General features: G+C 62.1%; 61 protein-coding genes and 2 tRNA genes (2 of these 63 cut by a window edge). 41 read left to right on the top strand and 22 right to left on the bottom strand.

Annotated elements, in window-relative coordinates:
* From AACH73_RS03260 to AACH73_RS03230, 7 genes are all read left to right on the top strand, one after another.
* Positions 1–13: transfer RNA gene (locus AACH73_RS03260), tRNA-Leu, on the top strand; it begins 71 nt to the left of the window's first position.
* Between the two features lie 302 nt (positions 14–315).
* Positions 316–534 (top strand): hypothetical protein, encoded by a 219-nt coding sequence (locus AACH73_RS03255; protein WP_272740640.1) that lies wholly within the window; start codon positions 316–318, stop codon positions 532–534.
* 80 nt (positions 535–614) lie between these two features.
* Entirely contained in the window at positions 615–959 is a 345-nt protein-coding gene (locus tag AACH73_RS03250) for an EF-hand domain-containing protein (RefSeq protein ID WP_338735404.1), read from the top strand.
* A 4-nt stretch (positions 960–963) separates the two neighbouring features.
* Positions 964–1,284 carry a hypothetical protein gene (locus tag AACH73_RS03245; protein ID WP_338735403.1) on the top strand — a complete coding sequence of 107 codons (321 nt, stop codon included), beginning with the start codon at positions 964–966 and terminating at the stop codon, positions 1,282–1,284.
* Complete coding sequence (locus tag AACH73_RS03240) at positions 1,284–1,838, top strand: sigma-70 family RNA polymerase sigma factor (RefSeq protein WP_338735402.1); 555 nt, start codon at positions 1,284–1,286, stop codon at positions 1,836–1,838. Before AACH73_RS03245 ends, AACH73_RS03240 begins: the two co-directional genes overlap by 1 nt.
* Entirely contained in the window at positions 1,831–2,109 is a 279-nt protein-coding gene (locus AACH73_RS03235; RefSeq protein WP_338735401.1) for a hypothetical protein, read from the top strand. The genes AACH73_RS03240 and AACH73_RS03235 overlap by 8 nt, the downstream gene beginning before the upstream one ends.
* A 62-nt stretch (positions 2,110–2,171) precedes the next feature.
* Positions 2,172–2,495 (top strand): EF-hand domain-containing protein, encoded by a 324-nt coding sequence (locus AACH73_RS03230; protein ID WP_272740645.1) that lies wholly within the window; start codon positions 2,172–2,174, stop codon positions 2,493–2,495.
* Here the strand turns inward: AACH73_RS03230 and AACH73_RS03225 are convergent.
* On the bottom strand, positions 2,492–2,956 hold the full coding sequence (locus AACH73_RS03225; RefSeq protein ID WP_013479302.1) for an Lrp/AsnC family transcriptional regulator: 465 nt from the start codon (positions 2,954–2,956) through the stop codon (positions 2,492–2,494). The genes AACH73_RS03230 and AACH73_RS03225 overlap by 4 nt on opposite strands.
* A gap of 175 nt (positions 2,957–3,131) precedes the next feature.
* On the opposite strand from AACH73_RS03225, the gene ald reads away from it, so the two are divergent.
* Positions 3,132–4,229 carry an alanine dehydrogenase gene (ald, locus tag AACH73_RS03220; protein ID WP_272740646.1) on the top strand — a complete coding sequence of 366 codons (1,098 nt, stop codon included), beginning with the start codon at positions 3,132–3,134 and terminating at the stop codon, positions 4,227–4,229.
* 316 nt (positions 4,230–4,545) lie between these two features.
* Here ald and AACH73_RS03215 read toward each other — a convergent pair whose 3' ends face one another.
* Positions 4,546–5,472 carry an alpha/beta hydrolase gene (locus AACH73_RS03215; RefSeq protein WP_338735400.1) on the bottom strand — a complete coding sequence of 309 codons (927 nt, stop codon included), beginning with the start codon at positions 5,470–5,472 and terminating at the stop codon, positions 4,546–4,548.
* A gap of 3 nt (positions 5,473–5,475) precedes the next feature.
* The gene (locus AACH73_RS03210) at positions 5,476–6,282 is read right to left on the bottom strand and encodes a hypothetical protein (protein ID WP_272740648.1); all 807 of its coding nucleotides are present in this window, start codon (positions 6,280–6,282) and stop codon (positions 5,476–5,478) included.
* Between the two features lie 114 nt (positions 6,283–6,396).
* Here AACH73_RS03210 and AACH73_RS03205 point away from each other — a divergent pair, with 114 nt between their 5' ends.
* Together AACH73_RS03205 and AACH73_RS03200 are read left to right on the top strand one after the other, a co-directional pair.
* Positions 6,397–6,879 carry a GNAT family N-acetyltransferase gene (locus AACH73_RS03205; RefSeq protein WP_272740649.1) on the top strand — a complete coding sequence of 161 codons (483 nt, stop codon included), beginning with the start codon at positions 6,397–6,399 and terminating at the stop codon, positions 6,877–6,879.
* A 167-nt stretch (positions 6,880–7,046) separates the two neighbouring features.
* Positions 7,047–7,556 (top strand): GNAT family N-acetyltransferase, encoded by a 510-nt coding sequence (locus AACH73_RS03200; protein WP_272740650.1) that lies wholly within the window; start codon positions 7,047–7,049, stop codon positions 7,554–7,556.
* A gap of 176 nt (positions 7,557–7,732) precedes the next feature.
* On the opposite strand, the gene AACH73_RS03195 is transcribed toward AACH73_RS03200, so the two are convergent.
* The gene (locus tag AACH73_RS03195) at positions 7,733–8,272 is read right to left on the bottom strand and encodes a CPBP family glutamic-type intramembrane protease (RefSeq protein ID WP_338735399.1); all 540 of its coding nucleotides are present in this window, start codon (positions 8,270–8,272) and stop codon (positions 7,733–7,735) included.
* Positions 8,269–9,522 (bottom strand): tetratricopeptide repeat protein, encoded by a 1,254-nt coding sequence (locus tag AACH73_RS03190; protein WP_338735398.1) that lies wholly within the window; start codon positions 9,520–9,522, stop codon positions 8,269–8,271. Before AACH73_RS03190 ends, AACH73_RS03195 begins: the two co-directional genes overlap by 4 nt.
* A gap of 177 nt (positions 9,523–9,699) precedes the next feature.
* Here AACH73_RS03190 and AACH73_RS03185 point away from each other — a divergent pair, with 177 nt between their 5' ends.
* From AACH73_RS03185 to dgcA, 16 genes are all read left to right on the top strand, one after another.
* The gene (locus tag AACH73_RS03185) at positions 9,700–10,326 is read left to right on the top strand and encodes a LemA family protein (protein ID WP_272740653.1); all 627 of its coding nucleotides are present in this window, start codon (positions 9,700–9,702) and stop codon (positions 10,324–10,326) included.
* A gap of 23 nt (positions 10,327–10,349) precedes the next feature.
* Complete coding sequence (locus AACH73_RS03180) at positions 10,350–11,159, top strand: TPM domain-containing protein (RefSeq protein WP_272740654.1); 810 nt, start codon at positions 10,350–10,352, stop codon at positions 11,157–11,159.
* Between the two features lie 14 nt (positions 11,160–11,173).
* Positions 11,174–11,866: a hypothetical protein gene (locus AACH73_RS03175; protein ID WP_338735397.1), complete on the top strand. Its 693-nt coding sequence runs from the start codon at positions 11,174–11,176 to the stop codon at positions 11,864–11,866.
* 612 nt (positions 11,867–12,478) lie between these two features.
* The gene (locus AACH73_RS03170; RefSeq protein WP_338735396.1) at positions 12,479–13,717 is read left to right on the top strand and encodes an Hsp70 family protein; all 1,239 of its coding nucleotides are present in this window, start codon (positions 12,479–12,481) and stop codon (positions 13,715–13,717) included.
* Between the two features lie 506 nt (positions 13,718–14,223).
* The gene (locus tag AACH73_RS03165; RefSeq protein WP_272740657.1) at positions 14,224–14,544 is read left to right on the top strand and encodes a YerC/YecD family TrpR-related protein; all 321 of its coding nucleotides are present in this window, start codon (positions 14,224–14,226) and stop codon (positions 14,542–14,544) included.
* Positions 14,545–14,550: 6 nt separating this feature from the next.
* Positions 14,551–15,438: an ATP phosphoribosyltransferase gene (gene hisG / locus AACH73_RS03160; protein ID WP_272740658.1), complete on the top strand. Its 888-nt coding sequence runs from the start codon at positions 14,551–14,553 to the stop codon at positions 15,436–15,438.
* 54 nt (positions 15,439–15,492) lie between these two features.
* Positions 15,493–16,791, top strand: a complete 1,299-nt coding sequence (hisD, locus tag AACH73_RS03155; RefSeq protein WP_338735395.1) for a histidinol dehydrogenase — start codon at positions 15,493–15,495, stop codon at positions 16,789–16,791.
* A gap of 3 nt (positions 16,792–16,794) precedes the next feature.
* A complete protein-coding gene (gene hisB / locus AACH73_RS03150) occupies positions 16,795–18,297 on the top strand; it encodes an imidazoleglycerol-phosphate dehydratase HisB (protein ID WP_272740660.1) in 1,503 nt (500 codons plus the stop codon).
* 42 nt (positions 18,298–18,339) lie between these two features.
* Positions 18,340–18,948 carry an imidazole glycerol phosphate synthase subunit HisH gene (gene hisH / locus AACH73_RS03145; protein WP_338735394.1) on the top strand — a complete coding sequence of 203 codons (609 nt, stop codon included), beginning with the start codon at positions 18,340–18,342 and terminating at the stop codon, positions 18,946–18,948.
* Between the two features lie 157 nt (positions 18,949–19,105).
* Entirely contained in the window at positions 19,106–19,837 is a 732-nt protein-coding gene (gene hisA, locus AACH73_RS03140; RefSeq protein ID WP_272740662.1) for a 1-(5-phosphoribosyl)-5-[(5-phosphoribosylamino)methylideneamino]imidazole-4-carboxamide isomerase, read from the top strand.
* 56 nt (positions 19,838–19,893) lie between these two features.
* Positions 19,894–20,715, top strand: coding sequence for an imidazole glycerol phosphate synthase subunit HisF (hisF, locus tag AACH73_RS03135; protein WP_272740663.1), 822 nt, complete (start codon positions 19,894–19,896; stop codon positions 20,713–20,715).
* Between the two features lie 142 nt (positions 20,716–20,857).
* Positions 20,858–21,505 carry a bifunctional phosphoribosyl-AMP cyclohydrolase/phosphoribosyl-ATP diphosphatase HisIE gene (gene hisIE / locus AACH73_RS03130; RefSeq protein ID WP_338735393.1) on the top strand — a complete coding sequence of 216 codons (648 nt, stop codon included), beginning with the start codon at positions 20,858–20,860 and terminating at the stop codon, positions 21,503–21,505.
* A 79-nt stretch (positions 21,506–21,584) separates the two neighbouring features.
* Positions 21,585–22,121: a hypothetical protein gene (locus tag AACH73_RS03125; protein ID WP_338735392.1), complete on the top strand. Its 537-nt coding sequence runs from the start codon at positions 21,585–21,587 to the stop codon at positions 22,119–22,121.
* A 339-nt stretch (positions 22,122–22,460) separates the two neighbouring features.
* A complete protein-coding gene (locus tag AACH73_RS03120) occupies positions 22,461–23,141 on the top strand; it encodes a hypothetical protein (protein ID WP_272740666.1) in 681 nt (226 codons plus the stop codon).
* Between the two features lie 277 nt (positions 23,142–23,418).
* Complete coding sequence (locus AACH73_RS03115; protein WP_338735391.1) at positions 23,419–26,145, top strand: tipN; 2,727 nt, start codon at positions 23,419–23,421, stop codon at positions 26,143–26,145.
* Positions 26,145–27,104: an N-acetyl-D-Glu racemase DgcA gene (gene dgcA, locus AACH73_RS03110; RefSeq protein WP_338735390.1), complete on the top strand. Its 960-nt coding sequence runs from the start codon at positions 26,145–26,147 to the stop codon at positions 27,102–27,104. Before AACH73_RS03115 ends, dgcA begins: the two co-directional genes overlap by 1 nt.
* A gap of 9 nt (positions 27,105–27,113) precedes the next feature.
* On the opposite strand, the gene AACH73_RS03105 is transcribed toward dgcA, so the two are convergent.
* The 4 genes from AACH73_RS03105 to AACH73_RS03090 all read right to left on the bottom strand — a co-directional run bounded on the left by AACH73_RS03105 (position 27,114) and on the right by AACH73_RS03090 (position 29,871).
* Positions 27,114–27,437, bottom strand: a complete 324-nt coding sequence (locus AACH73_RS03105; RefSeq protein WP_272740669.1) for a hypothetical protein — start codon at positions 27,435–27,437, stop codon at positions 27,114–27,116.
* Positions 27,437–27,862, bottom strand: coding sequence for a CBS domain-containing protein (locus AACH73_RS03100; protein WP_338735389.1), 426 nt, complete (start codon positions 27,860–27,862; stop codon positions 27,437–27,439). Before AACH73_RS03100 ends, AACH73_RS03105 begins: the two co-directional genes overlap by 1 nt.
* A gap of 100 nt (positions 27,863–27,962) precedes the next feature.
* Positions 27,963–28,949, bottom strand: coding sequence for a bile acid:sodium symporter family protein (locus tag AACH73_RS03095; RefSeq protein WP_338735388.1), 987 nt, complete (start codon positions 28,947–28,949; stop codon positions 27,963–27,965).
* A 31-nt stretch (positions 28,950–28,980) separates the two neighbouring features.
* A complete protein-coding gene (locus AACH73_RS03090) occupies positions 28,981–29,871 on the bottom strand; it encodes a 2-dehydropantoate 2-reductase (RefSeq protein WP_338735387.1) in 891 nt (296 codons plus the stop codon).
* 81 nt (positions 29,872–29,952) lie between these two features.
* Between AACH73_RS03090 and AACH73_RS03085 the strand changes: the two genes are divergently transcribed.
* From AACH73_RS03085 to AACH73_RS03070, 4 genes are read left to right on the top strand one after another with little or no spacing between them, the layout of a single operon-like run.
* Entirely contained in the window at positions 29,953–30,405 is a 453-nt protein-coding gene (locus AACH73_RS03085; RefSeq protein WP_338735386.1) for a DUF4442 domain-containing protein, read from the top strand.
* 15 nt (positions 30,406–30,420) lie between these two features.
* A complete protein-coding gene (locus AACH73_RS03080) occupies positions 30,421–31,458 on the top strand; it encodes a low specificity L-threonine aldolase (protein WP_338735385.1) in 1,038 nt (345 codons plus the stop codon).
* A gap of 9 nt (positions 31,459–31,467) precedes the next feature.
* Positions 31,468–31,944, top strand: a complete 477-nt coding sequence (gene ybaK, locus AACH73_RS03075; RefSeq protein ID WP_338735384.1) for a Cys-tRNA(Pro) deacylase — start codon at positions 31,468–31,470, stop codon at positions 31,942–31,944.
* A 43-nt stretch (positions 31,945–31,987) separates the two neighbouring features.
* Positions 31,988–32,392 carry a hypothetical protein gene (locus tag AACH73_RS03070; RefSeq protein WP_338735383.1) on the top strand — a complete coding sequence of 135 codons (405 nt, stop codon included), beginning with the start codon at positions 31,988–31,990 and terminating at the stop codon, positions 32,390–32,392.
* Positions 32,393–32,420: 28 nt separating this feature from the next.
* On the opposite strand, the gene AACH73_RS03065 is transcribed toward AACH73_RS03070, so the two are convergent.
* A complete protein-coding gene (locus AACH73_RS03065; protein ID WP_338735382.1) occupies positions 32,421–33,047 on the bottom strand; it encodes a glutathione S-transferase C-terminal domain-containing protein in 627 nt (208 codons plus the stop codon).
* Between the two features lie 63 nt (positions 33,048–33,110).
* Entirely contained in the window at positions 33,111–33,572 is a 462-nt protein-coding gene (locus tag AACH73_RS03060) for a DUF2269 domain-containing protein (protein WP_338735381.1), read from the bottom strand.
* A gap of 53 nt (positions 33,573–33,625) precedes the next feature.
* Here AACH73_RS03060 and AACH73_RS03055 point away from each other — a divergent pair, with 53 nt between their 5' ends.
* From AACH73_RS03055 to AACH73_RS03045, 3 genes are read left to right on the top strand one after another with little or no spacing between them, the layout of a single operon-like run.
* The gene (locus tag AACH73_RS03055; RefSeq protein ID WP_272740679.1) at positions 33,626–34,051 is read left to right on the top strand and encodes a DCC1-like thiol-disulfide oxidoreductase family protein; all 426 of its coding nucleotides are present in this window, start codon (positions 33,626–33,628) and stop codon (positions 34,049–34,051) included.
* Positions 34,048–34,656: a DUF4166 domain-containing protein gene (locus AACH73_RS03050; RefSeq protein WP_338735380.1), complete on the top strand. Its 609-nt coding sequence runs from the start codon at positions 34,048–34,050 to the stop codon at positions 34,654–34,656. The genes AACH73_RS03055 and AACH73_RS03050 overlap by 4 nt, the downstream gene beginning before the upstream one ends.
* Entirely contained in the window at positions 34,646–35,722 is a 1,077-nt protein-coding gene (locus tag AACH73_RS03045) for a saccharopine dehydrogenase NADP-binding domain-containing protein (protein WP_338735379.1), read from the top strand. Before AACH73_RS03050 ends, AACH73_RS03045 begins: the two co-directional genes overlap by 11 nt.
* On the opposite strand, the gene AACH73_RS03040 is transcribed toward AACH73_RS03045, so the two are convergent.
* The 4 genes from AACH73_RS03040 to AACH73_RS03025 all read right to left on the bottom strand — a co-directional run bounded on the left by AACH73_RS03040 (position 35,712) and on the right by AACH73_RS03025 (position 41,827).
* Positions 35,712–36,506, bottom strand: a complete 795-nt coding sequence (locus tag AACH73_RS03040) for a hypothetical protein (RefSeq protein ID WP_272740682.1) — start codon at positions 36,504–36,506, stop codon at positions 35,712–35,714. The two genes, AACH73_RS03045 and AACH73_RS03040, sit on opposite strands and share 11 nt — an antisense overlap.
* Positions 36,507–36,569: 63 nt before the next feature.
* Positions 36,570–37,091, bottom strand: a complete 522-nt coding sequence (locus tag AACH73_RS03035; protein ID WP_338735378.1) for a DUF1993 domain-containing protein — start codon at positions 37,089–37,091, stop codon at positions 36,570–36,572.
* 215 nt (positions 37,092–37,306) lie between these two features.
* Positions 37,307–39,013 carry an alkaline phosphatase D family protein gene (locus AACH73_RS03030; protein ID WP_338735377.1) on the bottom strand — a complete coding sequence of 569 codons (1,707 nt, stop codon included), beginning with the start codon at positions 39,011–39,013 and terminating at the stop codon, positions 37,307–37,309.
* Positions 39,014–39,304: 291 nt separating this feature from the next.
* Complete coding sequence (locus AACH73_RS03025) at positions 39,305–41,827, bottom strand: TonB-dependent receptor (protein ID WP_338735376.1); 2,523 nt, start codon at positions 41,825–41,827, stop codon at positions 39,305–39,307.
* Positions 41,828–42,103: 276 nt separating this feature from the next.
* Between AACH73_RS03025 and AACH73_RS03020 the strand changes: the two genes are divergently transcribed.
* The 4 genes from AACH73_RS03020 to AACH73_RS03005 all read left to right on the top strand — a co-directional run bounded on the left by AACH73_RS03020 (position 42,104) and on the right by AACH73_RS03005 (position 46,284).
* Entirely contained in the window at positions 42,104–42,685 is a 582-nt protein-coding gene (locus AACH73_RS03020; protein ID WP_272740686.1) for a YceI family protein, read from the top strand.
* 72 nt (positions 42,686–42,757) lie between these two features.
* A complete protein-coding gene (locus tag AACH73_RS03015; protein ID WP_272740687.1) occupies positions 42,758–43,582 on the top strand; it encodes a class III extradiol ring-cleavage dioxygenase in 825 nt (274 codons plus the stop codon).
* A gap of 204 nt (positions 43,583–43,786) precedes the next feature.
* Positions 43,787–44,473 (top strand): glutathione S-transferase family protein, encoded by a 687-nt coding sequence (locus tag AACH73_RS03010; protein ID WP_272740688.1) that lies wholly within the window; start codon positions 43,787–43,789, stop codon positions 44,471–44,473.
* 443 nt (positions 44,474–44,916) lie between these two features.
* The gene (locus AACH73_RS03005; RefSeq protein ID WP_338735375.1) at positions 44,917–46,284 is read left to right on the top strand and encodes an alpha/beta fold hydrolase; all 1,368 of its coding nucleotides are present in this window, start codon (positions 44,917–44,919) and stop codon (positions 46,282–46,284) included.
* On the opposite strand, the gene AACH73_RS03000 is transcribed toward AACH73_RS03005, so the two are convergent.
* From AACH73_RS03000 to AACH73_RS02970, 7 genes are all read right to left on the bottom strand, one after another.
* Complete coding sequence (locus AACH73_RS03000) at positions 46,265–46,687, bottom strand: metallopeptidase family protein (RefSeq protein ID WP_338735374.1); 423 nt, start codon at positions 46,685–46,687, stop codon at positions 46,265–46,267. The two genes, AACH73_RS03005 and AACH73_RS03000, sit on opposite strands and share 20 nt — an antisense overlap.
* The gene (locus AACH73_RS02995) at positions 46,684–46,860 is read right to left on the bottom strand and encodes a hypothetical protein (protein ID WP_338735373.1); all 177 of its coding nucleotides are present in this window, start codon (positions 46,858–46,860) and stop codon (positions 46,684–46,686) included. The genes AACH73_RS03000 and AACH73_RS02995 overlap by 4 nt, the downstream gene beginning before the upstream one ends.
* Positions 46,857–47,432 (bottom strand): zeta toxin family protein, encoded by a 576-nt coding sequence (locus tag AACH73_RS02990; protein WP_338735372.1) that lies wholly within the window; start codon positions 47,430–47,432, stop codon positions 46,857–46,859. The genes AACH73_RS02995 and AACH73_RS02990 overlap by 4 nt, the downstream gene beginning before the upstream one ends.
* 77 nt (positions 47,433–47,509) lie before the next feature.
* Entirely contained in the window at positions 47,510–48,328 is an 819-nt protein-coding gene (locus AACH73_RS02985) for an enoyl-ACP reductase (protein ID WP_272740693.1), read from the bottom strand.
* Positions 48,329–48,379: 51 nt separating this feature from the next.
* Complete coding sequence (gene fabB / locus AACH73_RS02980; protein ID WP_272740694.1) at positions 48,380–49,603, bottom strand: beta-ketoacyl-ACP synthase I; 1,224 nt, start codon at positions 49,601–49,603, stop codon at positions 48,380–48,382.
* A 35-nt stretch (positions 49,604–49,638) separates the two neighbouring features.
* Positions 49,639–50,157 carry a 3-hydroxyacyl-[acyl-carrier-protein] dehydratase FabA gene (gene fabA, locus AACH73_RS02975; RefSeq protein WP_126419517.1) on the bottom strand — a complete coding sequence of 173 codons (519 nt, stop codon included), beginning with the start codon at positions 50,155–50,157 and terminating at the stop codon, positions 49,639–49,641.
* 144 nt (positions 50,158–50,301) lie between these two features.
* Positions 50,302–50,841, bottom strand: a complete 540-nt coding sequence (locus AACH73_RS02970) for an SH3 domain-containing protein (RefSeq protein WP_272740695.1) — start codon at positions 50,839–50,841, stop codon at positions 50,302–50,304.
* Between the two features lie 223 nt (positions 50,842–51,064).
* Here AACH73_RS02970 and AACH73_RS02965 point away from each other — a divergent pair, with 223 nt between their 5' ends.
* From AACH73_RS02965 to AACH73_RS02950, 4 genes are all read left to right on the top strand, one after another.
* A complete protein-coding gene (locus AACH73_RS02965; RefSeq protein WP_338735715.1) occupies positions 51,065–52,051 on the top strand; it encodes a D-glycerate dehydrogenase in 987 nt (328 codons plus the stop codon).
* Between the two features lie 283 nt (positions 52,052–52,334).
* Positions 52,335–52,409 (top strand) — tRNA-Gly (locus AACH73_RS02960).
* Between the two features lie 146 nt (positions 52,410–52,555).
* Positions 52,556–53,398 carry a hypothetical protein gene (locus AACH73_RS02955; protein WP_338735371.1) on the top strand — a complete coding sequence of 281 codons (843 nt, stop codon included), beginning with the start codon at positions 52,556–52,558 and terminating at the stop codon, positions 53,396–53,398.
* Positions 53,399–53,514: 116 nt separating this feature from the next.
* Positions 53,515–54,031: the beginning of a PAS domain-containing protein gene (locus AACH73_RS02950; protein WP_338735714.1), read on the top strand. Its footprint extends 2,132 nt past the window's final position; the window shows 517 of its 2,649 coding nt (coding positions 1–517); its start codon is at positions 53,515–53,517; the stop codon falls past the right edge of the window.

Raw genomic sequence — 54,031 nt, 5'->3', positions numbered from 1 at the left:
ACCAGGGGCACCATTTTATTTTTTCGCAGAAAAATTAAGATGGATCTTAGTTTGCGCTCAGAGGCTTCGCCCAGATTTCGGAAAGACGGGCTTCGCCCTTTGGGGCACAGCGCAGGCTGCGCTCCCGCCCGATCTCAGACAGCGAAGCGAAAGAACATCATTTTCCCCGCTAGTCGCTTAGCTCCAAACTCTTGTCATCTGCATAGCTCGTCCGCGCATTCGACCCATTAACCCCGTCTCTAAGTCCCTTCTTAAGCGATCAGGCACATTATCCACAGGCCGGATGTCGAACACGCCGGTGACTGGTGGCGTAAGATGATCGCTTTTAATACCGCAGCGGCGGGGGCCTTGAATGCAACGCGGATGTTTGACCGCGCCGCGACGAAGGTGGCTCAGTCCGCCGGGAATGACACCACCGACCTGATCGGGGCCGTGGTCGATCAGTCTCAGGCCCGCACCGCCTTTTCAGCCAATCTTGCCGTGATGAAGACCGCCGAACAAATGACCGGCCGTTTGCTGGATATGAAGATTTAACGGTTCGACGTCTCTGCGCAGGGGATTGGCGAAGGGCTCCGTATAAGGGATATCTTTCCTCTAACGGACGGTTACTTCCAATGACAAAGACCCCGCTTCTGATTGCCTGCGCCCTGTTCGCTCTGCCCGCGACCGCTCTGGCTCAGGCCGACGGCCAAACCCCACCGCCGGGCGGCTGGGGCAATGGCGGCCCCGGCCCGCGCATGACCCCCGATGAGCGCTTCGCCAAAATGGACGTCAATGAGGACGGCTTTATCACCCGCGACGAGTTCAAGGGCCGCCGCCCCGAAATGTTCGACATGATGGACGCCAACAAGGACGGTAAGCTGACCAAGGACGAAATGGTTGCCTTCATGAAGGGCCGGATGGAAAAGGGGCCGCGTAAGGAGGCCACCGCGTCTTCGGCCGCACCGGGAGGGAACTGAGCCCATGCGCCCCATAGCCCTCAGTCTGATGGCCGCTGGCCTTATGATGGCAGCCACTCCCGTCTTCGCTCAGGCCACCCTGTGGCAGGAGCGCATGCAGGAACACCGCAAGCGCGCAGACGAGATGCGTGAGAAGTTCGAGGAACGTTTGTTCAAACGCGCCGACGCCAATCAAGACAACTTCATCTCCCGCGAGGAGTTCCTGAAACAGGCCAATGAGCGTTTTGACCGCCTCGACGTCAATAAGGACGGCAAGCTGTCGCGCGAAGAAGTCCGCGCCGAACTAAAAGGCCCCAAGCGCCTGCCAGAGCCCAAGGACAAGTGATGCGCGATACGGTCGGTGATGCGCAGCTTATGCGGCTGACGGCGGAAGGCGATGCCGCCGCCTTCCGTCAGCTCGTGGCGCGTCACCTGCCGCGTGCCCACGCCGTGGCCTATCGCGTCCTGCTCAACCGGGAGGACGCCGAAGACGCCGTGCAGGCGGCCTTCACCAAGGTGTGGGCCCATGCCGGGCGTTACGAGCCGGAGCGCTCGGCCTTTTCGACCTGGCTCTACACCATCGTGACCCGCGCCTGCCTCGATCGGGCACGGCGTTTCAAGCCTGAGACTCAGTCCATCGACGACTGGGCTGAGGCGCTGAGCGATGGCGACCAGGACGCCGAGACGCAACTGTCGCAACAGCAGGCCGCCGGGGCCGTGCGTGCCGCGGTGGCGCAATTGCCCGTCAATCAGCGTATGGCCGTGGCGCTGTGCTATTTCGAAGGCTTCAGCAATGCCGAGGCCGCCCAGAGCCTCAATATGAGCGTAAAAGCGGTGGAATCGCTGCTCGTGCGGGCAAGACGGCAGTTGAAGACTGTGTTAGGAGTAAAGGATGACTGAGTTCGAGCGCACATTGCAGCAGTGGAAGACCCCGCAACCGGCGACGGGATTGTCCGACCGCATCGCGCGTGAGGCCATGCGCCAGCCGCAGGGCTTTGCCTGGCGCGACGTGGCGCAGCGCAGCCTGACCGAATGGCGCTACGGTCTGGTCTATAAGGCCGCCGCTCTGGCCGCCTGTGTCGTCATCGGCGTTGGCGTGTCGGTCAGCCTGAACCCGCCCGCCGCTCATGAGGCCGATCTCGACGAACTGGCCTTTATTGTCGGTATCTGAGCCGCGCTATAATTCTGCCGCTTATTGGCGTTAGGATGTCACCTTGAACCGGAGGTGACCTCATGCGTAAGACCCTGATCTGGCTGATCCCCGCCCTGAGCCTGTCGGCCCTGCCCGCTGCGGCCGAAACCGTTGCGCCGCCTAAGACCGCCGCCGAAAAACAGGCCCTGCGCAGCCGGCTTGAGGCCGAAGTCGATAGGCAGTTCCGCAAGACCGACAGCAACAGGGACGGCAAGATTTCGCGCGCCGAACTGACAGCGGTCAGCCCCAAAAATGCCGCCTATTTCGATCTGGTCGATACGAACCGTGACGGCACCCTCAGCCGCGAAGAACTGAGCGCCGTGGCCAGCCTGATGTTCGAAAACTGGGTGACGAAGAACGGTTAGACCGCCTTTACCGTGCGGATCGAGAACTGCGACACCAGCTTGGACACGCCCGGCATGGTCGAAAGCACGTCGCGGTGCACGTCCTCATAGGACAGGCTTTCGCGCAACACGATTTTCAGCAGGTAGTCCGCCTCACCCGACATCAGGTGGCATTCTTCGACGGCAGCGATCTGCACCACCGCCTTTTCAAACTTTTCGAAGGTTTCGCGGCGCTGGTCCTGAAGTGTTACGTGCACGAAGACCATGCCCTGCTTGCCATGCACGCTTTCGGCGATGACCGCGCGGTAGCCGGTGATGATGCCGCGCTGTTCCAGCAGCTTGACGCGACGGTGCGCTGCCGACGGGCTTAGACCCACCTTTTCCCCCAGTTCCGCCGCCGTGGCCCGCGCGTCATTGCGCAAAACCTTGATCAGCTCGCGGTCAAAAGAATCGAGATCGGAAAATTTATCAGCGTTCGCCATGGAATTGAGAATATATCCCGCAAATCGGCAGCACAAGCCACATAATTGCAAGAAAATCCATCGAAATTCGTATCATTATCTACCACATAAGCGCACGCCGAAAAGTGGATCCCGGTTTTCGGGGTTTCGTGCGCGCCGAACTAAAACGTGATCACAAAAGTGACGGAGGAATCCCATGAAAATCAGCGTGCCGAAGGAAATCAAGAACCACGAATACCGCGTCGGGCTGACGCCGGGGAGCGTGGCCGAACTCACCCACCACGGGCATCAGGTGTTTGTCGAAACGCAGGCTGGGGCCGGCATCGGTTTCAGTGATGCCGACTATCAGGCCGCCGGAGCCACGATCGTGGATACCGCCGAAGCGACGTTTGCGGCGGGTGACCTGATCGTCAAGGTCAAGGAACCGCAACTGCACGAATGCGCCTGGCTGAAACCGCATCAGACTCTGTTCACCTATCTGCACCTCGCCGCCGACAAACCGCAGGCCGAGGCGCTGATGGCGTCAGGCGCCACCTGCATCGCCTACGAGACGGTGACCGAGACGCAGGGCGGCCTGCCGTTGCTGCGCCCCATGTCGGAAGTGGCGGGGCGTATTTCGGTGCATGTCGGGGCCAGCTATCTGCACAAGGCCTATGGCGGGCGCGGCGTGCTGATAGGCGGCGTGCCGGGCGTCGAACCGGCGAAGGTCGTCATCATCGGCGCGGGCGTTGCGGGTATCAACGCGGCGCAGATGGCCGCCGGGCTTCAGGCAGACGTGACCGTATTTGACGTCTCGGCGCACAAGCTGATCGAGATCGACCGCCTGTTCCACGGCCGCGTCAAGACCGCCTATTCGGCACGCGCCGCTCTGGCCGCGGCCGTGGCCGAGGCCGATCTGGTCATCGGCGCGGTGCTGATCCCCGGCGCGGCCGCCCCCAAGCTGGTGACGCGCGACATGCTCAAGACCATGAAGCCCGGCGCGGTGATGGTCGATATCGCCATTGATCAGGGCGGCTGCTTTGAAACCTCCCACCCGACCACGCATCAGGATCCGATCTTCCTCGTCGATGGTATTGTGCACTATTGCGTCGCCAACATGCCGGGGGCGGTGGCGCGCACCTCGACTCTGGCGCTCAATAACGCCACCCTGCCCTTCGTGATCAAGATGGCAAAGCTGGGCGTCGCCGAAGCGCTGAGCGCCGATGCGCACCTGAAGGCCGGGCTCAATGTCGCGGGCGGGCATATCCGCCACGCCGCCGTGGCCGAGGCGCTCAGCCTGCCGTTTGTTGCCTGATACCCAGGGTCATTGGAAATGACCCTGGGTATGCCTTTCAAGCCTGTCTCATGTCTTTGATACATATGAGACAGTCTCGGTTTTTCAACGGACGGATGCGGTCAGCATCTTCGGCCGTTGGCATGACAGGGTGCGGCGTCCTGCCGCACCTTCGGGCGGCTTTTTTCACCCGCAAAGTCTGGCAATCCGGCCCGCGCACCCTATCTACAGCTTACCAGTCGGTCAGACGTCCCCCCCCCCTGAACTGTCCGGCTGAAGATGGCGCTTGAGACTTCCCCCCTGGTCTCAAGCGCCTTATTTTTTGCCTTGTCTTCGCCTACCGCGGCCAGGGCGGCAGAGCATGGGTCATCAGGTGCCAAAGGTTATAACGCGCCGCCTGTGCCGGACGCGCATTGTTGCGGTCCGTCGGTTCGGGCAAGACCACGGCGGGCGAGGTCTTCATCGTCTGCCCCGGATAATAGTCCATGTGATCGAAATCACGGTCCACCGCCGGATCGAGCCACAGAAAGGTCGAGGGGATCTGATAATTGGCGACATTGGCCGGGCGCGGGCTGGCCCCTGTTCGCCCCAACGCGGCCGTGAGCGGTGCGTCGATCTCCCCAAAGGCCGTTGCCGCGAAATTACCGGGCGGATAGGCCAGCATCAGCACCTTGTCCGCGCGTGAGGCCAGTACGGAGATCCGTTCGGCCTTAACCTCCACGCCCTTATAGCGCTTGGCAAAGGCGTCGGCATTGACCGCCGGGGCCGTCAGACACACTTCGCGGAAGGGGCGCTTGACCGCCTTGAGGCACTCCAGTCCCACACGCGCCCCCAGACTGTGTGAGATGAAGTTCACCTCCGCCGCCGCACCGCACTGGGTATCGACAAATTCAGCCAGCCGCGTGCCCGCCGCCCTGGCATCCTTGTGCTCCCACATATAGTTGATGGGCGTGGCCGACTCGCCGGGCCACAGTACGCCGATCACCAGATAGCTTTCATTGAGGCTGAGGAACTGCCGCACCCCGGCCAGAGCGTTGAAACTATCCCGGAATCGCACATTGTAGCCGTGTGTCACAAAGACCAGCCGCCGGTTGGCCACATGGGCCGACAGAAGGGCCACATCTGGATAGGTCTGCACCCCGGCGGCGAAGGGCTCGATCACCTTCCCATCCGGTTTGCTGACGTAATGCAGCCGGGCGCTTTTCAGATCAGCCACCGTCGTTGTTCCCGGATTGGGGCCGCCGCGCACATCGAAAAACCACACGGCCTAACCCTTGTTCGTTACGGTTTTCAGGGCATCGCTGGCTGCCCGCAGGGCCGAGGTCAGGTCCTTGGCAATTGGGGCCAGAGGCACAGCCAGCAGGCCGAGAAGGGTCGCGCCCGCCCACACCACGCCGTCCGGCACCGTGGCGTCCGCATAAGCAAAGGCTGCGCCACAAACCAGCGCCAGCAGGATCGACACCCCCGCCGCCGATAACCGGGCCTTGGCGCGATAGTCATGGTCGGCCAGCTCAAACGCCGCCTCCAGCCGCGCCCGCACCAGCGCATCAAACCGCCCCAGTGCATCGAAGGCCTGTTGCGTTTTCACCGGATCAAAGAGAACAGGCGGCACCGCTGCCTCTACACCACCCGCCGGAGAGGGGGGCGGTGGCGGATTGCGGATCAGCGTGACGGCGTCTTTCAGGCTGCTGACATCGACGGCCCCTTCGCCTCTGGCCAGGGTCGCCCCCGCATTCAGCAGACGATCCAGAAGCGCCTGCGGGTTGTCGTCGTTCAGTCCCAGACGCACCATGGCGATGACCGTATTAATCTGCTGATCACGCGGCGTCCCGTTGAGCCAGTAACCCCGCAGCACCGGCTCCCATTGCGGCCCCAGCGCCACGCGCAGCGCCGGCTCCAGCGCCTCATAAACCGCCCGGATATGCCTGTAGCCGCAGGCCGACACGCCTCCATTGGGCAACAGACCGCGCGACGCATCGACCAGCGCCGAGGCGGCCGTGCCGACCGCGCCGGTGGCCAGGATCACGGCTCCGACATGCTCGATAAGCTGAGTAGCGACTGTGGAATCGGCCATGACATCCCCCGCTTGATAAATGCAACCTTAAGATGATAACCCCATTATAAATCGTCTGTAAAGCTTGCTTTGTGGTCTTATCCTTGTCACAGGCTCACACAGGGAGGACAGATAATGACCGATATTTTTGCGGCCACGCTCGACGATCTGCCGCGCGTACAGGCGCTGGCGCGCGACATCTGGCCGGAATGTTTTGCGGGCATCCTGCCGCCCGACCGCATCGGCCCGATGGTCGAGGCCATCTACGCGCTGGACACCCTGCGCGACGACATGCAGGTACGCGGCCATCGCTACTGGCTGGCGCAGGTCGATGGGCACGACGCCGGCTACGTCTCCGCCTATCAGGAGGGTGCGCGCCTGTGGCTGAAGAAGCTTTATCTGCGCCACACCTGCCGCGGCGAAGGCACGGGTAAGGCGCTGATCGCGACCGTCCTGAAGGCTTTTCCCGACGCCCGTGAACTGGCCCTCTATGTCAATGACGGTAATGCGCCGGCCATCGCCTTCTACCAGGCGCAGGGCTTTGAGATAGAGGCCACGGTCCCCGTGCGCATGGGGCCGTTCGACTTCACGGACCATGTTATGCGCAAGGCGCTCTGATCCGATCCGAACACGCCCTGAAATAATATTTCACATGCCGTGAATTTCATGGCACCTTGTCCACAGGCGTACATCGCCAGCATGGAGGAATGGACACAGGGAAGACCTAAAGGCGCCCTGTTCGGGTGGTACGACACGAGCCGCTGCCCAGGAAACGGAGGTCACAGATGCCGAACCCCCCGAAAATCCGCCGCATTCGCACGGACGAGCTGTTTATCGTGCGCGATCTGGCCATGCTGATCTGGCCGCGCCTCTACCGCAACGTCGTCTCACCCGTGCAGATGGACGCCATTATCAGCGCTCTTTTCGATCTAGACACGCTGGAAGAAGATATGGACGACCGCGGCCATATCTATTGGGTCGCCGAAGTCAACGGCAAGCCCGTGGGTTTCCTGTCCGCCGCTGCCGAAGCCGATCACGTCAGCGTCCATAAGGTCTATGTCCTCGAGGACTACCGCGGCTGCGGCATCGGTAAGGCCCTGATGCAGGCCGCCCTCGGCCATTTCGAAGACACCCGCACCCTGTCACTGATCGTCCCCAAGGACCACGACCACGGTATCGGCTTTTCGCTGAAGTCCGGCTTCACCTTCGATCACGAAGAACCCACCCGCGTCGGCGGCTATGACCTGACCAACTACGTCATGCGCAAAAGCCTTGATACCGCGGTAACATCGTAGGGTCAGAATTCTGGATTTCAGATTCCGGGGTTCAGGTTCTGGGGCCAACTGGCCCCAAACCCCGCAACGCCCCCTTTATACTTCCCTGCCTTTGGCGGGGAGGGGGACCGTGCCGGCAGGGCGGGGTGGTAGGGTGTCTTCCTTCAATAATGCCAGCAGTTCCCAAAAAAATAGCGCTAAGAGCCCGCCCGCGTCAGCGCCTCCAGCGACGGCCCGCCCAGCCAAGCCTTCCAAACGAAGACCAGCGCCCCGTGCAGCAGCACCGCCGGCCATAACGACCCGGTACGCCAGCGCATCAGCGCGCACCCCAGCCCGATCAGCCAGGCATTGAGCAAAAAGGCCGGCTGCAAAAAGAAGCCCGCGCCCGGCAACAACACCAACGCCTCAAACACGTGCCACAGTACGAAGATCAGCGTGGCCATGCCGATCCACAGGACGGGCCGCCTCGTCTCCGCCTGCGCCGGGATCATCAGACCGCGAAAAGCCAGTTCTTCGCTGAATGCCGGAACCAGCATCACACTGAACCACAACCCCAGTAAACCCGCCTGAGGCGACGCGACCCGTAATATACCGCTGCCGAAGCCGATCACCGCCACGGTCAGCGTCACCGCCGCCGACACCCCCGCGCACCACGCCCAGTCCTTCGGCGACGGCCAGACGATCAGGCTGCGCCCGGCGCCCGTTACCCGCTCGCGGATCAGGTGCAAAGGCGTCATTTGTTCGCCTCGGCCTCCTGCGCCGCCTTGTGCACGGCCAGTAGCGCCTTGCCCTTGCTCTTATCGGCCCCGGTCATCTGCCCCTCCAGTGCCTTGAGCTTCTCTTTCGCCTCTTCATTCTTTTTCTCGGCCGACAGGCTGTACCACGCGAAGGCGCTGCCGCGATCCTGCGCCATACCCATGGCGTTTTCCGCCATAATCCCCAGTTGCAGCATGGCCGATCCATGCCCCTTCAACGCCGCCTTTTCAAACCAGCTTTTGGCATCCGAATAAGAGGTCTTTACCGACAACCCTTTGAGGAACATGTAGCCGACATAGTACTGCGCATTGCTATCGTCCTGATCCGCCGCCTTGCGGAACCACTTATAGGCCTGATCATTATCGGCTTCGAGGAACTCGCCGGCAAAGTACATGTAACCAAGGCTGTATTGCGCCTGCGCGTTGTCCTGCATGGCCGAGAGGCCGAACCATTTGAATGCCTCGGCCAGGTCCGGTTCGACGTCCTTACCGTAATAATAGACGTCACCCAGTTCGTACTGCGCGTTGTCATCGCCCAATTTCGCTGCCTTGATCAGCCATTCCCGGCTTTTGGCCGCGTGCTTGCTCAGGCCTCCGCGTCCCTCATCGTAAAAGACAAAGACCTTATAGGCCGCGCCGGCCTGATCCTTGGCGGCCGCCTGCTGATACCATTTCAGCGCCTCGGCATCGCTCTTGTCGCGGCCTTCGCCAAATTCGTACATGATCCCCAGATCGTACATGGCGTCGGCGTCACCCTTGTCCGCCGCCGTGCGATAATGCTCATAGGCGGCCGCGAAATCGACCTTTTCACCATGCAGGCCCAGCACCGCAATATTGCCCAGTTGCGCGTGCGCCCCGGCATGACCCTGCGCGGCGGCCTTTTTATACCATTCGATGGCCTTGGCATTGTCTTCGGCGACGCCATAGCCGCCGTCGTAGTAGAAGGCGGTGCGGAACTGCGCTTCGGCCATCCCGGCCTCAGCGGCTTTTTGCGCCCATGTGAAGGCCTCGGTCCAGTTGCGCTCCACCCCCTTGCCCGTGAAATAGAGCAGGCCCAGCGCGTACATCGCCACCGGGTCACCCTTTTCGGCGGCGTCCTTTACGGTCTCAAACGGCTTATCGGAGAAGGCTGTCGGCGCGGGCTTATCAAAGGCCTGAGCGGCCAGCGCCGCATCGCCCACGAACAGGCCACCCGCAATCAACAGCGCGGAACAGAAGATTTTCAGAGACATAGGAGGCTCCCCCCGGAACGATAACACCTCTCCCTTGTGCCAAACCTGCGCCGGAAAATCCAGTCCGATCCGATTAGGGTCTCAGCTTAACAAAAGGTAACCTTGTCCCCCTTTTGCAAGCGCCCAATTTCGCCTATGTGTAGAGCCTACACACCGGGCTTTAAGGGAGCTACCCTCGTGATCAAGCTGAAGCGTATTCTGGGTCTGTTTGCCGTCGCGGCCGCCGCCGTAAGCCTGACGGCCTGCGACGTAAACCGCATCCCCACCCAGGAAGAAAACGCCAAACGTGCCTTCTCCGACGTGCAGGACGCCTATCAGCGCCGCAATGATCTGGTGCCGAACCTCGTCTCGACCGTGCAGGGCGCGGCTATTGCCGAACGCGGCACCCTGACCGAAGTGGTTGAGGCGCGCGCCAAGGCCACCAGCGTTACTGTCGATGCCTCGACCCTAACCGACCCGGCCAAGTTCCAGCAGTTCCAGCAGGCGCAAGACGGCATGTCTTCTGCGCTCGGCCGTCTGATGGTCGTGGTGGAACGTTATCCGGACCTCAAGAGCCAGCAGAACTTCACGACCCTGATGTCGCAGCTTGAAGGCGCGGAAAACCGCATCTCTATCGCGCGCCGCGATTTCAATGCCGCGGCCCAGACCTACAACACCACCCTGCGCTCCTTCCCGCAGAATATCCTGGCCTCGACCATCCATTCCGGCTCCAAGCCGATGGAGTATTTCAAGGCCGCGCCGGGTGCCGACAAGGCCCCGAAGGTGGACTTTTCGGGGCTAAATAACGCCGAAGCCTCCAAGTAAACGCCTGAACGGAAGGCCGTCCCATGTCTCTCCCCGCCTCCGCCCTGCGGATCAGGACCGCATGGACGGCCTTTATACTTGTCTGTCTGGCCCTGTGGGCCTCCGCGGCCTTCGCTGCGCCGGACTTCCCCAAGCTGACCGGGCGCGTCGTCGATCAGGCTGAGCTTCTGACCCCCGAAGTCGAGGCAGACCTGACCGCCAAGCTGGCGGGCCTCGAAAACGCCACCACGGATCAGGTGGTCGTCGTCACGGTCAGCAGCCTTCAGGGCTATGACATCGCCGATTACGGCTATCAGTTGGGCCGCGCCTGGGGCATCGGTCAGAAAGAGGCCCGCGCCACACCGGGCGCCGAGTCCGAAGCGGGCGGCCAGTTCAAGAACAACGGCGTCCTGCTGATCGTTGCGCCTAATGAGCGCAAGGTTCGTATCGAGGTCGGTTACGGCCTCGAACCGGTCATTACCGACGCCTACTCATCGCTGATCATTCAGAATGCTATCCTGCCGGCCTTCCGCGACGGCGATTACCCGACCGGTATCGTCAAGGGCACGGACGAGATCATCGCCCAGCTTTCGGCCGATCGCGGCACCGCCATCGAAAAGGCGCGTCAGATCGAGCATCAGCCGGTCCACAAGGGCGAACGCTTCCCGGTGTGGATCATCATCGTTGTGGTGCTGTTCCTGCTGATCTTCGGGCGCGGCTGGCTGCCCTTCTTCATCCTTGAGGCCCTGCTGCGCGGCGGCGGTGGCGGCGGCTGGAGCGGCGGCGGCGGGGGTGGTGGCTTCAGCGGGGGCGGCGGCAGCTTCGGCGGCGGTGGTTCGTCGGGTAGCTGGTAGAGGGAAAGACGGACATGCCTTTGAACATCGACCACGCCCGCATCAATGCCGCCATAGCCCGCGCCGAAACGCAGACGGCCGGTGAAATCACCTGCGTCATCAAGAAAACGGCGCTCGACTATCCGGAAACGCCGCTGATGTGGGCGGCGGCTTCGGCCTTTATCCTCCCGCTGATCTTTTTGGGCTTAGGCATTTGGCCGCACGACTGGCTGGGGCCGGTCTTAAGCGCCCTTGCCGGGTGGAATGCGCCAAATGTCACGGGCGAATTGCTGGCCGCCGAAGCCATCATCTTCTACGCCCTGACGCAGCTTATCCTGTTTGCCGCCGTGTATCTGCTGGTCAGCGTGCCGAAGGTGACGCTGTGGCTGACGCCGCGCTTTATCACCCGCCGCCGCGCCCATAAAAAGGCGCTGGAGCAGTTTCTGGCGCGCGGCCTGCACCTGACCAAAGCCCATACCGGCGTGATGATCTTCTGCGCGCTTGAGGAACGCTTTGTCGATGTGATTGCAGATGAGGGCATCTATTCGCGCGTGGACAAGAGCGAATGGAACGCCACGGTCGCCGCTCTGGTCAGCCATATCAAAAAGGGCGACTTGACGACCGGGTTTGAGGCCGCCGTCGAACGTTGCGGCGTGGTGCTGAGCACGCACTTCCCGCCGGGTGCTGAGAACACTAACGAATCTCCAGACGTGCTGATCGAGATTTAACCCCAGCGCCAGCGTGTTTTCACTATGGCGACAGCAAATCCTATCACGATTAGTGCCACCTCCGACCACACGAGCCAGTCACGCCACGGCTACTCCAGCTTCGCCTGAAGATTCGCTGGATCGCCAAACACAAAGAAAAGCAGCAAACCCTCGAGGACTAACAGGAGCAAGCCTTGCAATCGAACCGGATACAACACCCCCGCTAAGGGATATTTGACCGAATGAAACCATGAGTCATCATGCGTTTGCTCACGGCGCTCCCACAAAGGTGCTGGCTCTTGCATGATTAATCCCCCTTCGGACTGAAAAGGTAATCCTGTTTCCGAAACCCAGCAAAGCGATTTTCACATCGTCGCTCTCTCTCCTCCCTGTTGCGAAACAACGGGGAGGTGGCAGCCCGCCGGGCTGACGGAGGGGGACGGCGCCACAGGCAAGCCAAAGCTCAGTCGCCGATCGTTCGAGCCATCCCCTCCGTCAACTCACTTCGTTTGTCGCCACCTCCCCATGCCTTTGGCATAAGGGAGGAGTGAAGAGGCGAATATGCGACTGGCCTTCCTCACTGATCCCGTGTACACACCGCCGCCCTTTTGTGTGTCTCTGGCGGAACCTCCCATGTCTTTGCGTCCCTATTGCGGTATAGACTTCGGCACCTCCAATTCGGCGGTCAGCGTCGGGCGCGGCGATCAGGTGCAGCTTGTCCCCGTTGAAGGCGATGCCGTCACCCTGCCCTCGGCCCTCTTCTTCAATACCGAAGAAGACCACCTCAGCTTTGGGCGCAAGGCGATTGCCGAATATCTCGATGGCTATGAAGGCCGCCTGATGCGCGCCCTGAAATCCGTGCTAGGCAGCCATCTGATCACTGAGACCACTCAGGTCGGCACCAAGCGCAAAAACTTCCGTGAGATCATTGGCCTCTACATCGCGCACGTGAAACAGGCCGCCGAACGCCACGCCGGTGAGCGCATCGAAGACGTGGTGCTGGGCCGTCCCGTGCACTTTGTCGATGACGATGCGGAGGCCGATCAGCGCGCCGAAAACGAGCTGCGCGGCATTGCCGAGGCGCAAGGCTTCAGGACCATCCGCTTCGAATACGAACCTCTGGCCGCCGCCCGCGATTACGCCAGCCGCCTCAGCGCGCGCGAAACCGTGCTGGTGGTCGATATCGGCGGCGGCACGTCGGACTTTTCGGTCCTCAGCCTGTCGCCCGACCATTCGGATATTCTGGCCAATACGGGCGTGCATATCGGCGGCACCGACTTTGACCGCCTGCTCAGCATGGATACGGCCATGGTCGATATGGGCTGGAAGTCGAAGCTGAAAAGCGGGCTCGACATGCCGGGCCTGACCTATCATCAGCTTTCGACTTGGCACCTCATCAACTTTCTCTACACGCAAAAGGTCATGCACAGTGTGCGCGAACTGCACCATCTGGCCGAACGCCGCGACCTGACGCAGCGCCTGATCAAGGTGCTGGAAGACCGCATGGGCCACGCCATCGCCAGCCGCATCGAAGCGGCCAAGATCGCTTTGTCGGCCGATGAGGTCACGCACATCGACTATGACGATATCGAAGCCGGCTGGGTGTCAGACGTGACGCGCGAGACGCTGATCACGGCCACGGCGCGCGAAGTGGCCAAGGTGGTGGCCACCGCCTTGCTGTGTGTGGAAAAGGCGGACCTTAAGCCGGACGCCATCCATACCCTGTTCATGACCGGCGGTTCGACCGCCATGCCGGGCTTTGAGGCCGCTATGCAGGCTGCCTTCCCGGCTGCCAACATCAATTACGGGGACCGCTTTTCATCGGTGGCGTCGGGTCTGGGTCTGGCGGCAAGGGCGGCCTTTACAACGTGATTGAAGCTTAAATTGCGCAGCCTGTTCAGGCCATGCGAGTTTTGCGGATACTAAAGACAAAGAGTATCAAGAACACAATCACACTGCCTGAGGCGATGTATTTGCCCCATTCGAAGCCGCGTTCGATCAATGCGACACCTGTGCCGACACCGCCACCGATGCAAAGTACTTTCCCCAGAGTCAGCAGATAACCCTGCCAAGTGATCGGCCACCAGAAGCCAAACGGTCCCCACTTGAACAGAAATCATGCCCCTCGAATTTTAGGCGTTGGACGCTCCTGATCCTACAAGGGTTTGGATTTCGAAAATTCAGCCATGAGTGGAGTTTAACTAAGCACGATCCTCTGTCAATGCGCGTGAATAGAGCCAAAACCCGTTCCGGTGCGCTGCTTTACAGACCTTCTCCGATACGGCATTGAGTCACGGCCATAAATTTCAGGTTTCAGGGTTTGAGGCCTTGCCATCCTCCCCCGGCTTCTGTATTAACGCGCTAACACAGTAACACACATGACTGACAAGCCCGCCAAGACCCCGCAATCCTTCGCCGCTGATGAGGCGGAGCTGGTCCGCGCCCTTCTGACGCTCAAAACGCCCGAAGAGGTGCGCGCCTTTCTCGACGACCTGTGTACACCGTCAGAGATCCGGGCCTTTGCCGAACGCTTTAAGGTCGCGCGTCTGCTGGATGAAAACGCCCTCTCCTACCGGGACATCTCGGAACGGACCGGGGCATCGACCACCACCGTCACCCGTGTGGCGCGCTTCCTGCGCGATATGCCGCACAAGGGCTACCGGCTGGTGATCGACCGATTGAAACAAGAAAGTCACTAAAGTCCTATGCCTTCCGAAACCCTCAGACTGCGTATCGCCGTTCAGAAATCCGGCCGTCTGGCCGACCGTTCGCTGGAGCTGATTTCCGGCGCGGGCCTGCGCGTCATGAAGGGCGCCAATGAGCTCCTGTATCGCATCGAGAACCAGCCCATCGACCTCCTGCGCGTGCGCGACGACGACATCCCGACCTTTGTCGCCGATGGCGTCGCCGAACTGGGGATTGTCGGTTACAACGTGCTGGCCGAGCACTTTCCGGAAGATGACCTCGAGGAGCGCATCGTCATGCGCCTCGGCTTCGGCAAGTGCACGCTGAAGATCGCCGTGCCGGACAGCGTCACCTATGAGGGCCCCCAAAGCCTCGAAGGCAAGCGCATCGCCACCTCCTACCCGAATATTCTGGGCAAATGGCTGAAGGACCGGGGCGTCAGCGCCACCATCGTTGAAATGCGCGGCGCGGTCGAGGTGGCCCCGCGTATGAAGATCGCCCACGCCATCTGCGACCTTGTTTCCACCGGCGCGACGCTGGAAGCCAATGGCATGAAGGCCGTCGATCTGGTGCTGGCCTCCGAAGCCGTGCTGATCAAGGCACCGCACGCGCCGCCCGTTGATCTGGCGCACGTCTATGACATGCTGCTGCGCCGTTTCGATGGCGTCACGGCGTCGAACGGGGCCAAATATGTGATGCTCAACGCGCCACGTGAACACCTGAACGAGATTATCGAGCTGATCCCCGGTGCCGACGCCCCGACCATCATGCCTTTGGCCGGACGCGAAGACACGGTGGCGGTCCACGCTGTGTGTCAGGAAAATGTCTTCTGGGACACGCTGGACAAGCTCAAGGCGGCGGGCGCCTCGGCGATCCTCGTCCTGCCGATCGAAAAAATGATGAAGTAGGTGTCGCGGACACCCTTTTAGTTAGGCCTGCGGCACCGCAGGCGGGTATGCACCATGAAGACCTTTATCTGGAACGATCTCAGTGCTTCTGAGCGCAGGACGGCGTTGTCCCGTCCGGAAAACCGGCGGGATGCCCGCGTGCTCGAAACGGTGAAGACCATTTTCGACGACGTCGAAGCGCGCGGTTTTGAAGCCATCACGGACTGGGCGACGCGGCTAGACGGTCACGCCCCCGTGCGCGTTGAGCTGACGCGCGGTCTGGTCGATGAGGCGCGCGCCAATCTGAGCGCCGACGATCTCGAAGCCATGGAACTGGCGGTCGAACATGTGCGCGCCTTCCACGCCGCCGAGTTGCCGTCCGCCGGGCCGGTCATCGCGCCGTCGCAAGGTCTGTCGCTTCAGCGCGTCTATCGCCCCATCTCGACCGCCGGCCTGTATGTGCCGGGCGGCACCGCGCCGCTGTTTTCGACCCTGATCATGACCGCCGTGCCCGCGCTGGTCGCCGGTGTGCCCAACCGTGTTTGCGTCACCCCGCCCGCCAGAGACGGCTCGCTGCATCCCATGATGATCGCGGCAGGGGCCGCTGCCGGTCTTGAGGCCGTATGGCGCGTCGGCGGGGCGCACGCCATCGCCGCCATGGCTTTGGGCGCGTTGCCTGACGTCCCGGCAGCGGACAAGCTGTTCGGGCCGGGCAACAAGTACGTCGCAGAGGCTAAACGTTACGCCACCGAGCGCATCTCCGGCATCGCCATCGACATGCCTGCCGGGCCTTCGGAGCTGATGGTCATTGCCGACGCCTCGGCCAATGCGAAGCTGATCGCCGCCGACCTTTTGTCGCAGGCCGAACACGACGCCGATGCGCAGGTGGTGCTGGTGACGCTGGACGCGGATATGATCGCTGCCGTAGCCGCCGAGCTTGAGGCCCAACTGGCGACCCTGCCGCGCGCAGCCATCGCCCGCGCTTCGCTGGAGCAGGCGCGCCTGTTTGTCGTCGATAGCCTTGAGGCCGCATCCGAAGTCGCCAACCTCTACGGCCCGGAACACCTGGCGCTTCAGGTGGCCGATCTCGACGCCTTGATCCCGCAACTGACCGCCGCCGGCACGGTGTTCGCCGGGACCTACGCCGCCGAAACCTTTGGCGACTATGCGGCCGGTCCCAGCCACGTCCTGCCGACCGACGGGGCGGCACGGGCCTGGGACGGCATCACCATCCGCTCCTTCCTGACCAGTTTCGTGGTGCAACGCGCCACGAAACAGGGCGCGGCTACCATTGCGCCCGCCGCCGCCCGTCTAGCGCGTCTGGAAGGCCTTGAGGCCCACGCGCTGGCGGCAGATTTCCGGTTAGAGGTTTAACCCATGTTCGCGTCTCCCTTCACCGCCCTCAATGCCCAAGGCTCCGGCCTCGAAGCCTCGCCGCCCTCGCTGGAGCCGCTGCGTGAGCGCATGGCCGAGCTCTATGGCGTCGAGCCCTATCAGCTTATGGTCACGCGCGGGGCGTCACACGCCACCGAAATCCTGATGCGCCGCCTGAAGGTCAACGGTTACGAGGCCGTCTTCACCGAGCCCTGCTATTCGGAGCGGCAATACCACCTTCAAAGTCTGGCCGACGCCTATGGCCTGACGCTGAAACAGGCGACCAAGCCGCTGATGACGCTGAAGGGCGCGGGCATGTACGTCATCGACAACCCCGCCATGCCGGACGGCAAGGCGTGGGATCTGATCGCGGCGCGCACGCTGGCGGTTGAAATCTTCCCGGCCCTGCTGGTTATTGATGAGAGCTATTTCGACGTCTGCGACGCCCAGAGCCTGATTGAGCTGACCAAATCGGAATCGAACGTGGTCGTTCTGAAAAGCCTGTCTTTCCTGTATGGGCTGTCGGGCGCACGTGTCGGCGCGCTGATCTCCTCAGCCAAGACACTGAACGGTCTGATGCGCTTCTGTGAACCGGTGCCGCTGCCCACGCCGTCGATCCGCGCCGCCGAAGCCGCTCTGGCCCCGTCGCGCGCCTTAAGCGTGCAGGCGCGCATCGACCTGATTCGTGGCGAACAGGCCCGGATGCGCGACGCGCTGGAACAGGCATCCGCTGTGGTGCAGTTTCACGTCAATGACGGCCCCTTTGTGTTTATCAAGCCGAAGGACTTGATCCGCACCCAGACCCACCTGAAGAAATTTGGCGTCACGGCCAAGAACGCCTATGAGGGCCTAATCATGGCGCTGGGCGACAAGGCGCACAATGACCGCATTCTGGCGGCGCTCGGTGTCACTATCGAAGCCGGACGCCCGGCGCGGCGCGGTGAGGTGCTGCGTGATACCAAGGAAACGAAGATTTCGGCGCTGGTCGATCTCGATACGCCCAAGCCGGTCAAGATTCACACCGGCATCGGCTTCTTCGATCACATGCTGGATCAGGTGGCAACGCATGGCGGCTTCTCGCTGCAACTGTCGTGTCAGGGTGATCTGGAAATCGACGGCCACCACACCATCGAAGACTGTATGCTGGCCTTTGGTCAGGCTTTGAAACAGGCGCTGGGCGACCGCGTCGGCATGGCGCGCTTCGGCTTTGTCCTGCCCATGGATGAAACCGAAGCGAAGGTGTCGATCGACATTTCCGGCCGCGCCTTCTGCGTGTTCAAAGGCGAGTTCGAAGCCACTCACATCGGCGACTATCCGACCGAAATGACCGGCCACGCCTTCCGTTCGCTGTCCGAAGCCCTGGGGGCCTCTATCCATGTCGAGGTCGAGGGCGAAAACGACCACCACAAGGTCGAAGCCTGCTTCAAGGCGCTGGGACGTGCCCTGCGCATGGCGACCCGCATCGAAGGCGACGCCCTGCCGTCAACAAAAGGCATGTTGGCATGACCAGGGTCACAGACCCTGGACCCGTAAGTTTTGGAACGCGTTATGACTGATCCCTCTACCGCTAAAGTCGTTGTCATTGAATTAGGCTGCGCCAATACCGCCTCGGTGCTGTTCGCGCTGGAGCGTCTGGGCGCTGAGGCCGTGCTGTCGTCGGACGCGTCCGAAATCAGAGCCGCCCCGCGCGTGGTGCTGCCCGGCGTAGGCGCGGCAGGCTTCGTCATGAGCCGCATCCATGAGCTTGGCCTTTATGACACGATCCGGGGCCTGACCCAGCCGCTGATGGGAGTCTGTCTGGGGCAGCAACTGCTATTCGACAGCTCCGAAGAGGGCAATGTCGAGTGCCTCGGCCTCATTCCGGGCCGAGTCGTGAAGATGGAAGCCCCTAAACCTCTGGTCGTGCCGCACATGGGTTGGAACCAGCTTCAGGCCGTGCGTGAAGACCCGCTAACGGCGGGTTTGAACGCGGGTGACTACGCCTATTTCGTACATGGTTTCGTCTGCCCGGTCACCGACCATACACTGGCGCAATCGACCTATGGTGCGCCGTTCGCGGCCATGGTGCGCAAGGGGAATGTCTGGGGCTGTCAGTTCCACCCCGAACGCTCCTCGACCGCCGGCGCGAAGATACTCGAAAACTTTCTGACACTTTGATACCTGCAACACTCACCCCGCCCCCACCCCCATTTGCTGCGCAAATGGTCCCCCTCTCCACCCCAGGGTGGGGAGGTAAAAAACGCCGCACGAAGGGCGCAGACCTGAGATGCGGTGGTGGCAGTTCTTCCCTTTTACGCTGCGCCGGAGTTACGGCATGATCCTCTACCCCGCTATCGACCTTATCAACGGTGAATGTGTCCGCCTCGCGCAGGGCCGGTTTGATGCCGTCACCAGGTACGACTCCGACCCGTTCAAGCGTCTCGCACTGTTCAATGAAGAGTTCGCGGAATGGGTGCATATTGTCGATCTCGACGGGGCGCGCGCTGGCTCACCGCAGCAGCACGAACTGATCGGGCGGCTCGCGCAGGCCTCGCGCGCCAAGATCCAGACCGGCGGCGGGGTGCGGTCGCGTGCCCATGTGCAGACCCTGCTCGATCAGGGCGTCTCCGCCGTCGTGGTCGGCTCTGCCGCTGTGAAAGACCCCAAGGAGGTGCGCGGCTGGCTGCGCGACTTCGGCAAGGAGCGTATCACGCTGGCTCTGGACGTTCTACCCACCAAGGACGGTGACTTCGACGCCGCCCTGCACGGCTGGACCGAAGGGTCGGGGATCTCGCTGTGGAAGGTGCTCGATGAATATCCGGTCGGCGTGGCGCAGCGCATCCTCGTCACCGACGTGTCGCGCGACGGCATGTTGATGGGCCCGAACATGGACCTGATGCGCGCCCTGAGACAGAAACGCCCGGACCTCGACATTCAGGCGTCGGGCGGCGTGCGCTCGGTCGAGGACCTTTATGATCTCAAGGCGCTCGGCGTACACGGCGCCATTGTGGGTAAGGCCATCTATGAGGGCCTGATCGATCTCAAAGCCGCGCTGAACGTGGGATAGCTTTTTAGTCGGGCTTTTAGCCCAAAACCGCTTCACACTTTTGGGAAAGCCCTCATATGTTAGCCAGACGCATCATCCCCTGTCTCGACGTCAAGGACGGCAAGGTCGTCAAGGGCGTGCAGTTTGTTGGCCACGAAGTGCTGGGCGACGCCGTCGATATGGCGCTGCGCTACCGCGACGAAGGCGCCGATGAGCTGGTGCTGTACGACATCACCGCCTCTTCCGAAGGGCGCACGGTGGATTACAACTGGGTGCGCGACATTGCCCGCGCGCTCGATATCCCCTTCTGCGTAGCTGGCGGCATCCGTTCGGCGGAGCAAGCCGTGAAGTGCCTCAATTCCGGGGCCGACAAGGTATCGATCAATTCACCCGCACTGGAACGCCCGGACCTGATCAACGAACTGGCCGAAATGGCCGGGTCGCAGTGCGTGGTGGTGGGGGTGGATAGTCGTGAACTGCCCCTCCCGAAAAGTGGGAACCGGTTTTCGGATACAGAGGGGCAGCCCGCTTTGAATAGCGACTATTACGTCCATCAGTATTCCGGTGATCCGGATAAAATCCGCGCCGCCGGGCGTCGCACGCTCGACTGGGTAGTCGAAGCGGCCGAGCGCGGGGCCGGTGAAATCGTGCTCAACTGCATGAATCAGGACGGCGTGCGTAAGGGGTACGACATTCGGCAGTTGCGACTGGTGCGCGACCTGATCGACATTCCGCTGGTGGCCTCTGGCGGGGCCGGTGCACCGGAACACTTTACCGAGGTTTTCGATCAGGCCGACGTCTCGGGCGCTCTGGCGGCCAGCGTCTTCCACAAGAAGATCATCCATATTCCCGACCTCAAACGCGATCTGCAAAAGGCGGGAATCGCGGTTAGGATATAGTTCGCGCCCGTCCAATCGCAGATTGGGCGGAAATAAAGCGAAAAAATCTCGCAGGGCCGCCCCGAGAGATTTCTTCTCAATCTGATAAAACGTGAAAACGTATCGAGGCATAGCCGAGAGACATTGTTCACGAGGAAATTTTATGCCCGAAGCTCACACACTGCCCAATCCCCTGACGCTGGCCGATATCGACGCTCTCGATTTCACCAAGGGCGACGGCCTGATCCCCGCCATTGTGCAGGACGCCGACACGCTTCAGGTGCTGATGCTGGGCTATATGGACCGCGCCGCCCTGAGCGAGACCTTGACCGATCGTCAGGTGACCTTCTTCTCGCGCTCCAAAAATGGCCGCTGGCGCAAGGGTGAGACGTCGGGCGACTTCCTTAATCTGGTCAACGTGACCACCGATTGCGACGAGGACGCGCTGCTGGTGCTGGCCCGTCCCGTCGGTCCGACCTGCCACACCAAGACCACCTCGTGCTTCGGGCATGAGACGGCGCCCGGTATCGGTTTTATGGGCCATTTGGCCGCCGTCGTGAAGGACCGCGCCAAGGCCCCGCCGGCCGACAGCTACACCGCCCGCCTGATGCAGAAGGGTGTCGCCAAGATCGCCCAGAAGGTGGGCGAAGAAGGGCTTGAAACCGCTCTGGCCGGGCGCTGCGGTGACCTCGACGAACTGCATAACGAAACCGCCGACCTGCTCTATCATCTGTCGGTGCTGCTGATGGCGCGCGAAACGACGCTGGAGGCCGTGCTGGACATCCTGCGTGAGCGCCACGCAGGGCGGTAAGTCCTTTCCGCGTTTTCGGATTCGACAAGTGCTCGCTTGGTGTTAGAACGGGTAGGATAACGCCGATCCGAGCCTGCACATGCGTCGCCCTGCCTTTGCCCTTATCCTGCTTGCCCTTGCCGCGCTTGTGTGTGCGCCGGATATCGCGCGCCGTTTTATGGACATTGACGCGCCATGGCTGGGCTGGCTTCAGGTGGCGCTGATGGCGGCGGGCGTGATCTTGGCCGCCCGCGCGCGCTTGTGCGATGCGGGTAAGCCCGAAGGCTGGCTGTGGCAGGCCCTGCTGATCGTCACCCCCATCTATGCCCTGTTCGCCTCACCGGTGGCGGGCCTGTTGCCCATACCGAGCCAACTCAGCACGCTAGCCCTGATCGGGGCCAATGGCATCGTATTCGGGGGCCTGATACTTCTGGGACTGTTACCCTCAGGGTCGGGCGATAAGGCCGCAAAGCCGCGTCACGCGACGGGTTACGGTGAGGTTGATTCGGGCGTGAGCCCCTTTCTGGCGACCTCACCGTCGCACAAAAGCGGTCACACCAGCGACTCGTCTGGTTCTGATGCCCACAGCAGCGCCGATTCAGGGGATGGCGGTGGAGATGGCGGCGGGGGCGACTGAGGTGCCGAGTGACGAAAATGCCACTTCAAGGGGCATTTCAACAGCCCGCAATCGCGCGGCTCGATCCTGACCCAGTATTGCCATAATGGCTCGGCATGAGGATAAGGGGCCACAGTTACGTATAAAAGGGGCGCCCCATACCCTGTTTAACAAGGTACTGGTTGCAATCGCGACCGATTTGCGGCAATGGTTGTCACAGTTCTGCTGTGCGTGCGGGGCGCTTATGGCGTCCGTCAACCCTGCCAGGGTCGGAATGAACCGCACATAGGGTGCTGATTTTTGTAAAGCGTAAGGCTGGCCGGGGCAGACCGGCGGGGAAATTCTGGACGCGCATCCATCATGTCGGCGCTGTTTGACATCATCATCGGCTTTATCACGGCCCTTGTTTCCGCCGCCTTCCTGCATTTTGGTGCCGGGGCCGCGCCGGAACAGCCCAAGCCTGGCCCCGTCAGCCAACCCCAGGCCGCGCCCACCTCCAACCCGTCTCCTTCTCCGACGACTCAAGCCGCTCCGATGACGCAACCGGTCGCCGACGCGGCCTCTACGGATGAGAAGGTCTCTTCGGCCAAGGCGGCCCCGGCCGTGGTTGCGGTCAAAGCCACGCCCAAAACGGGCGAACCCGCGGTTACGGCTCAGGTCGTGCAGGTCCGCGCCACCCATTCCGAACCCCAGGTCGCTCTGTCGCCGGTTGCGCCCGTAGCACCTGCCGCACCGCCTTCGCTGGCGCTGCCGCCCCTGCCGCTTGTGCCTGCCATCCGACTGCATATCGCGCAAATGAGTGCGGAGGATCAGGCGCGTATCGCCAGCGAAGTCGAAAGCGGCCTTCGCGCGGCCGAACACGCCGGTGCCTTTGAAGTGGCGGTTCGCGCCGACGATGTCAGTGTGGTCATCGACACCGCCAAAGCTGTTAAAGCCGTCAAGGCGGCACGCAAGGCCAGTGAGGCGAAACTCAGCGGGCCCTGCCCCGATAGCCATGGCGTACCCTCACCCACGCGCCTGCGCACCATCGTCGCGCAATAATACAGGGGCCACAGATCCTGACTGCATCCGGTCGGTGAAACGCCGTGCTGACTCACACTTGCGTCTGACGGCTCGTCATTTGACCGCGAAGTACAGATTTCCGCTTTTCCGGAAGCGGCGCCACGGATTTGTCGCCTGTTCAGCCCCATAAGCAGTTCCCCCTTTTTCGGAACAGACTCTAAACCATTTGCCTTATCAATGATCTGCGGCTAGCGTTTCCCCTTACGGGAGAACCCGGCTTTCCGGTGGTAAAGACCCTGGCGCAGGACAGTATTCTATGAAATCTCGCATTCGTCCCCCTCTAAACCTCTCGTCTTCCGAGACGCGCGGCCGCAAATCCAGACTGCGCCCGTTATTCGACGAAGAGACGGCCCCGGAGGCAGACGGTGCAGATGATCTCGACATTCCGGCCTCAACTGCGGCAGAGGCGACGGCCATGAGTGACGCCGAAGCGGACGACACCGCCTTGTTTGAACCGGACGCCCTGCCGGTAGCGGACATATTGGACATGCCGCTCGACCACGCCGACACCCCTCCGGCACCGGAGGCACAGGCACCGCAGGCACTGGCGGCGGAAATCGCGGACGCCCCGGCTGCCTCCTTGCCACCGCCCTCGCGCAACGAGACCCCTTCAGCCCTGACCTCGCCGCGCAAGACGGCGCCAGCCACCGCACCGGTCAGCCCGGTCGAGGTCCAGTCCGACGGCATTATGAAACTGTCGGGCGGATCGCCCGTGCCCTTCTGGGGCGGCGTGACGGTGATCAGCCTCGGCTGGGCCCTGTGCCTGACGGCCTTCGTGCTGGGGGCCGAAACCCAGATTTCCGCCTTCACGCTTCAGCCCTTCCGCATCGTTATTCTGGGCGCGCTGGCCCTGTTCCCCATCGGCCTGATCGTCGCCACGGCCTTTGCCTTGCGCCACGCGGCCGCCCTATCGCGCGAAGCCCGCCGCACCGCCGCGCTGGCCGATGCCATGGTCGCCCCGGCGGCCATTGCCGCCACCCAGACGACGGCGCTGGTCGAGTCACTGCGTCAGCAGGTCGAACAGGCGGTGCGCGCCGTGCGCGTCGCCCATAACGACCTCAATGACCTCAGCCTGCGCCTGAAAGGCGAAACGGAGTCCATGCTTGCGGCCGCTGAGCAGGCGCGCCAATCGACCCAGACCATCACCGGAGCCCTGTCCATTGAACGTCAGGCGGCAATGGATATGGGGGCGCAACTGGATGTGCAGGCGCGCGGCGTGATTGATGCCGTGGACCGTCAGGCGCGTATGGTCGCCGATGCCTCCGATCTGGCACAGACGCAGTTGCGCGAAGCCGAGGCCGCACTGGCGGCACGCGCCGCCGACCTCGCCGCCGTGGCCGCCGATACGCAGAATACGGCGCGTACCGTCGCCGAAGACCTTGATCGTCAGACCCTGCGTCTGGAAACCGCCGGGGCCGGCGTCGCCGATCAAATCCGCAGCGTCGAAGAAGGTCTGGGTCAGCAGCGGGCCGGCCTCGTCTCCGCCGCCCTGTCACTGCGCGCCGATCAGGAAGATTTCGCCGTCCATCTGGAAAACCAGCGCGCTCAGTTGTCCGAAGCGCTCAGTGTGACGCGCACCGCCACGATCGAGCTGGGCGAAAGCTCGTCACGCGGCGTCGATATCCTGCGCGATCTGGTGCTACACGCCCAAGAGCAGTTCCGACAGGTGCTCAATGGCGCCGAAAACGAGCGCACGGCGTTTGAAACGCGCATCCATTCGACCCTGTCCAACATCTCGGTCATGGCCGCCGATGCGCGCGATGAGTTGATCAACGAGACGCGTCGTGCGCTGGAACAGCTCAATATCGCCGCCGAAGACGCGCGCCGCGCCGCCGCCGATGCCGCCCAGACGGCGCAGGTCCGCGTCGATCGCCTCAACGAATCCCTGTTTGAGGCGGGCAAGAAGGCCGACGAAGCCTTCGATGCGCGCTTCAATTCGGCCCGCCGCCTGATCGAGGATTCCGCGGCCCTGATCGACGAAGCCGGCCTGACCGCGGCCGAACGTCTCGACACTGCCTTCGGTCATGCGCGGGACGGCATTAAGCAGGTCGAAATGGCCCTGAGCGACATGTCGGCGCGCGCTGATGAATTGCCGCTCCAGGCCAAGTCGCGTCTGGAGGAAATCCGCCGTGCGGTCGAAGACGGCCTGCTGGCCATGACCGAAGCGGCGCGCAAGGCGGCGCTGGAAACCGAAAGCGTCGATCAGGCGTTTCAGGAGCGGGTCAAGCGCAATTACGACATGCTGACGGAAGCGGTGCGCCTGATGGGCGTCATTTCGTCTCAGCCCCTGCCCACGCCACCGCCCGCCCCCAACCCCTATGTCGAACGCTTCGAGCGCCCGCGCGATAGCCTGAGCCCCCGCGCCGCCGAACCCCGCCCGACGCCCGCCCGCACCGAACGGCCTGAGCGTGCGCAACGCGGTCTCGACCCGCTGGAAGCGCCTCTGGATGCACCGCGCCCCCTCACGCCCGCGGCCTCGACGCGCACCGCACAACGCCCCGGGAGCGGCCTGTCGTGGCGCGACCTCCTCAACGGCATGGAAGGCCGTGAATCTGCGCCGCGTCCCGCGCCCGCCGCCCCCAAGCCTGAGCCCGCACCGAATCCCGTGGTGACCGACAATGCGCCGGACAATCTCGACGATCTGATGATTGCCGAAGTCGCCTCGATGGGCGTCGATGCGCAGGCCCTGCTCAACCGCTCGCGCCTCGAAGAAATCATCGCCGCCATCGTCGCCGACGATAACGAAGGCGCGCGTCTGGTGTTGCGCCGTATTGCCCCGGCGGCCATCCGCCGCCTCAGCCGTCGCCTGACGACTGACGCGACCCTGCGCGATCAGGCGCAGGATTTCGTTACCTTTTACGACCGCCAAATCAATATCGCCCTGCTCACCCGTGATCCGCGCAGCGCCCTGACAGAGATACTGGCCACGCCGACGGGGCGCACCTATCTTCTGTTCGACGCCGCCATCAGCGACCTTATCTGATGTTTCTGACCTGTCGCTCCGAAGCCTGGCCCATAGCCGGGCGCTTCACCATAGCCCGCGGCTCCAAGACCGAAGCGCACATCATCTATGTCGAGGTGACGGATGGCGCGTACAGGGGCCACGGCGAGGCGGTGCCCTATGCCCGCTATGGCGAAACGGTCGAAGGTGCGCTGGCCGCGCTTGACGCCGCGCGCCCCGCCATCGAAGCCGGGCAAACACCCGCCTTGACGGGGGCTGCAGCCAATGCGCTCGATTGCGCCCTGTGGGATTTGCGCGCTAAGGCGTCGGGGGTTCCCGCCTGGAAGGCGGCGGGTTTGCGTAGTTTCAGCCCGCTGAAGACCGCCTATACGCTGAGCCTCGATACGCCCGAAGCCATGGGGGCGCAGGCCGCCGCCAATGCCCGCCGCCCGCTGCTGAAACTCAAGATCGGCGGACCGGATGATCTGGCGCGCGTAGAGGCCGTGCGGCGCAATGCCCCCAAAACGCGCCTGATCGTCGATGCCAATGAAGGCCTGACGCGGGATAGCCTCAAGGCGCTGGCCCCCGAACTGAAACGCCTCGGCGTCGTGCTGATCGAACAGCCTTTGAAGGCGGGCGAGGACGACGCACTGGAAGGCTATAAATGCCCTGTCCCGCTGTGCGCCGACGAAAGTCTGCATACGCGCGCCGAACTGGATCGCTGCGCGCGCCTCTATGATGCGGTGAATATCAAGCTCGACAAGACGGGCGGCCTGACCGAGGCTCTGGCGCTGAAACGGGCGGCCAAGGATAAGGGGCTGAGGATCATGGTCGGCTGCATGGTCGCCACCTCGCTCAGCATGGCTCCGGCCATGATCGTGGCGCAGGGAGCCGACTTTGTCGATCTCGACGGGCCGCTGTTGCTGGCCAAAGACCGCGAGCACGGCCTGAAGATCACCGGTTCGATGCTAGAACCGCCCGAACCGGCGCTGTGGGGGTAGATTGGGGGGTTAAGCTCGGTCTTCTTCGCGCAGATACTCATTGACCGCGTATCGCAATTCCCCGGCGTGCGCCGTCCAGCGTTCGGAGTGAATCGAGGTGTCGCCGATCTCGTCGATCAGGCGTCGAATGTCGGCCGCGTGCTGCCTGTTGCGCTCACCCCCTGCCGGATGGGCCTCCAGATAGCCCAGCAACGCCGGTTTGAGCTGCTCGTAGGTGACGACGCGCAGAGTATTGTTCACCGTGTCGATCAGGTCGTCGAGCAGGGCCAGAATATTGTCGCGCGTCGGGGCAGTCGAGGTATCGTCGCGGATGAGATCGTCACGAATGGGCATCAGGCGGCCACCGTATCTTCGGCGACGGCGTTTTCGATGCTGCCGGTCAGGTCGCGGTCTTCGGTGACACGAGCAATATCGCCTATGGACACGACGCCGACGATACGACGGTTGGTGTCGAGCACGGCGAGGCGGCGGATCTGCTCGGCCTTCATGTGGCGCGCGGCGACTTCGACATGGTCGCTGTCCATGCAATAGACGATCCGATCGGTCATCACTTCGGACACCGGCGCGTCGGGGATCAGCCCTTCGGCCAGACCGCGCACCACGATGTCGCGGTCGGTGACGGCCCCTTTCAGCCGGTCGTCTTCGCCCACCGGCAGGTAGCCGCAGTCGCAATCGCGCATCAGGCGCGCCGCGACGGCCAGCGGGGTATCCGGGCGGATAATCTTGATGTCCCGGCACATGACGTCCTTGATCAGCATGGCACTCTCCTTTGGCGTTGGGCCCAGAGGATAGGCGTGACCGCATAAGGTCTCGCCGTGGCGGCTATGGACTGAGCTAAGGTTCGGACAAAACGGCGATTTAGGGATTTTTGATCTTAAGCCGCGGGGCCAAAAAGGCGCAGACCATCAGTTGCAACTGATGGAACAGCATGATCGGCAACAGGATCGGCCCCAGTACAGCGGGAGGGAACAGGGTCCCGGCCATCGGCACGCCCGAGGCCAGCGACTTCTTCGATCCGCAGAACAGGACCACCACGCGGTCTTCGTGCGACAGGCCCATGCGCCCGGAAACCCACCAGGTGCCGCCCATGACAATGGCCAGAAGCCCGGCCCCGATGACGAAGATCAGGCCGAGATCGCCGAGTCCCACCTTCGACCACAGGCCTTCGACCACCGATGCGGAAAAGGCCGTATAGACGACCAGCAGGATCGACCCGCGATCGACCCGCCCTACAAGCATCTTGTGCCGGTCGAGATAGCCTTTCAGCCAAGGCCGCAGCAGGTGCCCGACCACGAAGGGCAGCAGCAGTTGCAGGGCGATATCAATGATCGAGTCAAACGACACGCCGCCCCCCGTCGCATTCATCAGCAGCGCGACCAGCAGCGGTGTAATCACAATCCCCAGAATATTGGACAGGGAAGCGCTGCACACCGCCGCGGCAACATTGCCGCCCGCTATGGCGGTAAAGGCGATGGAGGATTGCACCGTCGAGGGCAGAAGGCAGAGAAACAGCACGCCCGACAGGATCATCGGGTCCATCACCGGTTTCAGCGCCACCTGCACCCCCAGCCCCATCAGCGGAAACACGGCAAAGGTGGTCAGGAACACCACCAGATGCACCTTCCACGCCATCAGCCCGGCGAAGATAGCTTCGCGCGACAGCTTGGCGCCGTGCAGAAAGAACAGCAGCACAATGGCCGCGTCCTTGACCCATCCCGCGACCACAGCGCTATCGCCACGTACCGGCAGGATTGAGGCCAGCACCACCATGCCCAGCAGGGTCAGTATATAGGGATCGAAGGTCTTGATCAGGTTACGGAGCGTAAAAGCGGGGGTATCGGTCATGCTCCCCTTGTCGGCGTCTTTGGGCGCAGAATCAACCCGGCACCCCCACCTTTTGCGCCGCCAGCAGCGGCACGATCAGGTCGCTGACCGGCGTCGGGAGGCCGTGCGCACGCCCTTTGCGCACGATGACCGCGTTGCGCGCGTCCCATTCGGTTTCGCGTCCGGCGGCGCGATCGTCGTACATTGAATTGGTGTCGTCGGGCACGGCGGCCATAAAGCGTGCCATTTGGGCCTCAATCAGATCGTCGGGCAGGTCCGCCCCTTCGGCCCGCCCCACGGCCACGCATTCAGACAGGATGGCGCGAGCGATTTCGGCAATACCCGGCTGATGGAAGACCTGCATGGTTTGTCCGGTGAGCGCCAGTATGGCCCCGCCCGGCGCGTTGACGCACAGTTTCTTCCAGTTTTCGCTCACATAGTCAGGCGTCGGGCGCGCCGTGACAAAGCTGCCCGTAAACAGGCCGCAGAAGTCCTGACCTTCCGGCGTATCAGCGGTCAGCACGCCCGCCCGCCCCCGCCACTCGGCCACACCCGGTGCCGAGCGTCCTGCCGGAATATCGACCACCACCGGCACCAGCACCGTCCCCGCCGCGACCACCGGTGCGACGCGCTCCCGATGTTCGACGCCGTTTTGAAGGATGGCGACGCGGGTGTGCGGCCCAACCGTGGCGTCGAGCCACGCCTTTGCCCCTTCGACCTGATGCGCCTTGACGCACAACAGCACCCAATCGGGGGGCGTAAGCGCCTCTGGAGCCGTCACCACGGTTGCCCGGCGGCGCGGCGCCATCTCACCGGCTTTGGCGACCTTAAGCGGCGCGAAGGCCTGCCGGGCGGCAAACACCACCTGATGACCGGCGTCGATCAGGGCCGCCCCGACGCTCAGACCGACCGCGCCGGGCCCGATGATGACAATGTTCGCCATTTTTTGAATATCCTTCCCCAGCGTGACGCTATCGTCGCTGACAATTTGACGATAACGTAAACTTCTTCTGCGGGGTGTGTGATGACCGACTTTGCCAAACGTTTCAAGCTGATCAACTATTATCCGCCGTTTATCGGGGCGGGCATCCGCGTCGTGCGCACCAATGCCGATTTCACCGAGATCGAGGTGCAGATGAAGCTGCGCTGGTGGAACCGCAATGTGGTCGGCACGCAGTTCGGCGGCTCGCTGTACATGATGTGCGACCCATTCTTTATGGCCATCCTGATGACGCATCTGGGGCGCGGCTATATCGTCTGGGACAAGGCGGCGCGCATCGAATTCCTCAAACCCGGCCGCGGGCGGGTCACGGCCATTTTCCGCATTGCCCTGGAAGAAATCGCGCGAATCCGCGCCGATGCCGACAGCCAGCCCAAGCTGGAGCCGGAATTTGAGGTTGATGTGGTGGACGACGCCGGCGTGGTGGTGGCGCGCGTGCACAAGACGCTGTATGTGAGGAAAAAGCCTCCGAAATAGCCGCACGAGTGACGAATGGTCTGGTTCGCCAGCGACAATACCGCCCCCATGCACCCCGCCGTTCTGGCTGCCCTCGGCGCCGCCAACGAAGGCCACGCGGCCTCCTACGGCGCGGATGACATCACGGCGCGCCTCAATGCCCGCCTGCGCGAGGTGTTTGGCAATCCGCACCTGAGAGCCTTCCCGACCTTCAATGGCTCGGCGACCAATGGCGTGGCGCTGGCCTCGATCATGCGGCCGTTCGAGGCGACGATCGCCACGCGCGACGCCCATATCCAGAACGACGAATGCGGCCTGCCGGAGTTTTTCACCGGGGCCAAGATTCTGATTGCGCCGGACGTGCTGGGCAAGCTGACGCCCGAAGGGATCGAGGCCATCGTCGCCCTGTCGCAGGATCACGCGCCGCACGCCGCGCGCCCGAAGGTGATCAGCCTGACCCAATCGACGGAGATCGGCACGGTCTATAGCGTCGAAGAGTTGCGCGCGCTGCGGGCTGTGGCCGACCGGCACGGCTTGCTGATCCATATGGACGGAGCGCGGTTGGCCAATGGTGTGGCGGCGCTGGGCGTATCGCCGGCCAAGGCCGTGACCGGCGTGGATATTCTGTCGTTTGGCGGCACCAAGGCGGGCGCAGCCCTGGCCGAAGCGGTGGTGATTTTGAACCCTGCCCTGATCCGCGACTTTGAATACTGGCACAAGCGCATGGGGCAGTTGCCGTCCAAGATGCGTTTCGTGTCGGCGCAGTTGCTGGCCCTGCTCGAAGACGATCTGTGGCTGACACTGGCAAGGCACGCCAATGGCATGGCGCAGCGTCTGGCCGAAGGTCTGAGCCAGCTTGCGGGGGTATCACTGGTCTATCCACAGGCGGCCAATGCCCTGTTTGTCACCCTGCCCCCGGCTCTGGCGGAGGCGTTACAGGCCGCCGGGCACCGTTTCTATCCGTGGTCTCTAGCCGGGGAGCATGTCTATCGGCTGGTTTGCAGCTTCGCCACGACGGAGGACGAGGTCACGGCGTTTCTGACGGATTGCCAGACGCACCTCCCCGGCCGCTGAGACCTTATCATGTCCAAAACCACCGCTGCCACCGCCGCCCTGCAAAAGGCCGGGATCGCCTTCGATCTCCACCCCTATGCCTACGACCCGGACGCGCCGCGCGTCGGCCTGCAGGCCGCCGAAGCCCTGGGCGTCGATCCGTCCCAGACCTTCAAGACCCTGATGGCCGAGGTCGATGGCAAGGGTGTCTGCGTCGTCGTGCCGTCGGACGGCGAGGTGTCGATGAAGAAGCTGGCGGCGTATTTCAAGGGCAAGTCGGCGCAGATGATGAAGGTCCCCGAGGCCGAAAAGGTCACGGGCTTCAAGGTCGGTGGCATCTCCCCCTTCGGTCAGCGCAAAACTCACCCGACCGCCATAGACGAGACGGCGCAGCTTTATGACCGCATCTATATCAATGCCGGTCAACGCGGCCTGCTCCTGTCGATTGCACCCGACGCCGCCGCGCGTGTCCTTAATGCCGGATATGTGGATGTAATGGCGGAATAGCACAACCCGTGATAGTGTCCCTGTGGTCTATCAGGAGGCACATATGGCGGACGGTAATCCCTTCTTCGATCCCTTCGGATTGTGGCGATTTGCGCCGCACAGCCTGACGCAGGACATATTGCGCGGCTGGTCGCTGATCAGCATTACTGAGAACAATTCGTCAGCGCCTGACACCGAAAGACGTATTGTCGAACAGGAAAGCTATGGCCGCCAGATCGGTAAGCTGAGCGCGGCGGTGCGGTGCCTGATCGACGACCTGCCCGCCGATCAGCGCGATAAGGAGGCCTATACGGAACTGCGGGCCTTGGTAGAGCGCATCGACAAGTTGAAGGCTGAGAGCGCCTCCCAACGTCTAGACCGCTGGAAGGACGATCTGGCACGGCTGAAAACCCTCAATCCGGCGGAATATGAGCGACAAATCCGCGAGCTGAAGGCGCTGATTGGCTAAACAGACTGGCCTGCGCGCGAGGCGGCAATCACGTCGCCGTCTTGCCGACCGTCATGCCCTTTTGCACTGCCGGGCGTGTGCCGACCTTATCGAACCACGCCCGGATATGCGGCGTGTCGGTGAGCAGGGCCTCCTGCTGATAGAAGGTGCGCAGCGTATTGATCCACGGATAGATGGCCATATCGGCGATGGTGAAGTCATCACCCGCCACATAGGCATGCTTCGACAACTGCGTTTCCAGCACGCCCAGCAGGCGTTTGGCTTCGTTGGTATAGCGGTTCAGCGCATAGGGCACTTTCTCCGGCGCAAAAACCGCAAAATGCCCCAGCTGACCGAACATCGGCCCCAGCCCGCCCATCTGCCAGTTCAGCCATTCCAGCACCTTGTACCGCGCTTCGCCCGAGGCGGGCAGGAATTTACCGGTCTTTTCGGCCAGATAGACGAGGATCGCGCCGGTTTCAAAGACACTGATGCCCGTCTCTTCATCGACAATGGCCGGGATCTTGTTGTTGGGGGAGATTTTCAGAAAGTCCGGATGGAACTGCTCATCCGCGCCGATATTGACCGGCCTCACCTTATACGGCAGGCCCATTTCTTCGAGGGCGATGGAGGCCTTGAAGCCGTTGGGCGTGGTCCAGGTGTGCAGAACGATCATGGTCATTTCCCTTTGTATATACAGTATGCCGAAGACATGGTCATGAAACCGCAAACGTCAAGGTTACGGTTTGACGACCATCAGATAGAAAACCACCACAATCGCCGGAAAGGCCAGCGCTCCAAGGCTCACCCACCACCGCTCATAGGTCCAGTAGAGCGGCGGCAGAGGCTCATCCGATGCATAGGCGACGTTCGCCAGATCGCGCATCCGTATCTGTATCCACACCACCGGCAACCAGCACGCCCCGGCAAAGAGATATAGCATCAATCCCCCCAGCACCCAGCCACCAAACAGCTCCAGCCCTCCCAGATGCACCAGCCACAGACCGCTCAAAAGCTGCACGATGACGGCGGGCGTGGTGAATAACCAGTCGGCTATGACCACATGCCGCGAGGCAAAAGCGATGCCCGGCACCTCTTTGCGGCGATTGGCCATGAACATGAAAAAAGCCGTGCCTATGCCGGTGCCGAACAGGATGGTCGAGGAGACCACATGCACCCACTTTACCCACAGATATAGCATTGATCCCCCTCGTCTTCGCGCCTAGACTCCCTGTCATAGAGGCAGGGGATCGAATGGACAAGTCAGCGAAAACACCGCGCTCCTCCCCTGAGATCAGGGAGGACGCTCATACCCTGTGGCTGGTCTATGATGGCGACTGCGTGCTGTGCCGCTCCGGTGCGCTTGGTTATCGCGTCAACCGGGCCGTGGGGCGGCTGAAGACGCTCGATGCGCGCGGCGACCCCGACCACCCTATCCTGAAAGAGATTCGCGCCCGTCAGCTTGACCTCAATCAGGGCATCGTCGTGATCTATGGCCATCAGTGGCACCACGGGGCCGAGGCGCTTAACCGGCTGGCGCTTCTGGGGTCGAACAGCGATGGTCTCAACCGTTTCATTGCCTGGATGTTCCGTTCGCCGCGCCGCACGCGCTGGCTCTATCCGCTGCTGCGGGCAGGGCGCAATCTCAGCCTCAGACTGGCCGGAAAGACGCAGATATGAGGCCCACCTTCGCCGCCATCTTTGCCGAGCAGTGGGAGGCCCTGCCCCCGGCGCTCAAGGCCCACTACGCCAACCGCCCGTTTACGGGCGACCACGTGATCGTCGAAGGGACGCTGGATATTGAAATGCACCCGTTGCTGCGGCGGTTTTCCTGGCTGATCAAGGCGACGGGCATGTTGACGCCCTATGAGGGCAAGGCCGTACCGGTAAAAGTGCATTTTCGCTCCGAACCCGACAGCGATGCCTTTGTGTTTGAGCGCATCTTCCGTTTCGCGGGGCGCAATCCCGTGACCTTCCGCTCGCGCATGATGTCGAAACGCCCGCACCACGTGACGGAATACATGGCCACCGGCATAGGCTGGCAGGCCCATTACGATTATCACGAGGGGCGCGTGCGGTTGCGACACGCCGGCTATGTCTGGCGATTGTTCGGCTTCGACATGCCTCTGCCGATCAGCGGTCTGGCCGGACGCGGCGATGCGTGGGAAGAGGCCACGGGCGACGAGCGTTTCCGCATGTATATGGAACTGCGCCACCCGTGGCTCGGTAAGCTCTACAGCTATGGCGGGGCCTTTCGCGTAACGGAGATGCGTCTTGACGGGTAAGGTGCTGATCCTGGGCGGCTATGGCAATTTCGGCAAGCGCATCGCTGCGGGCCTGATCCGCCGCGACGTGCCGGTGATCATCGCCGGGCGCGATGCCAATAAGGCCGAAGCCTGCGCCCGGTCGATGGGGGCGCAATGGGCGGCCTTCGACCTCAATAGAGGTTTGTCCGAAGCCCTGCGCACGCATAAGACCAGCGTCGTGGTGCACACCGCCGGGCCGTATCAGAACGCCGAGTATGGCGTAGCCGAAGCCTGCATCGCAGCGGGGGTACACTATGTCGATCTGTCGGACGCGCGTGATTTCGTGGTCGGCTTTGACCGGCTGGACGCCGCAGCTAAGGCGGCGGGCGTGGTGGCCATCAGCGGCGCTTCGACCGTGCCGTGCCTGTCCTCGGCGGTGCTCGCGCATTTCCGCGACCGCTTTGCGACGTTGGAAGCGCTCGATTTCGGCATCTGCCCCGGTCAGGGGGCCGAGCGCGGGCTGGCGACCACGGCGGCCATCCTGTCCTATGTGGGTCAGCCGCTGAAACCCTTTGCGGGGCATCCGAAGGCCTATGGCTGGCAAGGCCTGCGGCGGCACGTCTTCCCGCAACTGGGGCCGCGCCTGATGGGCGATTGCGATATTCCCGATCTCGACCTGCTGCCCGCCGCCTATGGCCTACGCTCGATCCGTTTCGGCGCCGGGCTGGAACTGGGTTTCATACACCTCGGCCTGTGGGCCCTGTCTTGGGGCGTGCGCTGGAAGCTGCTGCCATTCCCGCTGCCGAAGCTGGCAAGGCCCCTGCTGAAGGCCGCCGACCTGTTCGATCCGCTGGGCTCCGACGATGGCGGCATGTTTATGGTCGTGTCGGGTACAGGGCTGGACGGGCAGCCGCTCCGCCTCGACTGGCACATCATTGCGCGCAATGGCGACGGGCCGCACATCCCCTCGGTCCCGGCCATCCTGCTGGCCGAACGTCTGGCCAAAGGGAGCGGCCCCGCCCCCGGCGCGCGCTCCAGCCTTGGTCAGATTAGCCTCTCCGACTATCTGGCGGCGCTGGAACCATTTGATATTGTCACGGCTTAGATTTCTGAGCCCGCATCTGCTGGATATACAGGAGTTCGTTCTTGGCCAGTTGACTGCTTCCATCAAACTTCAAAGAGTCCTTATAGGCAAACTCGGCTTCATCCCATTTTTGAAGCTCAACGAGGGCATAGCCCTTGTGTCGCAAAACCTTCGCCCGTGTGTAATCCGTCAGATTAAAGAAAGGATTCTCAAGCGCCTTTTCGGCCTCTGCCAGACTTTCCGCATTTCGGCCACTCTGTGCCAAACAAAAGAGATATTCGCTCAGAATAGCTTCGTTCCATGGATCACGCTGGCGACCATCAACCAGAATCGTCACACAGCGAGTGTAGTCCTTGCGGTCCGCATAAACCCAAGCCAATCCGTAAGAAATAAGGGCAAAGGGCGACGCGGGTTTTGCGACAATCTCTAACTTCTTGCCATCAGGGTTTGCGTTCTTTTTAGCCGCAGTTTCAAGCAACACGCCTAATACGAGTTGCGAAGGAAGATTATCGCTGTAAATAAAAAGGCGTGTATCGCATTTTTCCGCATAATACGGCGGAAGCGGTGCTTCGCCGATGGCCGTTTCCATTTCCGGAGCCAAAGCCCTGAGCGCCGAGACATCGGCCTTAACGAAAGCCTTTTGAAGTTTTTCGGCTACTTTCGCCGCCCGTGCTTCCGCCTTTTCGTTGTGTGTCTGACAGGGCGCGATATTTAGAAAATCAGACTGCGGCGTCTCTTCTGCGCGCACCGTGGCCGTAGTCAGACAGAGGCCGATAACCGCCCAGGAAGTGATAGCCAATTTCATAGAAAAGCCCCCCGTTTGTTAAAACAGGAGGCTAAACTCATCCCGGAAGGGTGGCAAGTGTACTTACAACCCGCCGCGCAGATAGTCCGTCTTACCCAGTTCGACGCCGTAGTGACGCAGGATCGCGTAGGCGGTCGTCACGTGGAAGAACAGGTTGGGAAGGACAAACCCGACCACATAGCTGTAGCCCGTAAAAGGGATTTCGCGGTTCGGCAGTTTCAGCACCACGTCGCGGCTTTCGGCGCCGTCAAACAGGGCCGGATCGACGGATTCGATATAGGCAATGGTTTTGGCCAGACGGTCTTTCAACTCGGCAAAGCTCGTTTCCGTATCAGCCATGGACGGAATCTCCGTGCCGGTCAGGCGCGCCACAGCCCCCTTGGCCGTATCCGACACTGACTGGATCTGACGGCGCAGAGGGTGCATGTCGAGCGCCAGACGCGCCTCGATGACGACCGACGGGTCGATCTTTTTCGCTTCGGCAAACGCCTCGGCCTTGCTGAGGATATGGATCAGGTTCTTCATCGCGTTGATAAGAACGGGCACGGTCATCGAATAGATGGAAACAGGCGGTATCTGGGTCATGGACAGTCTCTTAGGGGTGCCCGGTGCGGCACTTCACCCCAGATGGGCAGGGACCGATTACAATCAAGGCCTCTAGATCATTATGCTTTCCGGTGGAAACATAATGATCCAGATTTTGTTTAGTCCCTCGCCGGGCGGTGGCTCCGCCACCTTGGCCGCCGCCTCAATGGCGGCTTGAGGGGAATGATCAGAGCGATCATTCCGCTCTAATCTAATCAGACGACAGAAATCACCTTCAGCGGCCCGACGCGATCGGCCTCAGCCTTAGCGGCGAAGGTGCCATCGACCGTGACCTTGTACTCCCGCGCGGTGATGGTCGAAACCGACACCCACTCGCCCGTCGCCGCTTCCGGCGTCAGGGTCAGGCGCACAAAGCCGTTGCGGTCGGTCGAGGCGGCCAGCACTTCGTCGTTCTGATCCGCCAGCACCTTGGCGAGGCTGAAATTGGGCAGCAGATGATCGAACCATACGGTCGGGCTCGAAATCGCCGTGACGCCCAGTTCCACCGCCACGCGCTCGCCCTTGGCGTCGTGCAGTTCGTTGGCCCAGGCCTGATGGCTGTCGCCCGACAGCACCACGGCGCGCGCCCTGGCGTCGCGGATCAGGCCATAGAGGCGCTCGCGCTCGGCCGGATAGCCGTCCCAGGCGTCGAGATTGAGCGGCAGCGGGTCTTCCGTCTGGCTGAACAGGTCGATCATCGGCCCGATCACACCCGCGACATTGGCCGGCAGCATCTTCAGCATGGCGGCGATGCGCTCTTCGCCATAGAGCGCCTTGAGGTCCGGGCCCTTGACCTTGGCCATCACCACCTGATTGCCGAACACCTGCCAGCGCACGCCATCGGCCACCGAGGTCTTCAGACCGGCCTGAAGCCACTGACGCTGCGTGGCCCCCAGCAGTTCGCGCGACGGCGCATTTAGTTCGGCACGGAAGGCGGCGTAATCGGCCTTGCCCGCCGCATCGCGCTTGAGATCGGTCTGGTAATCGAGTTGCTTGGAACGCGCCAGAAAGCGCGTTTCGATCATGAACAGTTCAGCCAGTTGCCCGAAGCGGAACGAGCGGTAGATAGCCTCAGACAGCATACCCGGCTGCGGATCACGAATGGGCATCCATTCGCGGTAGGCCTTCAGCGCAGCGGCCTTGCGCACATCGAAGTCACCTTCGGTATCCGGCTGATGGTTTTCGGCCCCGTGCATCCACGGATCATTACACATTTCGTGGTCGTCAAAGACGCAGATCCACGCGGCGCGGGCATGCGCCGCCTGAAGGTCGGCGTCGGCCTTGTACTGGGCGTGGCGCGTGCGATAGTCGGCCAGAGTGACGATCTCGTGCGGCGGCTCCGGGATACGGCCCAGCAGACGACCATTGCCCATGCCGTAGTCGTTCAGGCCCGCGCCGTATTCGTAGATGTAGTCGCCTAGGTGCAGGACGGCATCGACCTCTTTCAGATCGGCGATGGCGCGATAGGCGTTGAAATAGCCGTTGGAGAACAGCGAGCACGACGCAACCGCCAGCACGACGCGATCGGTCTGCATCGGCAGGGTCTTGGCCTGACCGACAGGCGAGGTCACGCCCTGACAGACGAAGCGGTAATAATAGGTCCGGGCGGGCTTAAGACCGGTCGCATCGAGCTTGACTGTATAGTCACGGCCGGCATCAGTGACCAGACGACCGGTGCCGGTCAGCTTGCGGAAATCGTCGTGCTCGGACATCTGCCATACGACTTCGGTAGCGGCCTCAAGGCCCGACACGCGCGTCCACAGGATCAGGCGGTCGCTCAAGGGGTCGCCCGCCGCCACGCCGTGCGCAAAATGCGCGCCCTTGATCGGGGCCAGACCGGAACCGGATACGGCCGGAGCCGCCCCCATCAGACCGAAAGCCATCAGCGCCTTACGGCGGCTTACCTTATATGTCGCGCTCATCTGTGCCGTCCCCTGCCATGAGTACAGGACCGCCCATAAGCCGCTTCGGTGACAGGGTTATTGCGCCTGCGTGACAGTTTTGTTCACAGACTTATACACAGGGCAGATGCCTCTGAATGGGTACGCCCCCGACTGGCAGGTGCGGGCCGTCGGTGCGAGTGAAACGCACAGACGTGGGAGCCACGAGCCGCGCACAGGCTGTGCTGGCAGACCCCCACCACCGCATCTAGCCGCGTAAACGCGGCGTCGTGCGGTCCCCCTCCCCAGTAAACTGGGGAGGTATAAGGGGGGCTAGTAATTGATGCGCAGCGTCACGCCGACCATGCGCGGTTCACCGGCGATAAAGGTGGCGATACCGAGGTTGTCGCCCGTATTGCCCGCATCCTTGATATAGGCTTCGTCGGTGACATTATCGGCGAAGACTTCGACCGACCACGGCGCGTTCAGCGGCGCGTAGCCCAGACGCAGGTTCAGGAGGCCATAGGCGTCCTGTTTCTCGTCCTGCTTCGTGTCGGCCACCGGACGCAGGCCCAGCACCGCCGGCTGATACTTCGGCAGGTCGTTATTGTCGTCAAAGACGATTTCCGACTGCCACGTATAGGTCGGGGTGAACCAGAAGCGGGCGTTTTGCGTGTTGAACTTGAAGCGCCCGCCCAGCGACAGGCTGTGATCCGGGTTCAGGCGGAAGTGGTTGCCTTCATAGAGGCCGTTGCCGAAGCGGGCGTGGCTGTAGGCATAGGTGACAAACAGATCCGCCCCCGGCGTCAGGCGATAATAGGCCTGGGTCTCAAGGCCATAGGCATCGGCCTTGCCGGCGCTGACCGTGATCAGCCCGCCGCTTTGCGTTGCCACCTGCGTCTGGAAGTTCTCGTACTTATAGCCATAGACCGCCGTGTCCCAGCTCAGACGACCGTCCAGCAGGCGCGTCTTCAGGCCCAGTTCAAGGCTATTGACGGTTTCGGCATCGGCATAGGTAAACTTCGGCGCGGCCAGCGGCGTGCTGCCCGAATCGCCGCTGAGCACCTTGGGCTGGCGCCCGCGCGCCGCCGAGACGTAGGCATTGACCGTATCGCTGAAGGCATAGCGGGCGACGAGGCGGTAGGTGATGCCGTCGTCCGAAAAGCTCTGATCGACGCGGGTGCCATTGCCCGGCGTCGGCTGCTTGAAGATACCGACCGGCGGCAGGCCCGCGACCACAGCCCGAACCACAAGCGGCGTCACCTGCGCGGTCCAGGCGTTGATCTGCGCCGCCGACGGCGCGGTGCCCGTAGCCTGCACGTACTGGGTGACCAGTTGCGTCACCTGCGTTTGCACATTGGCCGTGATCACCGGCGTAACGGCCGAGGACGCCGCCAGCACAGAGGGGGTTTCGACCGAGGCCGCATATCCCGACACCTTGTCGTCCTTGGTGTAGCGCAGACCGGCACTCAGTTCGAGCTTCGGCGTCACGCGCCAGGTGAGGTCGGCATAGGCGTCAATGGACTCGGTCTTGCCGAAGTTGGTCGAGGATTCGCGGTGCGCCGGGTCGATATAGGGGGCCAGCGGACCGAAGGCGGTCGGAGCCACCGCCGCAACCACCGGCAGCGGCAGGGCGTTCGGACGCGGCAGGTTGTTGGTCAGGAACAGGCCCGCGACGCGCTCATCAAACTGCATCGGCACGGCCGTCGAGGCCTCTTCCTTGAAATAGCTCAGGCCCGCAAACCACGAAACGGCCCCGCCCGCATCATAGTTGAGGCGCAGTTCCTGCGACCATTGCTTGCCCTTTGCGTCTTCGGCGACCGCCAGAATGGGCAAGGACATGCCGTCCGGATCAAACACTTCGGAGGCCGAGAAGCGGCGATAGGCGCTGATCGACGACAGGCGATAGGCGTCCGACAGACGCCATTCGCCCAGAAGCGTCGTACCGCTCACCGTGCGCTCCAGACCCAGATTGCGGTTCTTGAACACGGCTCCATTGGCCAGGGCCGCGCCGGAGGTCGGCGACAGGTCGCCGATAACGGCCCCCGTGGTCGGATCGGTCGGGGCAAAGGTGCCCGACTTGAAGCCCGTTCCCGGCGCCGAATCCTTCTGATAGTTGGTGATCAGGTCGAAACGCAAAGCCTCGGTCGGACGCCAGGCGGCGGTAAAGCGCAGGGCATCGCTGCCCAGACCGTTGAAGTCATCACCGCCCAGAAGGTTTTCGGTATAACCGTTGCGGTGCTTGGCACGGCCGGATAGGCGCACGGCCAGTTGGTCGTTCAGCGGCACATTAACCATGGCATCAACCATACGATAATTATAGTCGCCCACGCTGATCGCCGCCTTACCATCCAGCACCGGCTTGGCCTTGGCCTGAATGATATTGACGGCCCCGATCAGAGCACCGCGCCCGAACAGGGTCGATTGCGGGCCCTTGGCCACTTCGACGCGGTCGAGGTCGAACAGCTCGACATATGCTCCGCGCGAGCGCGAGATCGACACGCCGTCCTGAAACACCGAAACGCGCGCTTCGCCGGTCGCTGCGCCCGAATCGGAGGTAATGCCGCGCATCACGAAGCCGGGATTGTTCGGCGACTGATCCTGCACCTCAAAGCCCGGCACGAACAGAGACAGCTCGGCAAAATCCGTGACGCCGACATCGGTCAGGAAAGACGCGTTAAGACCCGTCACCGCCGCCGGCACGTTGAGCAGTTTCTGCTCGCGCTTTTGCAGCGTCACCACGATTTCCGGCACGCTGCCTTCCTCGGCACCCGCGCTCGTCCGCGTTTGGGCCACGGCAGGCGCGGCCAGCATCAGGGCCAAAAAAGAAACAGAGGCAAGGCGCAGAGCAGACATGGACAGCTTCCTTCGTCAGGTCGAAACGACAATGTGAAGACCGCTTTATCGAACGCTTATGACAGTGAGGTTGCAGCCGTCACAATTACGCCCCCTTCTTGCAGATTGCTGCGTCCTGTCACGCAAAAGCGACAATTGCTGTGGCAAGTGTGAACCCCGGCCTCGCCGAGTCGTACTAGATAGTCTCGTTATTTTTTCGCATTCCCCTCTTGCCAGTGGAAACCGTAACTCTTATAGTTACGCTTATCGCAAATCTTTCTCTCAAAGGAGCCCGCCATGCGTCACGTCTTTAAGTCCACCCTGCTCGCCGCTGCCCTGCTCGCCGGCTCGCTGACCCCGGCCTTCGCTGCCCCGGAAACCTATGCGCTCGAAGCGACCCACACCGAAGTCGTCTTCTCGTGGACGCACTTTGGCTTCTCCAAGCCCACCGCCAAGTTCATGAACGCCGTCGGCACGCTGGTGCTGGACGAAGCCGCTCCGGCCGCCTCGTCGGTCGAAGTCAGCTTCGCCATCGACGGCCTGAACACCGGCGTCGCCGCGCTGGACGGTCACCTGAAGTCGAAGGACTTCTTTGACGCCGCCACCTACCCGACCGCGACCTTCAAATCGACCAAGGTCGATGTGACGGGCAAGGACACGGCCAATGTCACCGGCAACCTGACCATCCACGGCGTCACCAAGCCCGTCACCCTGGCCGTCAAGCTGAACAAGATCGGTGCCAATATGAAGGGCGTGAAGACCGCCGGCTTTAGCGCCACGGGCCAGATCAAGCGTTCGGACTTCGGCATGGGCGCCTATGTCCCGGCGGTGAGCGACGAAATCACCCTCGTCATCACGGCCGAAGCCAACAAGAAGTAAGACCGGTTTACGGTACGTTTTTTCAGGGGGTGCGGTCACGGCCGCGCCCCTTTTGTTTTATTCAGGTGTCCCATGACGTCGCAACATCCTCTGCCGACCCTCTATATTCCGCATGGCGGCGGCCCGTGCTTCTTTATGGAGTGGAACCCGCCGCACCTGTGGGACCGCATGGGCGACTATCTGCGCGACATCCCTCATCAGGTGGGGCAGCGCCCGAAGGCCATACTGGTCATCTCGGCGCACTGGATGACCGAACGCTTCACGGTGCAGACCAAGGCGAAGCCGGGGATGTTGTTCGACTATTACGGCTTTCCGGACCATACCTATCGGCTGAGCTATCCCGCCCCCGGCTCGCCTGAACTGGCCGAGCGCGTCATTGCGCTGGCGGCAGAGGCGGATATCCCGGTCGATCGTGACGCCACCCGCGACTACGACCACGGCGTGTTCGTGCCCTTCCTGCTGATGTACCCCGACGCCGACATTCCGGTGGTGCAGCTTTCGATCAAAAGCAACTGGGACCCGCAGGACCATATCGCGCTAGGCAAGGCGCTGGCCCCGCTGCGCGACGAAGGCGTGCTGATCGTCGCCTCAGGCATGAGCTTCCACGACCTCAAGGCGTTGATCCGCCTGAGTCTGGCCCATGAGCCGGTCAATGGCTCCCACCATTTTAATGACTGGCTGAACGACACGCTGACGGCCCACACGGGTGAGGCGCGCGAAGCCTTATTGCGCGACTGGTCAAAGGGCGCAGGCGCGCGTATCGCCCACCCGCACGAGGACCATCTGGTGCCGCTCTTCGTGGCCGCCGGTGCCGCCAGCGACGCGAAGGCGGTGCGGACCTATGACGAGACGCTGCGCCCCATGAACACAGCGGTCAGCGGCTTTCAGTTCGGCTAGAGCATTCGTCGGCTAAGTTGAGCCGCCGAATGGCTCTAAGTTTTTGTTTGGTCGCGCAATTTTTCCGAAAAGTGCCAAGACGCTTTTATGGCACTTTGTCGGATTGCGCTCTAGCTTGGCAGCTTTTATACGATGAGCGTCAGTTTCGCCACTTCCGGGTTTGCGTATGGGCGGCCATAATCCGTGTATGAACGGAGGTGTCGCATGTACGATCTTTATATCGCCAATAAGAACTATTCCTCGTGGTCGCTGCGCCCTTGGGTGCTGCTGAAAACGCTGGGGATTCCGTTTACGGAACACCTGCACTATTTCTCGACCCCCATCGGCGAGAATGTGCAGTTTAAGGCTTTTTCACCTTCATCTCTGGTGCCCGCTCTGCATGATCAGGGCCTGACTATCTGGGACTCGCTGGCCATAGCGGAGTATGTTTATGAGGCGCATCCGGCGGTGTGGCCTGCGGATCGTGAGGCGCGCGCCTTTGCCCGTTCAGCCGCGGCAGAGATGCATTCCGGCTTTTCCGTTTTGCGCACCATCTGCACCATGACCTGCGGACTGCGGGTGAAACTGCACACGATCAGCCCGGCGCTTCAGCGCAATATCGACCGCCTGGATGCGCTGTTCAGCGAAGGGCTGAGCCGCTTTGGCGGGCCGTTTCTGGCGGGAGACACCTTCACCGCGGTGGATGCGTTTTACTGCCCCGTGGCCTTCCGCGTGCAGACCTATGGCCTGACGCTGAGCCCTCCCGCGCAGGCCTACATCGAGCGCCTGCTGGCCCTGCCCTCCATGCAGGACTGGTACGCAGCGGCGTTGGCCGAAACGGCGCGCGAACCGGAGCACGAGGCCGAGGTGGCCGAGGTCGGCGTCGTGCTGGCCGACTATCGCGCGGTTTAAAAAGAGTTTGGCGGGAGGCTATCCGGACCTCCCGCCACGGCAGGAAACCTGCCGTTACACGCCGCAGCAAAAACGGCGCGTAATGCGGATCACGGTTTCGAGGAAACCGATCAGACCGGAAGTCTGGGGAGGGAGATAGATTTCAGAGGGAGTAGCTGCGCGCGCTGAAGGCGCAGGCCGGGCGCCCGGCGCGGACAGATCAGGCCGCGGCAATGGAGCGGCAGACGGGTCGGGGGTACGCATACTGATTACGCCTTGCACGGGGTTGCAAACAGGTACGCCATACTTAGCATACCGTATAATCCAGAATAATGACGTTCTCTTAATGTGCGATTAATGCGCGGAAAGGTTGAGACATCGCTATACCGATCACCCGGTCGGGATTGACTCCGAAGTCTATTTTGTTATATAGCAAAATACCGAAATAGAGAAGGGATGTCGCTATGCACCGCATCTGGGGATTTTTCGCGGCAGGCGTGCTGCTGGCCACGACGACCCATGCCGAGGAAGCCGCCGGGATATGGCGCGGCAAGCTGATGGGGCAACTGACGATCATCGTGCGCATTGAAAAGGAGGGTCAGGGCTATAAGGGCACGCTGCAAAGCCCGGATCAGTCGAAGGCCCTGCTGCCGCTGGATACAATCAGCGCCACCGCCGATACCCTTAGTTTTGATCTCAAACGCATCAATGGCCACTATGAGGGCCATTGGGATGACGCACAGAAGGCCTGGGTCGGCACCTGGTCGCAGGGGCAATCCCTGCCGCTTAGCCTCAGCCGCATCTACGAAAGCGATTTGAGCGTCAGTCACCGTCCGCAGGTGGACGCGGCCGAGGCGGCGCTGGCGCAATATCACGTCGAAAGCGTGCAGATCGCCACCCCGACGCCCGGCGTCACCCTGGCCGGCACCTATAGCGCACCAAAGGGCAATGGCCCCTTCCCCGCCGTGGTCCTGATCGCCGGTTCGGGGCCGAATACGCGCGACGAAACCGTGGCCGGTCACAAGGTTTTTCTGGTGCTGGCCGACGCCCTCAACCGTGCAGGGATCGCCGTGCTGCGCTACGATAAGCGCGGCATCGGCGGCTCGACCGGTGCCTATGCACAGGCCACCACCGCCGACTTTGCCGATGACGCTCAGGCCGCGGCTCACTGGCTGGGCGCGCGTAAGGACGTGAAGACGATCGGCCTGATCGGTCATTCCGAAGGCGGGATCATCGCCCCCCTCGTTGCCAACCGCACGCCGCAGGTGCAGTTTGTCGGGCTTCTGGCCGGTAGCGCGGTACGCGGCGATCATCTGCTGCTCAGCCAGCAGGTCCTGATCGGACGTGCCAATGGTATGGACGAAGCGGCTTTGAGCCGGGCGCAGGCCACCAACCGCAAAATCTACGACGCGATTATCGCCGACCCGGCGAACGCCGAAACCACGCTACGCGCCATAGTCGCCGCCGAATGGCCCGCGGGAACGCCGGCCGACCCGGCGGTGATCGACGCTATCGTCAAGCCGGTTACCTCGCCGTGGATGAGCTGGTTCCTGCGCTATGACCCGCAAGTCGAACTGAAAAAGCTGAAGATACCCGTACTGGCACTCACGGGCGAAAAGGACCTTCAGGTCGCCGCCCGTGACAATCTACCCGTCATGAAAGCCGCATTGGCGGGCAACCCAGATGCCACCCTCCGCGAATTGCCGGGCCTCAACCACCTGTTCCAGACGGCCGGGACCGGTGCGCCGTCCGAATATGGCGATATAGAGGAAACGTTCGCGCCCTCGGCTTTGAAAATAGTGACCGACTGGGTCAGTGAACGGACGCGGTAGAACTCTTTTTCAGCTCGTCTTCCAGCCACTCCATATCCTCGTCGCTGAGGCCGAAATGATGCCCGGCCTCGTGGATCAGGATATGGGCGACCAGATCAACCAGCGGCACGCCGTTTTCGGCCCATTCATCGAGGATCGGGCGGCGGAAAAGGTGGATCATCGGCGGCAGGTCGCCTGTGAACGTCTCGGTTTCCGCCGGTCGGCCAGTATAGAGGCCGGTCAGTTCAAACGGGTCTTCGATGCCCAGATCGGCCAGCAGGTCTTCGGCGGGGAAGTCCTCGACGATCAGCACCACGTCGCCCAGATACCCGGCAAAGGGCTCCGGCAGTTTGCTCAGCGTATCTCTGGCCAAGGCCTCGATGTCGTCCAGCGACGGCGGCGGTCCAAACGCGGTCTGGTTCATTCGGCGGCCGGACGATCGACAGCGTTTTCGGGATAAACCTCGACCGGCTTTTCGCCGTCCCACACCACCCAGTACTGCCCCAGCCGCCGTTTCCGCTCAATGGCTTCGGACACGGCTTCACGCAGCACCGTCAGGACATGATTTGCGTAAGCCGACATATCTTCGCGGTTCATTTCACCTGCCCTGACAAACGCTTCAACCCATCGAAAAGAGACGGGCTCGCCACCTGGCAATCCTCACCGGATTGATGAAAGATCACCTCTGCGCGGCCATCATGGTTCATGTAGCACACGCAGACGTCAGCCTTCATTCTATAATCAATCAGCAGATTGCGCAAACTACGCGGGAAACGCCGTTCTATATCAGTCTGAGGTATATCATGTCCGCCATGCGCAACACGCTCATCCACGCGCCGTTTAGAAACCGAAACGTCAGGCAACGCTAAATAATGAACCTCAACCGTCCAGCCTTTGGCCCTTAACTGTTCGATCAGCCTCAGATAGGTTTTGCCGGACAGCGTCGTCTCAAAGGCAAAATCCTCACGCACGGCAATCCGCGCCTCCATTTCTATCAGGAACAGCCGTGCCGCTGCTGCGGCCTGCTGCTCCGGATGAAAGGGCGACAGACCCGACGCGATCAGGCCGGCATTGATGGAATGTGCCACACCCACCGCAGGCAGGTACTTCAACGCAAATGTGGTTTTCCCTGCGCCATTCGGTCCGGCAATGATCAGACATCTGGGCATAGGCAAAGCCTAAAACGCAAACGCCGCCGGGACAAGTCGTCCTGACGGCGTTCAAGGTGAGACTGTTCAGGCAGCGCTTAGGCGTCAATATCCTCAGGCAACCCCACCACATGGAAGCCCGCATCGACGTGCACCACTTCGCCGGTGGTGGACAGGCCGAGGTCCGATGCCAGCCACAGGGCCGCCCCGGCGACGCCTTCCATAGAGGTTTCTTCTTTCAGCAGCGAGAACTGCCCCGACTTGGCGTGCAGCGAACGCCCACCGGAGATACCGGCCAGGCTGAGGGTACGCATGGCGCCCGCCGAAATGGCGTTGACGCGGATCTTCTTGGGGCCGAGGTCGCGGGCGATATAGCGCGTCGAGGCCTCAAGCGCCGCCTTGGCCACGCCCATGGTGTTGTAGTTCGGAATGACGCGCTCAGAGCCCAGATAGCTCAGCGTCACCAGCGAGCCGCCGTTCGGCATCAGCTCAGCGGCGCGGCGCGACACATCGACGAAGGAGAAGGCCGACACATTCATAGCCAGCAGGAAGCCTTCGCGGGTGGTGTTTTCGACGAACGAGCCTTGCAGTTCGTTCTTGTTGGCGAAGGCCACCGAATGGATCACGAAGTCGATTTCGCCGTAAATTTCTTTCAGCTTGGCAAAGGCCGCATCCATCGACGCGTCGTCGGTGACGTCGCATTCGATCAGGTGCTTGACGCCGATGGATTCGGCCAGCGGCCCGACGCGGCGCAGCAGGCTTTCGCCCATATAGGAGAAGGCCATGTCCGCGCCCTGCGCCGCCAGTTGCGAGGCGATGCCCCAGGCGATGGACTTGTCATTGGCAACGCCCATGACGAGGCCCTTCTTGCCCTTCATCAGCTCGCCCTTGGGGAATTTCCAGCCGTCTTCAGCCATATGTCTAATCCTATGAATACACCCACCCCGCTGCGCAGGGAGGGATGTGAATTACAAATCCGCCTGCGACAGGATAATCGAACCGTTGGTGCCGCCAAAGCCGAACGAGTTCGACATCACGGTCTCCAGCGCGCCGTCGCGGCGCTCCCTCAGGATCGGCATACCGTCAAAGGCCGGGTCGAGTTCCTCGATATGCGCACTCTTGGCCGCGAAACCGTGCTGCATCATCAGCAGGCAGTAGATCACTTCCTGTGCGCCTGCCGCGCCCAGCGAGTGGCCGGTCAGCGACTTGGTCGAGGAGATCAGCGGAGACGCTTCGCCAAAGACGTTGCGCACTGCCCCCATTTCGCGCTCATCGCCCACCGGGGTCGAGGTGCCGTGCGGGTTGAGGTAGTCGATCTTACGGCCACCGGCCTGACGCAGGGCCTCACGCATACAGCGCTCCGCCCCTTCGCCCGACGGCGCCACCATGTCGTAGCCGTCCGAATTGGCACAGTAACCGACGATTTCGGCCAGAATATTGGCCCCGCGTGCCTTGGCCCGCTCATAGTCTTCCAGCACAACCGCGCCCGCACCCCCGGCGATGACGAAGCCGTCGCGGTTCTTGTCATAGGCGCGCGATGCGACTGACGGCGTGTCGTTGAAGTTCGAGGACATGGCGCCCATGGCGTCGAACAGATTGGACAGGGTCCAGTCCAGTTCTTCGGTGCCGCCAGCGAACATCACGTCCTGACGGCCCAGCATGATCTGCTCGGCCGCCGCCCCGATGCAATGCACCGAGGTGGCGCAGGCCGAAGAGATCGAATAGTTGATGCCGCGAATCTTGAACCAGGTGGCCAGCACCGCCGAAGGGCCCGACGACATGGCCTTGGGCACCGCGAATGGCCCGATGCGCTTGGGCGACTTCTTTTCGCGCGTCGTATCGGCGGCTTCGACGATGGTGCGGGTCGAAGGGCCGCCCGCGCCGAAGATGATGCCCGTGCGCTCGTTGGAAATATCGCTCTCTTCCAGACCGGCTGACTTTATCGCCTGCTCCAGCGACACGTGCCCGTAGGCCAGACCGTCCGACAGGAAGCGCGCCGCACGGCGATCAACCAGAGGCGTCCAGTCGCCGATGGTCGGTTTGGCGTGCACCTGACACTTGAAACCCAGCTCGGCATATTCCGGCGCGGCAACGATGCCCGATCTGGCGTCACGCAGCGAGGCCGCAACCTCATCTGCGCCCGTGCCGATGGATGAGACGATACCAAGACCGGTGATAACAACTCTACGCATAGTTCGCTTCCCTGTAGTCAGAGGGGTGCTTTTGATCAGACCAGATCCTTGGCGTCGAACAGGCCGACGCGCAGGCCCGACGCCGAATAGATCGGCTTGTCATCAGCCAGCACCACGCCTTCGCCGATGCCCATGATCAGCTTGCCCGTCATGACCCGCTTCATATCTATCTTATAGGTCACCTTTTTGACCGACGGCGTGACCTGACCGGTAAATTTGACGTCGCCTACGCCCAGTGCACGACCGCGGCCCGGATTGCCCGACCAGCCGAGGAAGAAGCCGACCAGTTGCCACATGGCGTCAAGGCCCAGGCAGCCCGGCATGACCGGATCGCCGATAAAGTGGCAGGCGAAGAACCACAGGTCGGGGTTGATGTCGAGTTCGGCTTCGATATAGCCCTTGTTGAAGGCCCCGCCATCCTGCGTGATCTGCGTGATACGATCCATCATCAGCATCGGCGGTGCCGGCAACTGGGCATTGCCCGGACCGTACATTTCCCCGCGCGAACAGGCCAGAAGGGCTTCATAATCGAAAGACGAAGGACGGTCGCTCATTGGGGCTCCGGATAGAATCTCACACACATATAGCTGTTATGCGGCGCTTAATGGCGCGTTCGTAACAGGCTGTAAAGATGCGTTACACGCATAGAGGCCGCGGCTCAATGGCTTTTCTTGTGAAATTTTACGGGCATTTGGCGTTTAACGCACGCCTTGCGAGGCACCCAGCCGGGTGAAGGGGTCCGGGCGTTTGCACGCCGCGCCCTCTTGCGCCCCCCACAGGCGATCCTGCGGTGCCCAGCCATCGACATTGCCGACCGACACCTTGCAATAACCCTTCTTGCACTTGTCGAGCGTCGCCAGAGAGCGTGGATTAAGCCGCGCCTTGACCTTGGCCGTGGACTTGGCCCCGCTCAGCAGGTCGATCTTCTGCGTGCCCATCGACACCACGCTGCGCTGCGACTTCAGCATCGAGCGGTTCACCCAGGCAATGCCGCCGTCCGGATCGCAGATCATGCGCCATTCGCGGGTTTCGGAAATTATCTGCACCGGCAGATTTTTCTGACGATAGGTCCACAGGACCTTGTTTTCCTTGGTCGGGCCGGAGCGCGCATAGACTTCGTTGGACCGCAGCGACGCCCAGCGCGGCACCGGCTGCTTCGACGGCGTGTCGAAGGCCTCTTCGTCGGCGCTGCCCGCCTGCGCCAGCCCCGTCCCCGTCCCGACAAGGCCTGCCGCCAAAACAACCGCCCTCAGCCACCCCGACTTGACGCGGGGGCACGGCCTATGGTGTGGTGATTTTACTGCAAAAAATGGACTGAACAGGGTCGGCATCGGCAAAAGCGGACGATTGAAGGAGGCGTGGAAAGGTCTCAGACAGTTGCGTCGCAATGCTTCAGATTTGGTTAACCACGCCCTGAAAATCAGCCCCACAGACAGAAATGCCGCCAGAGGGTAAACGCATATTATGAACAAGAAACTGAAGGTCGTCATGACCGTGAAACTGCCCGACGGGGTGGAAACGCGGTTTCGCGAACTGTTCAACACCACGCTCTGGCTCAATAAGGACCCGATGCCGCGCGACAAGATGATCGAGGCGGCGCAAACCGCCGAAGTCCTCGTCTCTTCGATCAACGACCGCATCGACGCGGACTTTATCGACGCCTGCGGCGAGCAGCTCAAGATGATCGCCAATTTCGGCGTCGGCTATGACCATATCGACGTCGCCAGAGCGGTCGAAAAGGGCATCATCGTCACCAATACGCCGGGCGTGCTGACCGAAGACACGGCCGAAATGACCATGGGCCTGATCATCGCCGTAGCCCGCCGTTTCGTCGAAGGCGCTGAAACCGTGCAACGCGGTGAATTTTCCGCCTGGTCGCCGACATTCATGATGGGTCGCCGCATCTATGGCAAACGGCTGGGTATCGTCGGCATGGGCCGCATCGGTCAGGCTCTGGCGCGGCGGGCCCGCGCCTTCGGGATGCAGGTGCACTATCATAACCGCAAACCGGTGTCGCAGCGCATTTCGGACGAGCTTGAGGCCACCTACTGGGACGATCTGGACCAGATGCTGTCGCGCATGGACGTGGTGTCCATCAATGCGCCCGGCGGTCCCAACACCTTTCACCTTCTCGATGCCGAGCGCCTGTCGAAACTTCAGCCGCACGCCATCCTCGTCAACACGGCGCGCGGGCAGATCGTCGATGAAGAGGCGCTGGCGCACCTCCTGCGCGGCAACAGGATCGCCGGCGTCGGCCTTGACGTCTATGAGCGCTTGCCCGGCATCAATCCGGAACTGTTCGGCCTGCCCAATGCGGTACTGCTGCCGCATATGGCGTCTTCGACCATCGAAGCGCGCACCGATATGGGCGACCGGGTGATCCTCAATATCAAGACGCTTCAGGACGGCCACCGCCCACCCGATCGCGTCATCCCGGCGATGCTATAGTTACTCATGAAAGCGTTTTGGCCTGCGGCCAAATACGTTTTTCATGGGTCGAGTATGAAAAAAAGACCCTCGGGGCGGCCCGTCGGGTCTTTTTCGCTTTTTATCCTCTCTCCCCGTGCTCGGGGAGAGGGCCGGGCTGAGGGGCATGAAATGGCAAGTCCCCTGAAAATGCGTCGAAAAAAGTTTTTCACAGCTTTCCGAAAAATGCCCCTTGCAAAGGCCGCGGGCTTTTGTCTATAAGGCGCACCTCTTCGGCGGACACGCCGGTGGATAACAGAAACGAGCGGGTGTAGCTCAGCGGTAGAGCGCCACCTTGCCAAGGTGGATGTCGAGAGTTCGATCCTCTTCACCCGCTCCAATCTGTTTACAAAGCACAAAAGGCCGGATCGCTGATCCGGCCTTTTGTGCTTTGATACCCCCAACCCTTTACCGCTTATCCCCAGTCGCCGGATTGACAGTGTCTGTCATTCGCAGGAGGTTGGCGGGCAGAAAAGGGGGCCTTTCATGACATCGCCGAACACACGTCAGCTTCCGTTCGCTATCGCGTTTAGTGTCTTGTCTTTTATAACCGTGGCGCTGGGGGCGCTGACAATGCAACAGGCGGGGCTGAGCGCCGGGCTGTGGCTGCGTAACCCGGTTGCGTGGCTAATTGGCGGGGGTCTGTTCCTCGGCCTGAGCCGCGTTGTACGCCCGTCCGTGGCGCTTCTCTGGCCCGCCCTTATCCTTCTGGGTCTCTGTTTTGTCTTTCCGGGGCAAGACGGCGTTCACCGCTGGCTTTCCTTCGGTCCCGTTCAGCTCAATGCCGCCGCCCTGATCCTGCCGCTGGTGCTGACCGCCACCCCACCGGACAGACCGTCGCCGCAGTGGTTGATCGGTCTGGGCCTGATCGGCGCCTGTCTGGCGTGGCAGCCCGACCGTTCGCAACTGCTGGCCTTTGGCGTCGCTGCGCTGGTCCTGATCGCGCAGGTTTATGGCCCGCGTGCCCTGCTGTGGGCGGCGCCGGTTGCCGCACTGGCCATTGGTCTGTGCCTGTGGCGGCCCGATCCGCTCCTGCCGGTCGCACACGTCGAAGGCGTGATCCACATGGCCGCCGCGCAGTCGCCGCTGCTGGCCGCCGCCCTGATGGCCGCTCTGGCCCTCACCGCCTTGAGCCCTCTGTGGCTGTGGCCCAACGAAAGCCGTCGCCCGCAGGCCCTGGCGCTAAGCCTCTATTTTGCCCTGAGCGCTGTGGCATGGCTTTACGGAGCCTATCCCGTGCCGCTGGCCGGGTACGGCCTCAGCTTTGTCCTCGGCTGGTGGCTTGGCCTTGCCGGGCTTTTTGCCAGATCGCGCAACGAAACCGCTTAAACACCGCTTGCGCCCCCCCTCAAAACGGGTACGTTTGTTGCAGCCGCTAAGTCCGGTAAAGACCGTCTTGGGCGCATTGTGTGCCGAAACGGGTCAGGTGGGAGTTTGTGCGCGCGATGCTTCTGGAAAGCGAAGCCGATTTGGTTGTGGTTCTGGGCATTCTGGCGGCGCTGCTGCTGGGCGTTGCGATCGTCGCCGGCATTATCGCCATCATCAAAACCTCACAGGTCCGTCAGTTTCAGGACCTTCTATTCAAGGCCGAGCGCAAGATAGATCAGCTTGAGCGGCGCATGTTCAATGTGCTCAACGCCGTGCCGGTGGCGCTGGTCGAAACCGATGCCTCGGGCAAGTTCATCTTCGCCAACAAGACCGCGCACCAGCTTCTGGGCCGTAAGGACAATGAGCTGATCGGTTTGCGTTTCCATTCGGCCACCTGGGGCATCACCTATCCCGACGGCCGCGTCATTCCGCCCGATCTCCTGCCCATTGCACGCACCCTGCGCGGTCAGACGGTGAAGGGCTTTCAGCACCTGATCGTCAATCACGGCAGCCGCACCAAGGTGCTGGTCTCCGTCACCTCCATGCCGATCATGAACACCAATGGCGAAGTGATTGGCTCAACCACGGCACTGG

This window comes from Asticcacaulis sp. DW145, assembly GCF_037101385.1.
Taxonomy (GTDB): Bacteria; Pseudomonadota; Alphaproteobacteria; order Caulobacterales; family Caulobacteraceae; genus Asticcacaulis; species Asticcacaulis currens.
This window is presented reverse-complemented; position numbering and strand designations above follow the sequence as displayed.

Coding starts and splice junctions, on each gene's coding strand:
- AACH73_RS03255 (WP_272740640.1), top strand. CDS start 316: ATGATCGCTTTTAATACCGCAGCGGCGGGGGCCTTGAATGCAACGCGG.
- AACH73_RS03250 (WP_338735404.1), top strand. CDS start 615: ATGACAAAGACCCCGCTTCTGATTGCCTGCGCCCTGTTCGCTCTGCCC.
- AACH73_RS03245 (WP_338735403.1), top strand. CDS start 964: ATGCGCCCCATAGCCCTCAGTCTGATGGCCGCTGGCCTTATGATGGCA.
- AACH73_RS03240 (WP_338735402.1), top strand. CDS start 1,284: ATGCGCGATACGGTCGGTGATGCGCAGCTTATGCGGCTGACGGCGGAA.
- AACH73_RS03235 (WP_338735401.1), top strand. CDS start 1,831: ATGACTGAGTTCGAGCGCACATTGCAGCAGTGGAAGACCCCGCAACCG.
- AACH73_RS03230 (WP_272740645.1), top strand. CDS start 2,172: ATGCGTAAGACCCTGATCTGGCTGATCCCCGCCCTGAGCCTGTCGGCC.
- AACH73_RS03225 (WP_013479302.1), bottom strand. CDS start 2,956: ATGGCGAACGCTGATAAATTTTCCGATCTCGATTCTTTTGACCGCGAG.
- ald (WP_272740646.1), top strand. CDS start 3,132: ATGAAAATCAGCGTGCCGAAGGAAATCAAGAACCACGAATACCGCGTC.
- AACH73_RS03210 (WP_272740648.1), bottom strand. CDS start 6,282: ATGGCCGATTCCACAGTCGCTACTCAGCTTATCGAGCATGTCGGAGCC.
- AACH73_RS03205 (WP_272740649.1), top strand. CDS start 6,397: ATGACCGATATTTTTGCGGCCACGCTCGACGATCTGCCGCGCGTACAG.
- AACH73_RS03200 (WP_272740650.1), top strand. CDS start 7,047: ATGCCGAACCCCCCGAAAATCCGCCGCATTCGCACGGACGAGCTGTTT.
- AACH73_RS03195 (WP_338735399.1), bottom strand. CDS start 8,272: ATGACGCCTTTGCACCTGATCCGCGAGCGGGTAACGGGCGCCGGGCGC.
- AACH73_RS03190 (WP_338735398.1), bottom strand. CDS start 9,522: ATGTCTCTGAAAATCTTCTGTTCCGCGCTGTTGATTGCGGGTGGCCTG.
- AACH73_RS03180 (WP_272740654.1), top strand. CDS start 10,350: ATGTCTCTCCCCGCCTCCGCCCTGCGGATCAGGACCGCATGGACGGCC.
- AACH73_RS03175 (WP_338735397.1), top strand. CDS start 11,174: ATGCCTTTGAACATCGACCACGCCCGCATCAATGCCGCCATAGCCCGC.
- AACH73_RS03170 (WP_338735396.1), top strand. CDS start 12,479: ATGTCTTTGCGTCCCTATTGCGGTATAGACTTCGGCACCTCCAATTCG.
- AACH73_RS03165 (WP_272740657.1), top strand. CDS start 14,224: ATGACTGACAAGCCCGCCAAGACCCCGCAATCCTTCGCCGCTGATGAG.
- hisG (WP_272740658.1), top strand. CDS start 14,551: ATGCCTTCCGAAACCCTCAGACTGCGTATCGCCGTTCAGAAATCCGGC.
- hisD (WP_338735395.1), top strand. CDS start 15,493: ATGAAGACCTTTATCTGGAACGATCTCAGTGCTTCTGAGCGCAGGACG.
- hisB (WP_272740660.1), top strand. CDS start 16,795: ATGTTCGCGTCTCCCTTCACCGCCCTCAATGCCCAAGGCTCCGGCCTC.
- hisH (WP_338735394.1), top strand. CDS start 18,340: ATGACTGATCCCTCTACCGCTAAAGTCGTTGTCATTGAATTAGGCTGC.
- hisA (WP_272740662.1), top strand. CDS start 19,106: ATGATCCTCTACCCCGCTATCGACCTTATCAACGGTGAATGTGTCCGC.
- hisF (WP_272740663.1), top strand. CDS start 19,894: ATGTTAGCCAGACGCATCATCCCCTGTCTCGACGTCAAGGACGGCAAG.
- hisIE (WP_338735393.1), top strand. CDS start 20,858: ATGCCCGAAGCTCACACACTGCCCAATCCCCTGACGCTGGCCGATATC.
- AACH73_RS03125 (WP_338735392.1), top strand. CDS start 21,585: ATGCGTCGCCCTGCCTTTGCCCTTATCCTGCTTGCCCTTGCCGCGCTT.
- AACH73_RS03120 (WP_272740666.1), top strand. CDS start 22,461: ATGTCGGCGCTGTTTGACATCATCATCGGCTTTATCACGGCCCTTGTT.
- AACH73_RS03115 (WP_338735391.1), top strand. CDS start 23,419: ATGAAATCTCGCATTCGTCCCCCTCTAAACCTCTCGTCTTCCGAGACG.
- dgcA (WP_338735390.1), top strand. CDS start 26,145: ATGTTTCTGACCTGTCGCTCCGAAGCCTGGCCCATAGCCGGGCGCTTC.
- AACH73_RS03105 (WP_272740669.1), bottom strand. CDS start 27,437: ATGCCCATTCGTGACGATCTCATCCGCGACGATACCTCGACTGCCCCG.
- AACH73_RS03100 (WP_338735389.1), bottom strand. CDS start 27,862: ATGCTGATCAAGGACGTCATGTGCCGGGACATCAAGATTATCCGCCCG.
- AACH73_RS03095 (WP_338735388.1), bottom strand. CDS start 28,949: ATGACCGATACCCCCGCTTTTACGCTCCGTAACCTGATCAAGACCTTC.
- AACH73_RS03090 (WP_338735387.1), bottom strand. CDS start 29,871: ATGGCGAACATTGTCATCATCGGGCCCGGCGCGGTCGGTCTGAGCGTC.
- AACH73_RS03085 (WP_338735386.1), top strand. CDS start 29,953: ATGACCGACTTTGCCAAACGTTTCAAGCTGATCAACTATTATCCGCCG.
- AACH73_RS03080 (WP_338735385.1), top strand. CDS start 30,421: ATGGTCTGGTTCGCCAGCGACAATACCGCCCCCATGCACCCCGCCGTT.
- ybaK (WP_338735384.1), top strand. CDS start 31,468: ATGTCCAAAACCACCGCTGCCACCGCCGCCCTGCAAAAGGCCGGGATC.
- AACH73_RS03070 (WP_338735383.1), top strand. CDS start 31,988: ATGGCGGACGGTAATCCCTTCTTCGATCCCTTCGGATTGTGGCGATTT.
- AACH73_RS03065 (WP_338735382.1), bottom strand. CDS start 33,047: ATGATCGTTCTGCACACCTGGACCACGCCCAACGGCTTCAAGGCCTCC.
- AACH73_RS03060 (WP_338735381.1), bottom strand. CDS start 33,572: ATGCTATATCTGTGGGTAAAGTGGGTGCATGTGGTCTCCTCGACCATC.
- AACH73_RS03055 (WP_272740679.1), top strand. CDS start 33,626: ATGGACAAGTCAGCGAAAACACCGCGCTCCTCCCCTGAGATCAGGGAG.
- AACH73_RS03050 (WP_338735380.1), top strand. CDS start 34,048: ATGAGGCCCACCTTCGCCGCCATCTTTGCCGAGCAGTGGGAGGCCCTG.
- AACH73_RS03040 (WP_272740682.1), bottom strand. CDS start 36,506: ATGAAATTGGCTATCACTTCCTGGGCGGTTATCGGCCTCTGTCTGACT.
- AACH73_RS03035 (WP_338735378.1), bottom strand. CDS start 37,091: ATGACCCAGATACCGCCTGTTTCCATCTATTCGATGACCGTGCCCGTT.
- AACH73_RS03030 (WP_338735377.1), bottom strand. CDS start 39,013: ATGAGCGCGACATATAAGGTAAGCCGCCGTAAGGCGCTGATGGCTTTC.
- AACH73_RS03025 (WP_338735376.1), bottom strand. CDS start 41,827: ATGTCTGCTCTGCGCCTTGCCTCTGTTTCTTTTTTGGCCCTGATGCTG.
- AACH73_RS03020 (WP_272740686.1), top strand. CDS start 42,104: ATGCGTCACGTCTTTAAGTCCACCCTGCTCGCCGCTGCCCTGCTCGCC.
- AACH73_RS03015 (WP_272740687.1), top strand. CDS start 42,758: ATGACGTCGCAACATCCTCTGCCGACCCTCTATATTCCGCATGGCGGC.
- AACH73_RS03010 (WP_272740688.1), top strand. CDS start 43,787: ATGTACGATCTTTATATCGCCAATAAGAACTATTCCTCGTGGTCGCTG.
- AACH73_RS03005 (WP_338735375.1), top strand. CDS start 44,917: ATGCACCGCATCTGGGGATTTTTCGCGGCAGGCGTGCTGCTGGCCACG.
- AACH73_RS03000 (WP_338735374.1), bottom strand. CDS start 46,687: ATGAACCAGACCGCGTTTGGACCGCCGCCGTCGCTGGACGACATCGAG.
- AACH73_RS02995 (WP_338735373.1), bottom strand. CDS start 46,860: ATGAACCGCGAAGATATGTCGGCTTACGCAAATCATGTCCTGACGGTG.
- AACH73_RS02990 (WP_338735372.1), bottom strand. CDS start 47,432: ATGCCCAGATGTCTGATCATTGCCGGACCGAATGGCGCAGGGAAAACC.
- AACH73_RS02985 (WP_272740693.1), bottom strand. CDS start 48,328: ATGGCTGAAGACGGCTGGAAATTCCCCAAGGGCGAGCTGATGAAGGGC.
- fabB (WP_272740694.1), bottom strand. CDS start 49,603: ATGCGTAGAGTTGTTATCACCGGTCTTGGTATCGTCTCATCCATCGGC.
- fabA (WP_126419517.1), bottom strand. CDS start 50,157: ATGAGCGACCGTCCTTCGTCTTTCGATTATGAAGCCCTTCTGGCCTGT.
- AACH73_RS02955 (WP_338735371.1), top strand. CDS start 52,556: ATGACATCGCCGAACACACGTCAGCTTCCGTTCGCTATCGCGTTTAGT.